A 54,296-nucleotide genomic window follows, 5' to 3' on the forward strand; every position below is an offset into this window, starting at 1 on the left:
TGTCGAAGCTATGAAGGTTGTTCACCCGGGGGCGGGCTTGAACGAAGCTGGGGTTGCGACACTCCACTTCCAGAGCCGGGAGCCCCCGGATGAACATCCATCACAATGCCCGTCTGACGCCACTGGGTCGAGCGGCGATGATCTCGCGGATCGAGACTGACGGCTGGCCGGTGGCCAAGGCGGCCGAAGCCTTCGGGATCTCGCGCCGCACGGCCGACAAGTGGTTGCAACGGCATCGGCGGGGCGGCGAGCGCAGGCTTCACGACCGCAACTCGGCGCCCCGCCGATGTCCGCGCAAGACACCAGCACAGACCATCGAGCGGATCGAGGCGCTGCGTCGCCAGCGCATGACCGGTCCGGCCATCGCTCAGGCCCTGGGGCTGGCCCGCTCGACGGTGGGATTGATCCTGCGCCGGCTGGGGCTGGGCAAGCTGTCGGCCCTGGACCCGAAGATCCCGATCGTCCGCTACGAGCGCGCCGCGCCAGGCGAGATGATCCACCTGGACATCAAGAAGCTGGGAAAGTTCAACGTCGAAGGCCACCGCGTCACCGGTGATCGGCGGCTGGGGCGCTCCAGGAGAGCCGGCTGGGACTTCCTGCACGTCTGCGTCGATGACGCCTCGCGCATGGCCTACACCGAGATCCTGCCCTCCGAAGGTCAAGCCGATACGACCGCCTTCCTAGAGCGGGCCATCGCCTGGCTCGGCCGCCACGGTGTCGCCGTCCAGCGGGTGATGACCGACAATGGTTCGGCCTACCGCTCCAAGCTCTTCGCCCAGGCCCTGCAGGCCGCCGGGGCCAGGCACGTACGCACCCGGCCCTATACGCCGCGCACTAACGGCAAGGCCGAACGGTTCATCCAGACCAGCTTACGCGAATGGGCCTACGGCCGTCCCTACGCCTGCTCCCAAGACCGCGCCAAAGCCATCGGTCCTTGGACCGACAGCTACAACCTCCACCGCCCGCACTCGGGCATCAAAGGCCTCACGCCCTGGCAGCGTGTGAACAACCTTCTTGGAAACGACACCTAGCCCTTCGCGCCGACCTCCGCGGCCGGGCGCTCTCGCCCGGCCCGTGGGACCCGGAAAGGCGACCGGCCGCCTTGCGGACATAAACTTATCTTTATATGGTCCTCGCTAAGCTCGCGAGGCCGGTTGCCACGTGGGCGCTGGACTATAAGCCGGAGCCGTCCACTTGAGCCGTTCGTCCTACATCTTCACCAGCGAAAGCGTCTCCGAAGGCCACCCCGACAAGGTCGCCGATCGCATCAGCGACACCGTCGTTGACGCCTTCCTGAGCGCCGATCCGGAAGCTCGGGTGGCTTGCGAAACCCTGGTCACGACCAACCGCGTCGTCCTGGCGGGCGAAGTCCGCGCCGGCAAGCCGGGCGGCGACAAGAAGGCCAACAAGGAGCTGACCAAGGACATCATCAAGTCCCTGGAGCCCAAGGTCCGCGCGGCCATCAAGGACATCGGCTACGCCCAGAAGGGCTTCCACTGGGAAAAGGCCAAGTACGCCTGCTACCTGCACGGCCAGTCGGCGCACATCGCCCAGGGCGTGGACGCCACCGACAAGAAGGACGAAGGCGCCGGCGACCAGGGCATCATGTTCGGCTACGCCAGCACCGAGACCCCGGAGCTGATGCCGGCCACCCTGCAATACAGCCACAACATCCTCAAGCGCCTGGCCGAACTGCGCCACTCGGGCGAGCTGCATGAGCTGGAGCCCGACGCCAAGAGCCAGGTGACCCTGGAGTACGATGGTAACGGCGTGCCGCAGCGCGTCGTCTCGATCGTCGTGTCGCACCAGCACAAGAAGAAGATCGACGGCAAGACGCCGACCTCCAAGCGCGTGCTCGACCTGATCAAGCCGCACATCCTGCCGATCTTCCCGGAAGGCCTGATCACCAAGAAGACCCAGTGGCTGATCAACCCGACCGGCCGCTTCGAGATCGGCGGCCCGGACGGCGACGCCGGCATCACCGGCCGCAAGATCATCGTCGACACCTACGGCGGCGCGGCCCCGCACGGCGGCGGCGCCTTCTCGGGCAAGGATCCGACCAAGGTCGACCGCTCGGCCGCCTATGCCTGCCGCTACCTGGCCAAGAACGTCGTGGCCTCGGGCCTGGCCGAACGCTGCACGATCCAGATCGCCTATGCGATCGGCGTGGCCCAGCCGGTCTCGTTCCACGTCGACCTGCACGGCACCGGCAAGGTCGACCCGGCCGTCCTGGAAAAGGTCCTGCCGCAGCTGATCGGCGGCGCCACGCCGCGCTCGATCCGCGAGCACCTGCAGCTGAACCGCCCGATCTACGCCCGCACCGCCGCCTACGGCCACTTTGGCCGCACGCCGGACAACGAAGGCGGCTTCTCGTGGGAGAAGACCGACCTGGTGTCGGAACTGAAGGGCCTGGCGTAAGCCTTTCCCCTCGTCTGAATTGAGAGCGGGCCCCGGTCATGGAACCGGGGCCCGTTTTCGTTTGCGGGGGGCGCGGCTGGCCTCCGGCCGTCATCACGGCTAAAGAGCCGCCCCATGACCAATCCCCAACAGCCCCACGGCCCGCTGCGCTCGTTCGGCCGCCTGAAGTCGCGGCCGGTGAAGCCGCGCCAGCAGGCCCTGCTCGACACCCTGCTGCCGACCATCGCCGTGCCGCACGAGGCCTTCCAGCCGCGCGACCTGATGCCGGACGCCAAGGAGACCTGGCTCGAGATCGGCTTTGGCGGCGGCGAGCACATGGCCGCCCAGGCCGGCCGCCGGCCCGATGTGCTGGTGATCGGGGCCGAGCCCTTCGTCAACGGCGTGGCCAGCGCCGTGCGCCACGTCGAGGAACAGGCCCTCTCCAACGTCCGCATCCACGAGGGCGACGCCCGCGACGTGGTCGGCTGGCTGCCGGACGCCAGCATCGACCGCCTCTTCGTGATGTTCCCCGACCCCTGGCACAAGGCCCGGCACAACAAGCGCCGGATCATCCAGCCGGAGTTCGTGGCGGCGCTGGCCCGGGTGCTGAAGCCCGGCGCGGCCTTCCGCTTCGCCACCGACTGGGCCGACTACGCCGAGTGGACGATCGAGCGGGTGCTGGCCAGCCCCGCCTTCCGCTTCGCCGAGGAGGGGATCGACCGCCAGGCCATCCCGGCCGATCACGTGACCACCCGCTACGAGGAAAAGAAGCTGGGCGACTGCGCCCCGGTGTTCCTCGACTTCGTGCGGGCCTGAGCCTGGCTTCATGGACCAAAAGAAAAGGGCGCGGGATGAACCCGCGCCCTTTTTCAATGATCCTGCTCAATCACTCTTCGATCGGCACGCCGTACAGTTCGAGGCGGTGATCGATCAGCTTGTAGCCGAGCTTCCGGGCGATCGCGTGCTGCAGGGCCTCGATCTCCTCGTCCACGAACTCGACGACCTTGCCGGTCTTCATGTCGATCAGGTGGTCGTGGTGATGGGTCGGGGTCTCTTCGTAGCGCGAGCGGCCGTCACGGAAGTCGTGGCGCTCGATGATGCCGCTCTCCTCGAACAGGCGCACGGTGCGATAGACCGTGGCGATCGAGATGTGCGGGTCGATGGCGTGGGCGCGGCGGTGCAGCTCCTCGACGTCCGGATGGTCGTCGGCCGACGACAGTACGCGCGCGATGACCCGACGCTGGTCGGTCATGCGCATGCCTTTTTCGATGCAGAGCTTTTCGAGGCGGTCCAAGGCGGCGTCTCCGTCGGGGATTCGCGGGCACAATAGGCAATCGATTCCTAAGTGTTAAGCGCCCGCCGCATGACGACGGCGTCCTTGGCGCCGTCTGGATGGGGATAATAGCCCTTCCTGAGACCCACTTGCGAAAAGCCGGTGGCTCCATAGAGGGCGATGGCGGCGACATTGTCGGCCGCCACCTCCAGGAACAGGTCGAAGGCCTTGGCTTCGGCGGCGATCCCGGCCGCCATCTCGACCAAGGCCGCGCCCCAGCCGCGTCGGCGGGCCGCCGGATCGACGGCGATGGTCAGGATCTCGGCCTCGCCGGCGATGGCCCGGCACAGGATGAAGCCGCGCGGCTCGTCAGGTTCGCCCGAGGAGCCGAGCACGGCGAAGACGCCGGGCGAGTTCAGCAGGGCCTCGAATTCGGTCGGGGCCCAGGGCCGGTCGAAGGCCCGCTCGTGCAGGTCCGCCAGGTCCCAGCACGCTTCCAATCCGACGGGACGCAGGTTCATGGCGTCGGCATCGTGGCGTAGGGCGCGCGCAGATAGAGCGGCCGGGGCGAATGGGTCGGGGCCGGCCGGGCGGCGGCCAGGCGGGCTATGGCGACGGGGTCGGCGAAGGCCAGGTCCAGGCGGGTCGCGTCGGGCAGCACGCCCTCCAGCAGGGCCGCGCCAGAGCCCACGAGGGTGGCCGGGCCGCCGGAATAGAGCTCCGCCAGCCGGGCGGTCGCCGAGCCGATGTCGAGGGCGTCTGGGGCCATCAGGGCCGTCGCGCCGTCAAAGACCTGGAGGTAGACCTGGGCCATCTTGGCGTCGAGCACGGCCGCCACGAATCCGGAGGCGCCCGAGGAGGCCGCCAGGGCCTCCAGGCTGTTGATCCCGACGCAGGGGATCGACAGGGCCTCGGCGAGGCCCTTGGCGAAGGACAGGCCCACGCGCAGGCCGGTGAACGAGCCTGGGCCGACGGTGACGGCGATGCGGTCAAGGTCGGAAAAGGCGATCCCGGCCTCGGCGGCGACTTCCTTGGCCAGGGGCGCGATGCGCTCCTGGTGGCCGCGGGTCATGGGCTCGCTGCGGGCGGCCAGGACACGGCCGTCCTCGATCACGGCGACCGACGAGGCCGCCAGGCAGGTGTCGACGGAGAGAACGCGCAAGATCAGGCGGCCCCGACCTGGGCGGTCTCGGCCGGACGCCAGACGAACTCGTTGAGCTGGCCCTTGGCCTTCAGCGTCGCCTCGTCGGGCACGCCGCCCTTGGTCCAGCCCGGCACGCCGAAGACGTAGGACACGGTCGGCGCCTCGGGGCGGACACAGATCGTCTGGTTGACGGTGCGGCCCTCGCCGGCCCGGCACTGGTCGCGGGTGAAGCCCAGGGCCGCCCACTTGGCCAGCAGGCTCTCGCCCTTGGGACCACGGACGTCGCCGGCGGCCAGGCGGATCTCGGCGATGCCGCCGTCGGCGCCCTTGCCGATCTCCAGCAGCGGGACGTTGTCCTGCTCGACGGTGATGATCGGCCCGGGCGGGCCATCGCCGACGTGAATGAAGGCGGCCTTGACCTGGGCCTTGGGGAACAGGGCCTGGATCGTCGGCTGGTCGAAGGCTGTGGCGGCGGTGATGGGGCCTACGCCCGCGGCGGCCACCTGCAGCGGACCGCCGACATAGGGCGTGATCTTGATCACGGCCGAACCGTCGGCCGGTTTGGCCGCTTCCGGGGCGGCCTGAACGGCCGGCTGGCCCGAGGACTGGCCCGAAGACGAAGCCGGGGTCTTTTCGGCGGGGCCGCAGGCGGCCAGCAGGGCCAGCGGCGCGGCGAGGAGCGCGAGACGGAGGGTCATGCCGTGGTTCTAGCGCGCCCTCCCCTCGCCGTCATCGCCCGGCTTGCCAGGCGATGACGATGGGAAGCCCGATCAGAGGATCTGGGTGGCTTCCTCGAAGTCCAGGCGCGGGTTGCGCGGGAACAGGCCCTCGTCGGTGCCGTAGCCGATCGAGGCGATGAAGTTCGATTTGATGTTCGTGCCCTCGAAGAAGGCCGCATCGACGCCGGCGTTGTCGAAACCCGACATCGGGCCGACGTCCAGGCCCAGGGCCCGGGCCGCCAGGATGAAGTAGCCGCCCTGCAGAGAGCTGTTGCGCAGCGCGCCCCACTCCTTGGCGACCGGGTCGCTGAACCAGGTCTTGGCGCCCGGAGCGTGCGGGAACAGCTTGTCGAGGGTCTCGGGGAAGTCGAGGTCGTAGCCGACGATGACGGTGACCGGCGCGGCCAGGATCTTCGGGGCGTTGGAGCCCGACGACAGGGCGGCCAGCTTTTCCTTGGCTTCCGGGCTGGTGACGAAGATGAAGCGGGCCGGGCTGGCGTTGGCGGCGGTCGGGCCGAACTTCACCAGGTCGTAGAGCTCGCGCAGCACCGCTTCCGGCACGGGGTCGGACTTCCAGCCATTGCGCGTGCGCGCCTCGGTGAACAGCTGGGCGAGAGCGGCGGTGTCGAGCTTGGACATCAGCGATCCTTATAGGAAACCATAATCGCAACTTATGTAGTTACAGTATGGGGATCCCAGCGGATCGCGCAAGGCGCCCGGGGCCGAAAACCGCCCCGGGACCGGGAAGATCAGAGCGTCTGCTCGACCCGGGTCACTTCCGGCACATAGTGCTTGAGCATGTTCTCGACGCCCGACTTCAGCGTCGCCGACGAGGACGGGCAGCCCGAGCAGGCGCCGCGCATGTGCAGCCAGACGACGCCGGTGGCCGGCTCGAAACGGCTGAAGACGATGTCGCCGCCGTCCTGGGCCACCGCCGGACGGATGCGGGTGTCGAGCAGCTCCTTGATCTCGGAGACGATCTGGGCGGTCTCCTCGTCGTAGACGCCGTCCTCGTCGTGGCCGCCGGCGGCGTCCTCGCTGAGCAGCAGCGGGCGGCCGCTGGTGAAGTGATCCATGATCGCCGCCAGGATCGGCGCCTTCAGGTGTGGCCACTGGGCGTCCTCGCCCTTGGTCACCGTCAGGAAGTCCGGACCGAAGAACACCCGCGTCACGTCGCCGAGGCGGAACAGGGCGTCGGCCAGCGGCGAAGCCTCGCCTTCCTCGGGGGTGCGGAACTCCCGCGCGCCGTCCACCAGGACCTCGCGGCCGGGGAGGAACTTCAGCACGTCGGGATTGGGCGTGGTTTCGGTCTGGATGAACATGCCGGACATGTGGCCCTTGCGAGGGCGGAGGGCAAGGCCCTGAAGACCCTCTCCCGGAGGGAGAGGGAGGGGCCCGCCGCGCAGCGGTGGGAGGGTGAGGGGTTTCGCCCTCACCAATTGCCCCAAGATCGTGCCGGCACGCCGGCCGACGCCTTAACCCCTCATCCTCCCACGCCTGCGGCGCGGGCCCCTCCTTCTCCCTATGGGAGAAGGGTTTTCTACGCGCCCCAGAAGCCGACGAGCTTCTTGGTCTCGGCCACGACCGGGTCGGCCACGGCGCGGGCGCGCTCGGCGCCGTCCTTGAGGATGGCGTCGATCTGGGCCGGGTCGCCGGTCAGTTCGCGCATGCGCGCGCCGATCGGGCTCATGACCTCGACCGCCAGCTCGGCCAGGGCCGGCTTGAACGTGCCGAAGCCCTTGCCGCCGAACTCCTCGATGACCTTGGCGCGGGTGGTGCTCGACAGGGCCGCGTAGATGTCCACGAGGTTGCGGGCTTCGGGACGCTCGGCCAAGCCCTCAATGGTCTCGGGCAGCGGCTCGGGATCGGTCTTGGCCTTGCGGATCTTGGCGGCGATGGCGTCGGCGTCGTCCATCAGGTTGATGCGCGAGGCGTCCGACGGGTCGGACTTGCTCATCTTGGCCGTGCCGTCGCGAAGGCTCATGACGCGGGTGGCCGGGCCCTCGATCACCGGCTCGGTGACCGGGAAGAAGGCCGGCTGGCCGCCCGGGGCGCCGAAGTCGTTGTTGAACTTCTGGGCGATGTCGCGGGTCAGTTCCAGGTGCTGCTTCTGGTCCTCGCCCACCGGCACATGGGTGGCCTTGTAGAGCAGAATGTCGGCCGCCTGCAGCACCGGGTAGGTGTAGAGGCCCACCGAGCTGCGCTCCTTGTGCTTGCCGCTCTTTTCCTTGAACTGGGTCATGCGGTCGAGCCAGCCCAGGCGCGCCACGCAGTTGAAGATCCAGGCCAGCTCGGCGTGGGCCGGAACGGCCGACTGCGGGAAGATCGTCGCCTTCTTGGGGTCCAGGCCCGCGGCGATGTAGGCGCAGGCGATCTCGCGGGTCTGCTGGGCCAGCACCGCCGGGTCCTGCCAGACGGTGATGGCGTGCATGTCGGCGACGAAGATGAAGGGCTCTTCGTCCTGGATGTCGACGAAGCGCTTGAGGGCGCCGAGATAGTTGCCCAGGTGCAGGGCCCCGGAGGCCTGGATCCCGGACAGGATGCGCTTGGGACCCGCGTACGGAACGGGAGCTTGGTCGGTCATGGCTTCAGCCTTGGATATCGGAAACGGTCGGGATGGCGGCGCGCACGGGGGCGCGGGCCGCGTCCGAGGACGCGGCGATCGGGTTCAGCGGAAGCTGCGCCATCGCGGCGCGGGGGAACCGATCGAAGCCATGGGCATGCTCGTTACCGTCCCCGCGCGCGCCGGACAAGGCTCTAGGTTGCTTTGCCGCGCCGCAGGGCGGCCTTCAGCTCGTTGGGCTTGACGCCGCCGAACAGGAACAGCAGCGGGAAATAGAGCCCGCCGCCGACCAGCACGGTCAGGACGAGGGCCACTTCCTTGGCGCCGATGACGCGGCCGCGCAGGCCCAGCGCCTCCAGCGGCGCCTCGATCAGCGGCCGCCAGTGCGAGGCGGCGGCCAGGATCAGGCCCATGCCGACGCTGGCCAGCAGGATGCGGGTCACCCGCGACCAGGTCTGGCCCGACGGGCCGTAATGGCCCTTGCGCCAGAGGGTGAAGGCCATCTGGCCGACATTGAGCCACGAGGCGATGGCGGTCGCCGCGGCGATGCCCTTCACGCCCACCAGATTGAACAGCACGATGCCGAAGGCGATGTTCACCGCCACCGAGATCAGGGCGAAGCGCATCGGCGTCTTGGTGTCGCCGCGTGCGAAGAAGGCCCGCGAATAGAGCTGCTGCAGCACGAAGGCCGGGGTGCCCAGGCCGTAGAAGAACAGCGCCGCCGCCGTCTGGCTGGCGTCGAAGGCGGTGAACTCGCCGCGGGTGTAGAGGCCGTCCGACAGGAAGCCGGGCATGGCCACCAGGGCCGCCGCGGCCGGCAGGGTGAACGCGAGGGCAAGAGCAATGGCCTGGTCCATGGCGCTCTGGGCGTCGTCGCCGTCGCCGGTGTTCACGGCGCGCGCCAGTCGCGGCAGCAGGGCGACGCCGATGGCCACGCCCACCAGGCCCAAAGGCAGCTGATAGAGGCGGTCGGCGGTGGCCAGCCAGGTGCGGCCGCCGGGGACGTGGCTGGCCAGGGCGCCGGAGATGAAGATGTTGACCTGGGTGGCGCTGGCCGCCAGGGCGCCGGGAATGGCCTTGCCGATCAGGGCCTTCACCTCGGGAGTCAGGCGCGGCAGCCGCCAGTGGACCTTGGCGCCGGACTTGTTGACGCCCCAGACCAGCAGGCCCGCCTGGGCGACGCCGGCGACGATCACCCCCACCGAGCCCCAGGTGGCGGCCGAGACGGCGTCGGCCTGCGGCAGGATGAAGATCAGGGTGGCGATGTTCAGCAGCACCGGCGCGCCGGCCGACAGGATGAACTTGTCGCGGGCGTTCAGCACGCCCGACAGGTGCGCCACGATGGCCATGCACGGCAGGTAGGGCATGGTGATCTGGGTCAGCAGCACGGCCAGCTTGTACTTGGCCGGGTCGGCGGCGAAGCCGGGGCTGATCAGCATCATCAGCCAGGGCATGGCCAGCTGGCAGATCACGGTGATGATGATGGTGGCCGCCGCCAGGGTGGCCATGGCGTCGGCGGCCATGACGTCGGCCTTGTCCTCGCCGTCTTCCTGCAGCGACTTGGCGTAGGCCGGCACGAAGGCGGCCGCGAAGGCGCCCTCGGCGAAGAAGCGGCGGAAGAGGTTGGGAAAGGCCAGGGCCGTGTTGAAGGCGTCGGCGGCCGGCGTGGCGCTGGCCCCCATGCGGTAGGAGATCGCCAGGTCCCGCACGAAGCCCATCAGCCGGCTGACCAGGGTCAGGCCGGAATAGATCATCGACGACTTGAGCAGGCCTCCGCCCTTCTTGGCGGGCGGGGCGGACGTCGGTTCGGGCGCGGCGGTGTCGGTCACGTCCGGCTTCTGGGCGCTGCGCGGGAGGGCGTCAAGCGGGCGCGCGCGGCCTGCACCGAGGTTTGACGGAAAGTGCATTGGAGGTCTGAGAACCTCCCCCTGTGCGGGAGGCGATCGCGCGGCGACCGGTGGGGGGAGTCGATGATAGGTTTCCGACGCTTCGAAAGCTGAAAACGTCCCCCCTCCGGCCCTCTGGGCCACCTCCCCCAGAGTGGGAGGATCTTAGCCCCCTACAGCCCCAGCCGCCTCGCGCGCCCGGCGATCTGCAGCGCCAGGCGCTCGGCGATCAGCTGGTCCGGCGAGCCGGAGGTCTTGCAGGCCTTGTCGGCGGTCAGGATGTCCTGCTGCACGGTCAGAAGATGTTCCAGCGTCCAGGCCCGGGCCTGGCGAAGGAACTCGCGCTCGGTCTTCCAGAACACGCCCGAGGCCTTGGCGGCGGCGCCCAGGTCGACGCCGTTCTTGTGCAGGGTCAGGGTGCGGCGCAGGCGGCCCAGATAGTAGCCCATGGCCCGGACGGCGGCCGGACCGCCCTCGCCTTCCTGGGCGGCGCGACGCAGGCCGGCCTGGGCCGCGCCGATCTTGCCGCCGAAGGCGTCGGCGGCCGCGTCGCTGAGCGAGGCCTCGGGCTCGACGCCGAGGAAGTCGGTCAGGTCGGCGGGCGTGGCCACCACGCCGCTGTTTGGCCCCAGGTACAGCGCCAGGCGCTCGATCTCGGCGCGGGCGACGCCGCGCTCCTTGGGCAGGCGGTTGACGAACAGATCCAGCGCTTCGCCGTTCAGGCTGACCCCGTCGCGCGAAAGCGCGTCGCGGGTCAGGCGCGCCATGTCGCCGACTTCGTCCTCGTAGCAGGGGATGACGTAGCAGCCGCCGGCCTTCTCGGCCGTCTTGCGCAGGGTGGAGTCACGGCCCAGGGCCCCGGCCTCGACCAAGAAGAAGGCTTCGGGATTGAGCCGCCCCTCGACGTGGGCGGTCAGGGCCTCGGCGGCCTGCTTGTCGGGACCGGCCTTCTCGCCCATCAGCCGCAGGCGCACCAGGCGCTTGCCGCCCATCATCGACAGGGCGGCCAGCTCATCTTCCAGACGGCCAGGCTGGCTGTCGAGGTCGCCCTCGGTCAGCAGGGCGGTGTCGAAGGGGTCGTCGGGCCGCTCGACCACCTTGTGGGCGAGCTGGGTGGCGCGGTCGCGCACCACGCCGCGGTCCTTGCCGTAGATGACGACGGCGCGGATGTCGGGGGTCGGTTCCTTCAGGAACCGCTCGACGTCCTGCCGCTTGGAAAGAATGGCCACGAGGTCAGGCGGGCGCCTTGCCGGCCAGCCACGCGGCCAGTTCCAGCTGGATCTTGCGGGCCACCTCGGCGGCGGCGCGCTCCTGACCGTCCTGCTGGGCGGCGATGGCGGCGTAGGGCTGGTCGGCGGAGTCGTAGGTGACCACCGCCGTCGTCGTTCCCTTGCGCACTTCCGAGCCCGTCGTCGTGTCGGAGAGCTTCCACTCGACCTTCATGTTGAGTTCGTAGCGGTTGGCCACGTTGTCGACGCGCACGCCGCGGGCGTAGCGCCGTTCCTCGACCTTGTAGGTCAGGCGATGCGAGGGCAGCACGTTGGGGTTCCGCGCCAGGGCGTCTTCCAGCTGCTCGCGCAGCAGGTAGCCGGCGCGGCCGTCGGCCGCCACCACCTCGATCGCGCCCAGGCCGCCGGTGACGCCCTGCTGGCCGTACAGCGGGGTGAAGCCGCAGGCCGACAGGGCCAGGGTCGAGAGAAGGGCGGCGGCCGCCAGGAGACGCTTCATGGATCAGTTCGCCACGATGTTGACGATGCGGTCTTTGACCACGATCACCTTGCGGACCGTGACGCCCTCAAGGTGGGCCATGACGGCGGGATCCGCCAGAGCGATTTTCTGCACCTCGTCGTCCGGAGCGCCGGCCTTGACCTTGATCTCGCCGCGGCGCTTGCCGTTGATCTGGATCGGCAGCACGCGCTCGTCGTCGGCGGCCAGGGCCGGATCGGCCTTGGGCCACGGCGCGTCGACCACCATGCCCGTACGACCCAGGCGCACCCAGGCCTCCTCGGCCAGGTGAGGCGTGAACGGCGCCACCAGGCGGGCCAGGATGTCCAGCGCCTCGACGCGGGCGGCCAGCACGCCCTGGCTCGCGCCTTCGGCCGGAGCGGCCTTCAGGGCGTTCAGGAACTCGTACAGGCGCGCCACGCCGCTGTTGAAGCGGAAGCCCTCGATGCTGTCGGTGACGAAACCGATCAGCTTGTGGGCCGCCTTGCGCAGGGCCAGGGCCGCCTCGTCGGCGTCATCGTGGGCGAAGTCGCCCGCCGGCTGGCTGTCGAACTCGTTCCACAGACGGTGGGTGAAGCGCCAGGAGCCCTCGACGCCGGCGTTGCTCCACTGCACGTCGCGTTCGGGCGGGCTGTCGCTCATCACGAACAGGCGCGCGGCGTCGACGCCGTAGGCCTCGAAGATGTCTTCGGGCGCGACGACGTTCTTCTTGGACTTCGACATCTTCTCGATGTCGCCGATGACGACCGGCGCGCCGGTCGTGGCATGCTTGGCGGAGCGGACATTGCCCTCGGCGGTGATCACCACGTTGGACGGCTCGACCCAGTCGCCGGCCTCGTCCTTGTAGGCCTCGTGGGTGACCATGCCCTGCGTGAACAGGCCCGCGAACGGCTCGTCGACCGACAGCAGGCCCTCGTCCTTCAGGGCCTTGGTGATGAAGCGGGCGTACAGCAGGTGCAGCACCGCGTGCTCGACGCCGCCGATATACTGGTCGACCGGCATCCAGTGGTCGGCGCAGGCCTTGTCGATCGGCTCGGCCGCGGTTGGATCGGTGAAGCGGGCGAAGTACCAGCTGCTGTCCACGAAGGTGTCCAGCGTGTCGGTCTCGCGCTCGGCCGGAGCGCCGCACGACGGACAGGCGACGTGCTTCCAGGTCGGGTGCCGCACCAGCGGATTGCCCGGCTTGTTGGGATCGAAGGTGACGTCCTCGGGCAGGGTCACCGGCAGCTGGTCTTCCGGCACGGCCACGGGGCCGCAGGCCTCGCAGTGGATGACCGGGATCGGGCAGCCCCAGTAGCGCTGGCGCGACACGCCCCAGTCCCGCAGACGATAGACGGTCGCGCCCTGGCCCTGGCCGGCGGCCTCGATGCGGGCGACAGCCTCGGTCTTGGCGGCCTCGACCTCCATCCCGTCCAGGAACTCGGAGTTGAAGATCTTGCCGGGGCCGACATAGGCCTCCTTGCCGACCGTGAACTCGGCCGCATCCGCGCCCGGCGGCAGCACCACCGGCAGCACCGGCAGGTCGTACTTGCGGGCGAAGTCCAGGTCGCGCTGGTCGTGGGCCGGGCAGGCGAAGATCGCGCCGGCGCCGTAGTCCATCAGGATGAAGTTGGCGATCCACACCGGCAGGGTGATCGACGGGTCCAGCGGGTGCTTCACTCGCAGGCCGGTGTCGCGGCCCAGCTTCTCGGCGCCCTCGATATCGGCCTCCGAGGTGCCGCCCTTGCGGCACTCGGCGATGAAGGCCTGCAGGTCGGGGTTCTCGACCGCCAGCTGCTCGGCCAGCGGGTGCTCGGGGGCGATGCCCACGAAGCTGGCGCCGAACAGGGTGTCGGGACGGGTGGTGTAGACTTCCAGGCCCTCGGCCAGGCCGTCGGGCGCTTCGCCGTCAAATTGGAATTTGAAGCGCAGGCCCGTGGACCGGCCGATCCAGTTCTCCTGCATGATGCGGACCTTCTCGGGCCAGCGATCCAGGGTCTTCAGGCCGTCGATCAGGGCGTCGGCGTAGTCGGTGATGCGCAGGAACCACTGGGTCAGCTTGCGCTTCTCGACCGTCGCGCCCGAGCGCCAGCCCTTGCCGTCGATGACCTGCTCGTTGGCCAGCACGGTCATGTCGACCGGGTCCCAGTTGACCGAGGCTTCCTTGCGATAGACCAGGCCGCGCTTCAGCAGGCGCAGGAACCAGGCCTGCTGCTTGCCGTAGTATTCCGGGTCGCAGGTGGCGAACTCGCGCGACCAGTCGACCGACAGGCCCAGGGCCTTCAGCTGCTCGCGCATGGCCGCGATGTTGTCGTAGGTCCAGCCCTTGGGGTGGACGCCGCGCTCCATGGCCGCGTTCTCGGCGGGCATGCCGAAGGCGTCCCAGCCCATCGGGTGCAGCACGTTGAAGCCTTGGGCGCGCTTGTAGCGGGCCACGACGTCGCCCATGGCGTAGTTGCGCACATGGCCCATGTGGATGCGCCCCGACGGGTAGGGGAACATCTCGAGCACGTAGTACTTCGGACGCGCGTCGGGAGCGATCGGCGTCAGGAAGGTGTTGGCGTTCGCCCAGGCGGCGCGCCACTTCGGCTCGGTGTCTTTGGGATTGTAGCGGGCCATGGAAACCAGACAGTGCTTGCGGTCGATGCGCGAGAGCGCGCCAGGGTTAGGTGTGAGCGGTTAACCCGCCCGGGCGCGCTCCAAAAAATGGACGCGGTCCGCAATGCTCATAAGCGGTTTCGCGGCCGGGGCGCGCCTAAATATGCGAACGGGAGCCCCTTGTCGCCAGACGAGGGGCTCCCGCGCGGATCCTTCGGGACTTTGAAGAGCCCTTAGTTCCGGATGTTCGAGAGGCGAAGCTGACGCGCGCGGGTCAGGATGGCGTTCTCGATGTCGGTCGCCGTCTGGTCAGAGGCGGCCGTGTCGACCCAGGCGCCCGAGGCGTCCTTGGCCTGCTTGAAGATCGTGACGTTCAGGCCGTCGGCGCGCAGGCGGGTGTCCAGGATGTAGACGGTGGCCTTGAAGCGCTCGTCCGGCTTTTCCGGGTTGATGTACCAGTCAGTGACGATCACGCCGCCGTACGGGTCGGCCGAGGCCAGCGGCATGAAGGCCAGCGTGTCCAGCGACGCGCGCCACAGGAAGCCGTTGACGCCGATCGAGCCTTCGCTCGTGGCGGCCTTCGGGCTCTTCTTGAACAGGCCGAAGGGCTGGAAACCGGGCTCTTCGCTCTGGCTGGTGAAGGTCTTGGGCGGCTTGTTGCTGCTGCACGCGGCCACGCCGAGAACCGACAGCGCCAGCACGCCGGCGGCGACGCCGCGCAACATGGACCCACGCTCAAACGCCATAGTACCTCGCTCCAAAAATCTGCCGGCGCGTGCGCGCAGCCCAGGCGCGCCCCCGCAGCCGGAACGCGTCTATAGCATGGCCGCGCTGCGTCAAAACAGGAATCGCGTGACATGACCGCCACAGGCGCCGCTTGAATCGTAACCTGCGACGATCAGCGTGATCCAAGCCCTGTTGACCGCGTTGTACCAAGGCCTTTATTCGGCGTTCAGGGTGTCTGTACCTATATGAGGTTCGGGCAGGGGTTAATTTGGGGAATAGGTGTCGAGTGACGAAGGTCGCGACGCAATTCGTCTTGGCGGGCGCCGCCGCGCTGATCCTCACGGGATCGGCATCGCTGGCTCATGCCCAGACCAAGACCCGCACCGCGCCGGCCACCGCCGACTTCACCGTCAAGAACGACTTCACCGCCTCGCAAGGCGCGCCGTTCAGCCCGCAGAACCCCAAGAAGACCCTCGAATTCGACGCCCGCAAGGGCAAGTGGGGCCTCAAGCTCGACCTCGACCAGCCCGTGGGCCGCGAGATGGAGCTGAAGGACGTCCAGGCCGGGGCCTACTACAAGGTCACCCCGTCGATCCGCGTCGGCGGCGCCGTGGCCCTGGGCGAGAACAACCCTGTGGCCGCCGCCCGCAAGAACGAAACCCGCGAGCCCGCGCCGCGCGTGAAGCTGGAAACGGCGTTCAAGTTCTGATCCGCGGCGTCGTTCAGGCGCCGAAACCCTCGATCCCCGCCAGACCGTAGACGCCCGCGCCGACCAGCGCGTCGACGGTTTTCGCGTTGACGCCCCCGAGCGCATAGATCGGCAGGGCTGCGTCCGCCACGATCGCGGCCAGGCCCTGCACGCCCAGCGGCGCGCCCGCCGAGGGGCTGTTGCTGGGAAATACCGGCGAGACCACCACCGCCTCGACGCCGGCCTGCTGAGCCGCCCGCACGGCCTGGGCGTCATGCGCCGCCGCCGTGATCCGCCATGACGGATAGGCCCTGCGAATACCGGCCGCGCTGTCCACCAGCCGCTGAGGCAGATGCACGCCGCCAGCGCCGATCGCCTTGGCCAGGGCCGGATCGGCGCCGGCCAGCAGCAGCAGGCCGCGAGCCCGGGCGATCGCCGACAGCCGCTGGCCGCGCCCGACCGCGTCCGACGCATCGAAAGGGCGGTAGACGATCCCCGCGCCCGCCGGCAGGCGCTCGGCGACGGCCTCTGGATCGGGAACCCGCACCGGATCGGTGAAAAACAGCAAGCGCGGCAGGGGATCGCCCGGCCAGACCCATGGGCGAAGCCGCGCGGCCGTTCTAGAGAGGGTCTCCAGACTGCCTGTTTCCTGGTCCGCCATGTCCGAAGCCCTGAACGCCATCCGATCCCGCATCGCCGCCGCCGCTCTCGCAGCCGGCCGCCCCGCCGACGCCGTCCAGTTGGTGGCGGTGTCGAAGCTGCAGCCGTGGGACCATATCGCCCCTGTGTTCGACGGCGGCCAGCGGGTTTTCGGCGAGAACCGCGTGCAGGAGGCCAAGGAACGCTGGACGCCGCTGCGCGAGCAGATCGAACTGCGCCTGATCGGCCCCTTGCAGACCAACAAGGCGCGCGACGCGGTGGCCTTCTTCGACGTGATCGAGACGCTCGACCGCGAGAAGCTGGCGCGGGTGCTGGCCGACGAAGTGCAGACGCAGGGGAGGGCCCCGCGTCTCTATGTCCAGGTCAATACCGGGCAGGAACCGCAGAAGGCCGGCGTAACGCCGGGCGAGGCAGACGCCTTCGTCGCCGCCTGCCGCGAAACCTACGGCCTCGCCGTCGAGGGCCTGATGTGCATCCCGCCCGCCGACGAGGATCCCGCGCCGCATTTCCGGATGCTGGGAGCCATCGCCGCCCACAACGGGATCGCCAAACTCTCCATGGGCATGAGCGACGACTTCGAGACCGCCATCGCCTGCGGGGCCACTTCGGTGCGGGTGGGCTCGGCGCTATTCGGGGCGCGGTGATCCCAAGATCCTCCCCCCTCTGGGGGAGGGGGCCTGTTTTCAGCTGCCGCGATGCCTGCCGGTCACCTCTCGCTTCCCCCTCAGTCGCTTCGCGACAGCTCCCCCTTCAGGGGGAGCACCTCAAGGGCCTCACCCCTCCGCGATCCCGATCGCATCCCCCGGCGCGGCCTTCGCCAGCAGCGCCTCGATATCGGCCCGCGCCAGGGCCACGCAGCCCTCGGTGCCCGGATATCCGTCCCGCGCCAGGTGCAGGAAGATCGCCGAGCCCATCCCGGGAACCGGCGGATCGTCGTTGTGGGCCAGGATCCCCACCAGGTCGTAGACGCCGTCGTCGCGCCACATGCGCTCGGCGCTGGCCGGGTAGGGCAGCTTGACCGGGCGGTTGTAGTTCGGATCGCCCGGCGCGTCGCACCAGCCGTCGTCCGGGGCGATCGGCGCGGTCGGAAGGGCCGTCGCCGGACCGTCCGGATAGACGTCGGGGCGGTAGAGCACCTGGCGGATCGCCCAGGTCCCCAACGGGCTCCGATTGTCGCCCTCGCGCTTGTCCGCGGCGGCGATCACGCCGGCCTTGCCCAGGGCGCAGCGCACGACGCGGCCGTCGCCAAGGTCGATGGTTCCATCTGAATGCGCCTGGAAGATCATCGCAAACCCCGCTCCCGCAAGCCGCGCCCCTTGGCGCCGGGCCTCGTAGCGGTCATGTTCCGCCTCATGGCGCAACGCAAGACCCTGCTTCTCATCGACGACGACGACGACCTGCGCGGCGCCCTGGCCGAACAGCTCGCCCTGCACGAGGAATTCGCCGTGGCCGAGTGCCCGACCGCCGGCGAAGGCGTGCGGCAGGCCCGCGAGATCAAGCCGGACCTGATCCTGCTCGACGTCGACCTGCCCGACATGGACGGCCGCGAGGCCTGCCGGCTGATGCGCAAGAACGGCGTCACCGCGCCTGTGATCATGCTCACCGCCGCCGCCAGCGACAGCGACACCATCCTGGGCCTGGAATCCGGCGCCAACGACTACGTCACCAAGCCCTTCCGCTTCGGCGTGCTCCTGGCCCGCATCCGCGCCCAGCTGCGCAGCTACGAGGCCTCGGAAGACGCGCTGTTCCGCATCGGTCCGTACGAATTCCGCCCCTCGGCCAAACTGCTGGTCGACGACAAGCAGAAGAAGGTGCGGCTGACCGAGAAGGAAACCAACATCCTGAAGTACCTCTACCGCGCCGGCTCCAAGCCGGTGTCGCGCGAGGAGCTGCTGACCGAGGTCTGGGGCTACAACGCCGGCGTGACCACCCACACGCTGGAGACCCACGTCTATCGCCTGCGCCAGAAGATCGAGCCCGATCCGGCCACGGCGCGGATCCTGATCACCGAGGCGGGCGGCTACCGGCTTCAGCCTTAGGGCCTGAGCGTGGCCCTCGTCCTTCGACACGCTCAGGATGAGGACCATGGTTGGCTCAGCAGGTCAGTAGAAACCTCACCCTGAGCGTGTCGAAGGGCGGGGTTTTCGCCGGGCGCGAAAAGGCCAGGAGGCGCAAAAAGAAAGGCCCGGAGCATCGCTGCTCCGGGCCTTCTCCGCTTTCGGGGTCGTCAGCCTGAAATCAGGCGTTGCCGACCTGGCCGGCGTCGGCCTGGGCCTTGCGCGCGGCGTAGACGCCGCCGAAGTCGATCGGGTCGATCAGGAAGGGCGGGAAGCCGCCTTCGCTGGTGACGTCGGCGATCAGGCGACGGGCGAACGGGAACAGGAAGCGCGGGCACTCGATCAGCAGGACCTGCTCGAGGGCTTCTTCCGGCACGCCGGCGATCTGGAACAGGCCGCCGTAGACGACTTCGACGTGGAACACCGCCTGGCCGTCGCGCTCGGCGCGGGCCGACAGCTTCAGGTCGACTTCGAACAGGCCGTCGGCGCGGCCGCGGGCGTTCATCTCGACGCCCATGTCGATGGCCGGCTGGGTGGCCGAGGCGCGGAGCGAGTCCGGCGCGAGCGGGTTTTCGAACGAGAGATCGCGAACGAACTGGGCGACGATGCGGATGCCGGCGGCGGCCGCTTCGTTGTCGTCCTGGGCGGCGGGCGGAGCGCCGTTGGTATCGGTCATGAAGGGTTTTTCCATACTCGGCGCGGCATATCGGCCGTTAGGCGTGAGCGGCGCTGCTAACATGCGGGAGAACGCCGTGCAACGTCAGGCGCCTGACGCGGGCGGTCGCTTGGCCTATATAGGAAGGCTGTCGTCTCAATCGACGGCCCCGATGCGGAACTTGTCGTGCTTGAACTGATCGTCTTCGCGGTGCTCGCCGCCGTCGTCCTCTACCAACTCTACGCCACGCTCGGTCGCCGAGTGGGGCGTCAGCCAGAGGACACGCCCGCTCCCGTGGCCGCGCCGGCCGCAGGCCGCCCGGCCGACAGCGCCGAGACGGCGATCCCTGTCAACGCCACCGGCCTGGCCGCCCTGCGCGCGCGCCAGCCCGACTTCGACCCCGCCCGCTTCCTCTCGGGCGCCCGTTACGCCTACGAGATGATCCTCAAGGCCTTCGCCGCCGGCGACCGCGAGACGCTGAAGCCGCTGCTGGCCGCCGACGTGATGGCCAATTTCGAAGGCGCCATGGCCGCCCGCGAGGCGGAAGGGCGCACCGAGAGCGTCGAGCTGCTGGCCCAGCCGCGCACCGACCTCGACAGCGCCGAAGTGCAGGGCGACACCGCCCGCGCCGTGGTGCGGATCCTGGCCGAAGTGCGCACCCGCTCGACCAGCGCCGCCGGCGAGGCGGTCGACGACCGCCGTACGGCCGACCTGTGGACCTTCGAGCGCGACCTCAAGAGCCGCGACCCCAACTGGACCCTGGTGCGCGTCGCGGTCGCCGAAGCCTGATGCTGCGTTCCGTCCTGACGCTCGCGGCGGCCGCCCTGGTGCTGGCCGCCTGTACGACGACCGCGCCGCCGCCTCCGGTCGCCCCGACGCCCCAGGTCCCGACCCCGACGACGCCGCAGCCTTCGCAACCGACCCAGCCCGCGACGCCGTCGCCAGCCGCCTTCTCGGCGCTGCAAGGCTGGAACGAAGAAGACCACGCCGCCGCCCTGCAGGCCTTCCGCGAGACCTGCGGCGTCGCCAAGGATCCGGCCACGGCCGAGGTCTGCCGCCGGGCCAAGGCCGCCGGTCCGGTCGACGACGCCCGCGCCCGCCAGTTCCTGGAAGCCAATTTCCGTCCCGAGGCCGTCGGCGGCCAGGGCCTGCTGACCGCCTATTTCGCCCCCGAGTACGAAGCTCGCATGTCGCGCTCGGCCGAGTTCAGCGCCCCGATGCGCGGCCGGCCGGCGGATCTGGCCATGCTCGACCTCGGCGCCTTCGACCCGAGCCTGAAGGGCAAGACCGTGGTCGGCCGCGTCGCCGGCGGGACCTTCGTGCCCTATGACGATCGCGCCGTCATCGAGGCCTCGCCGCTGGACCGGCCGCTGGCCTGGATGCGGCCCGAGGACCTGTTCTTCCTCCAGATCCAAGGCTCTGGCGTCCTGACCCTGTCCGACGGCCGCCGCGTGCGCGCCGCCTTCGCCGCCCACAACGGCAAGACCTTCGTCGGCATCGCCACGGCCATGCGCGACCAGGGCCTGCTGGCCGACGGCAATACCTCTGGCGAGGCGATCCGCGGCTGGCTGGCGGCCAATCGCGGCCCCAGGGCCGATGCGATCATGCAGCTGAACCCGCGCTACGTGTTCTTCCAGACCCTGCCCGACGACGGCCGCCAGGCCACGGGCGCGGCCAACGTGCCGCTGCCGGCCGGCCGCGCCATCGCCGTCGATCCCAGCCAGCACGCAATGGGCGGCCTCTACTGGATCGACGCCAGCGCCCCGAAGCTGGCCGGCGCCTTCCCGACCTATCGCCGCGCCGTCGTGGCGCTCGACACCGGCGGGGCGATCAAGGGCCAGGTGCGCGCCGATCTCTACATGGGCGCCGGCCAGGCGGCCGGGACCGAGGCCGGCCGCGTACGCCACGACCTGCGCCTGTGGCGACTGGTCCCCCAGGTTCAACAATAATCCGATGAGCAAGCGGCGGCCGCCGGACGACGAGGGCCAGCGCCTGTGGCGGCTGGTGGCCTCCACGGTGACGGGCCGGGCGCCCGAAAAGGCGCTGAAGATGCGCGACAAGGCCCGGATCCGACCCGGCAAGGCCGAACTCATGGCCCATGCCGCCGACGTCGAGCCGCCCACGCACCTGGCCTCGGTGGCGCCGCTGCGCATCGATCCCGCCGACATCCCGGCCCTGAAGCCCAAGCCCGCGCCCAAGCCGCCGCCCGAGGGCATCGAGCCCAACCGCCGCCGCCGCATCGCCAAGGCCCACGACCCGATCGGCGCGCGGCTCGACATGCACGGCCTCGACCAGGACCAGGCCCGCGCCACGCTGGAGCGGTTCATCCGCCGCGCCTTCGACGACGGTCACCGGGCGGTGCTGGTGATCACCGGCAAGGGCAAGGTCGGCCACGGCGTCCTGCGCCAGCGCACGCCCGAATGGCTGGCCGATCCGGCCCTGCGCGAGATGATCGCCGGGGTTTCACAGGCGGATCAGCGGCACGGCGGCGAAGGGGCGCTCTACGTGGCGCTGAAGCGGAAGGGGTAGGGCAGAGCGGGCATGCTCCCTCTTATGGGAGAGGGGTCAGGATCAGCCGCCTCGCGACGCCTTTTCCGCGTGCCCGGACGTTCCCTCGCGGGCTTCCAGCTTTTCGGCCACGGCGTCGAGCGAGACACCCGAAGCAGCCATCAACGCCAGCCAGTGGTAGAGCAGGTCGGCGCTCTCGGCCGCCAGCGCTTCAGGCCCCTGCGCCACGGCGGCGATCACCGTCTCGACGGCTTCCTCGCCCAGCTTCTTGGCGGCCAGGGCCGGATCGTTCAGCAGCTTGGCGGTGTAGGACGCGGTCGGATCGCCGCCCTTGCGGCTCTCGACCGTGGCGGCCAGGCGCTGCAGGACCTCGAACAGGCGGCTCATGCGACGGCCTTCACGGGATCCAGGCGCACCGGCACTCCGGCGGCGGCCATGGCCTGCTTGGCTTCGCCGATCGAGATCTCGCCGAAGTGGAAGATCGAGGCGGCCAGCACGGCGGCGGCGTGGCCGTCGCGGGCGGCTTCGACCAGGTGTTCGGTCTTGCCCGCGCCGCCCGAGGCGATCACCGGCACGTTGACCGCGCCCGTCACCGCCTGGAGGAGGGGGATGTCGTAGCCGATCTTGGCGCCGTCGCGGTCCATCGAGGTCAGCAGGATCTCGCCCGCGCCGCGCTCGACCACCTTGGCGGCCCAGTCGACGACGTCCAGGCCGGTGTCCTTGCGGCCGCCATAGGTCCAGACGTTCCAGCCCGAGCCGTCGGGGCGGGCCTTGGCGTCGATGGCCACCACCACGCACTGGGCTCCGAAGGCGTCGGCGCCGGCGGCGATCAGGTCGGGGTTCTCGACGGCGGCGGTGTTGGTCGAGACCTTGTCGGCGCCGGCCAGCAGCAGGCGGCGCATGTCGGACACCTGGCGCACGCCGCCGCCCACCGAGACGGGCATGAAGCAGACCTCGGCGGTGCGCGAGATCACGTCCAGGATCAGGCCGCGGCCCTCGCTGGAGGCGGTGATGTCGAGGAACATCAGCTCGTCGGCGCCGGCCGCGTCGTAGGCGGCGGCCTGTTCGACCGGATCACCGGCGTCGCGCAAGTCGACGAAGTTGACGCCCTTGACGACCCGGCCGTCCTTGACGTCGAGGCAAGGGATGATCCGGGTCTTCAGCATCAGGCGGCCGCCGCGACCAGCGCTTCGGCCGGCTTGATGGTGCCGGCGTAGAGCGAGCGGCCCAGGATCGCGCCGGCGATCTCGACGCCCTTGCGCGCCTTGAGGCGCTCGATGTCGGCGACTGCCGCCACGCCGCCCGAGGCGATGACCGGGATCGAGACGGCGTCGGCCAGCTCGCCCACGCCCTCGACATTGACGCCGGTCAGGGCGCCGTCACGGCTGATGTCGGTGACGATCAGGGCGGCCACGCCCACGTCCTCGAAGCGCTTGCCCAGGGTGATGGCGTCGATGTCCGACAGGCCGGTCCAGCCGTCGATGGCGACCTTGCCGTCACGCACGTCGACGGCGACGGCGATCTGCTCGGGCCACAGGCGGGCGGCCTTGCGGACCAGATCCGGGTCGTGGACGGCCACGGTGCCGAGGATGACGCGCGACACGCCGGCCTCGATCCAGGCCTCGATGCCTTCGAGCGTGCGGATGCCGCCGCCCAGCTGCACCGGGATGGAGATCGACTCCAGGATCGACTGCACGGCGGCGGTGTTGACCGACTTGCCCTCGATGGCGCCGTTCAGGTCAACGACGTGCAGCCACGAGAAGCCGTCCTTGACGAACCGCTGGGCCTGGTCGGCCGGGCTGTTGTTGAAGACCGTGGCCTTGTCCATGTCGCCGTGCAGCAGGCGCACGCACTGGCCGTCCTTCAGGTCGATGGCGGGATAGAGGATCATGGGCGCCATTCCAGGAAGTTGGCGAGCAGGGAAAGCCCCGCGGCTTGTGATTTTTCGGGGTGGAATTGTACGCCCGCGACATTCCCCTTGGCCACCGCCGCGACGAACGCGCCGCCGTGGTCGCTGATCGCCACGACATCGGCCGGGTCGGCCGCGTCGAGCGCGAAGGAATTGGCGTAGTACATGTGGGCGCCGTCCTCGATGCCCTCAAACAGGGCGTGAGCGCGCGAAAACGCGATCGCGTTCCAGCCCATGTGCGGGATGGTCAGCGACGGGTCGGACGGCTGAAGCTTCTTCACCTGGCCGCCGATCCAGTCGAGGCCCGGCGTAACGCCGAACTCGAGGCCTTCGGTGGCCAGCAGCTGGTGGCCGACGCAGATGCCCATGAACGGCGCGCCGCGCTGGTGCACGGCCTCGTTCATGGCCTCATAGACGCCCGAGGCGTCCAGGCCCGCGCGGCAGGAGGCGAAGGCGCCGACGCCGGGCAGGAACACCCGGTCGGCCTTGGCCACGACGGCGGGATCGGCGGTGACGACGATGTCGACGGCGACGCCGCGACGGCGGGCGGCCTCGTTGAGGGCCTTTTCCGCCGATCGCAGGTTGCCCGACCCGTAGTCGATCAGGGCGAGGGTCTGCATGGTATGAGCCTTACAGCACGCCCTTGGTCGACGGCGCCTGGCCGCCGGTCTTCGGGTCGAACTCCACCGCCTGGCGCAGGGCGCGGGCCAGGGCCTTGAAGCCGCTTTCCGCCACGTGGTGGGTGTTGTCGCCGTAGAGCGTCTCGAGATGAATGCACGCGCCGCAGTTCATGGCGAAGGCGTGGTGGAACTCCTTGAAGAGCTCGGTGTCCATCTCGCCGACCTTGGGGCGCTTGAACTCGACCTTCCAGATCAGATAGGCGCGGTTGGACAGATCGATGGCGCAGCGCGTCAGGGTCTCGTCCATCGGGATGTAGGCGTGGCCGAAGCGCCGGATGCCCTTGAAGCCATCCAGCGCCTTGTTGATCGCCTGACCCAGCACGATGCCGGTGTCTTCCACCGTGTGGTGCATGTCGATGTGCAGGTCGCCCTTGGTCTCGATCTTCAGATCGAAGCCGCCGTGGCGCGCGAAGCTCTCCAGCATATGGTCGTAGAAACCAATGCCGGTGGAGATCGTCGAGGCGCCGGTCCCGTCGAGATCGATCCAGACCCGGATCTGGGTCTCTTTCGTCTCGCGGACCACTTCAGCGGTGCGGGCCATGCTTCGTCCTTGAAGGTCCGGTCGGGACCAGGGGTGTTAGAGTCCGTTCTGGGCGGCCAGGTCGCGCAGCTTGACCTGCGGACGCGGACCGTAGTGGGCGATGACCTCGGCGGCGGCCAGCGAGCCCAGCTTGCCGCAGTCGGCCAGCGAGCGCCCCTGGGAGAGGCCGTAGAGGAAACCTGCGGCGTATTGGTCGCCCGCGCCCGTCGTGTCCACGACTTTTTCCACGGGGAAGGCCGAGATTTCGTGGAAGTGCTCGCCGGAGGCGACCACCGAACCCTTTTCGCTCCGGGTGACGGCGGCGATCTCGACGCGCTTGGCCAGTTCCTTCACGGCGGCGTCGAAGTCGTCGGTCTGGAACAGGGCGCACACTTCCGAAGCGTTGGCGAAGACGACGTCGCACTGGGTCTCGACGAAGCCCAGCAGGGCTTCGCGGTGACGATCGACGACGAAGCTGTCGCTCAGGGTGATGGCGATCTTGCGCCCGGCGCCGTGCGACAGGGCGGCGGCCTTGGCGAAGGCGCGGCGGGCTTCCAGCGGATCGAACAGGTAGCCTTCGAGATAGGCGTACTGCGCGCCCTCGATGATGGCCTGGTCGACGTCGGCGGCGGTCAGCTCGACGCAGGCGCCCAGATAGGTCGACATGGTGCGCTGGGCGTCCGGCGTCACGTTGATCAGGCACTGGGCCGTGGCCGGGCCCTCGGCCAGCGGCGGGGTGGTGAAGACGCCGCCGATGGCGCGCATGTCGTGGGTGAACACCCGGCCCAGCTGGTCGTCGGCGACCTTGCCGATGAAGGCGGCCTTGCCGCCGAAGCTGGCCACGCCCGCCAGGGTGTTGGCCGCGCTGCCGCCCGAGGCCTCGATGCCGGCGGCCATGGCGTCGTAGAGGCTGGCGGCGCGCGTCGTATCGATCAGCGCCATCGAGCCCTTCACCAGCCCTTGGGCGTCCAGGAAGGCGTCGTCGCACTGGGCGATCACGTCGACGATGGCGTTGCCGATGGCGGCGACGTCGTAGAGGGCGGTCATGTCTGCTCTGTTCCGGGAAGATTGACCGACCGCAAGTAAAGGAAGGGGAGGGCCCTGGCAACGTAGGCTTGGGCAACGCAGGCCTTGCCCCGCGCCCTGCGGCTTTCTAACCCTTGGCGCATGAGCATCACGCAGCCCGACATCCTGATCCTGGTTCCCGCCGCCGACGAACCGCGCTTCGCCCAGAGCTGGCCGCCGCTGTTCGAACGCCTGGCGACGCCGTTGCGCGCCCTGGGCCTGACCGTGGCCTCGCGCCCGTGGACCGATCCGGTCGAGGCCGGCGAGCAGGGGATCGTCCTGCCGTTGCTGTCGTGGGGCTATCACCACCGCGAGCCGGAGTGGTACGCGCGGCTCGACGCCCTGGAGGCGGCCGGCGCGCGCACCGCCAACCCGCCGGGCCTGCTGCGCTGGAACACCGCCAAGACCTATCTGTCCGAACTGGCCGCCAAGGGCGCGCCGGTGGTGCCGACCATCACCCTGGACAAGGTCACGCCCGAAGCGGTCGCCGAGGCGCGAGAGCGCTTCCAGGTCGACCTGGTGGTGGCCAAGCCCCAGGTCTCGGGCGGTTCGCATCGCACGGTGAAGCTGGGCCGCGATCCCGACCTGACCGACGCCCCCACGGGCCCGGCCTTGATCCAGCCGTTCCTGCCGGCGGTGGGCGAGGAGGGCGAGCTGTCGCTGTTCTTCTTCGACGGCGCCTTCAGCCACGCGGTGACCAAGGTGGCCGTGCCCGGCGACTTCCGGGTGCAGCCGCAGTACGGCGGCAAGGTCAGCGAGATCGCGCCCGAGCCCGAGGCGCTGCACGCCGCCCACATGGTGCTCGACGCCCTGGCTCAGCCGCTGACCTACGCCCGCATCGACCTGATCCGGGGCCTGGACCACACGCCGCAGCTGATGGAGCTGGAGATCATCGAGCCGGACCTCTTCCTCCAGCACGCCCACGACCACGGGGCGACGTTCGCCAAAGCGGTGAAGGCGGCGCTCTAGGAAACAGCCACCGGGCGGTGCCGATCGCCCAGACCCGAGATCGGCTCGATTGCTTTTGGCTTTCCGATAGAGGCGGCCTATATCGGATCCATGCTCCCGACCCTTCGCCAGATGCAGTACCTGAAGCTCCTGTCCGAGCACGGCTCGTTCAGCCGCGCGGCCGAGGCCTGCTACGTCACTCAGCCCACCTTGTCGGCGGGCATCCAGGAACTGGAGAAGATCCTCGGCGCCCCGGTGGTCGACCGCGCCCGCTCGGGCGTGATCCTGACCGCCGCCGGCCAGGAAGCCGTGCGCCGGGCGACCTCGATCCTGGCCCAGACCGAAGACCTGGTGCAGGCCGCGCGGGGGGCCGGCCAGCCGCTGGCCGGGCGCTTCCGCCTGGGGGTGATCCCCACCGTGGCCCCGTATCTGCTGCCGCGCGCCCTGCCGTTGCTGCGCGACCAATTCCCCAAGCTGCGCCTCTTCCTGCGCGAGGACCTGACCCAGCGGCTGATCGCCTCGCTGAAGGCCGGCTCTCTGGACGCGGCCCTGATCGCCTTGCCCTACGACATGACCGGCCTGGACTGGGCCCATGTCGAGCACGACGAACTGCTGGCCGCCGCCCCCGCCAACCATCCGATGGCCATGCAGGATCGGGTCGATCCGGCCAGCCTGGAGGGCCAGGACGTCATCCTGCTGGAGGACGGCCACTGCCTGCGCGACCACGCCCTGGCCGCCTGCGGGTTGGAGCCGCCCAAGGGCGTCGGCGACGAGGAGAGCTTCGCGGCGACCTCGCTGCCCACCCTGGTGCAGATGATCGGCTCGGGCCTGGGGGTGTCGTTCCTGCCGGCCATGGCCGTGCAGGCGGGCCTGGCCGAGAACGCGCCGGTGACGGTGCGGCCGCTGGCCACCGCCCAGTCCAGCCGCGAGATCGTCGTGGCCTGGCGGGCCGGCTCCAGCCGCGCCGCCGAGGGCCGCATGCTGGCCGAGACCCTGCGCGCGGCCTGATCGCCGCGCCATCATTCAATACCGGCGTTCTTTCGATGTGCGACCATTCCCCCGTTCGGCGCGTTCAGGCCGGGGATTGGGAGAGCGATGCGATGAACGCGGCGAGGATGACGGCCCTGCTGGGCCTGGCGACGATGATGAGCGGCTGTGTCAGCCTTTCGCGCAGCGCCGCGGTCGACGACCTGCCGGCCGACTGGCGGACCCAGGCCAGGATTTCCGAAGTGCGGCTGACACGCGGCGACCTGAAGGTCACCGACGGCTTCGACACCCTGTTCAAGCAGCGGGTGCAGGCCAAGCTCGACGGCTGCGCCAAGGGCGAGCGGCCGCTGCGGCTGGAAGTGAAGCTCGACCGCTTCGACAAGGCCAATCCGGCCATGACCGCCCTGGTCGGCGGCGCCAACGTGCTGCGCAGCCAGGCGCGGCTGGTCGACGTGCGCACCGGCAGGACCGTCGGCGACTACGCCATCGGCAAGACCATCGTCGGCTCACGCCTGGCGGTCATCAAGATGGGCGAGGCCGAGGAGCAGCTCAGCGACGCCTTCGGCGAGGAACTGTGCGCCCAGGCGTTTCCGACGGCCGTCGCGACCCGATAGCATCAGATATATCTAAATAGCTCTTGACGCCGATCGGTTTCGATATATCTATCATTTCGATATAACGAAACTGCATCGAAAGAGCACATATGTTTGGACGTCATCATCACCCTCACCACGGCCGCCACGGCGGTCATCACAGCCGCCATCCGTTCGGCTTCGACGGCCGCGAGCACGGCGGCATGGGCGGACGGGGCTTCGGCCGCGGCGGCCCGCGCGGCCGCTTCTTCGATCACGGCGACCTGCGCCTGGTCGTGCTGAAGCTGATCGCCGACAAGCCCAGCCACGGCTACGAACTGATCAAGGCGGTCGAGACGGCGGCCGGCGGCGCCTACAGCCCCAGCCCCGGCGTCATCTACCCGACCCTGACCCTGCTGGAAGAGCTCGGCTACGTGGCCGCGACCGACGCCGGCGGCGGCAAGAAGCTCTACACGATCACCGACGAGGGCCAGGGCTTCCTGGAAACCAACGCCCAGCCGGTGAACGGCCTGTTCGAGCGCATGGCCGAGGCCGCCTCGCGCAGCGCCGCCTTCGCGCCGCAGATCCTGCGGGCCCGCGAAAACCTCAAGACGGCCCTGCGGTTGAAACTGCACGCCGGAAGCCTAAGCTCCGAGCAGATCGCCGCCATCGCCAAGGCTTTGGACGACGCCGCAACGCAGATCGAAGCTGTCTGAACCGGGCCGGAACAGAGGAGCACATCTCATGCAGAGCCACGCCCGCCTCGTCACCGACAAGGCCGCCCGCTACATGACCCAGCTGGCCAAGCACTGGGGTCACAAGTTCGAGGTCGAACTGACCGAGACCACGGCTGTCTTCCCGCTGCCGCTGGGCCCGTGCCGGATGATCGCCGACGCCGAAGGCCTGGACATGACCGTCGAGGCCGAGGACTTCGAAGCCCTGGCCAAGCTGGAGCAGGTGGTCGCCGACCACATCCTGCGCTTCGCCTTCCGCGAGAACGTCGAGAAGCTGAACTGGACCCGCGCCCGCGAGGCCGGCCACATCGACCCGCCCAAGGCGCGCGGAGGTCTGGGGCTGGGGGTTTAAGCCTTCCGCCCTCCCCATCGCTCCTGCGTGGTCCTCGTCCTTCGACAAGCTCAGGATGAGGACCAAGGCAAGGCTTCGGACAGAGGAAAACCTCACCCTGAGCCTGTCGAAGGGCGAGGTTTCGCCCCTAAGCCGGCTCCAACCCTGACAGCAGCTTGGCCAGCAACCCACTGAGCGCCTGCTGCTCGCCAAGGTCCAGCGAGGCCAGCAGCGTCCGCTCGTTGTCGATGTGCAGGGGCAGGATCGTATCCAGCAGCCCCCTGCCCTCCCCTGTCAGCGCCACCATCGTGCCCCGGCGATCGCTGGGGTGCGGGCGGCGTTCGACCAGCCCCATCTTCTCCAGCCGGTCGATCCGCGCGGTCATGCCGCCGGACGAGACCATGGCCGTCTCATAGAGGTCGGTCGGGGTCAGGGCGTAGGGCGCCCCCGCCCGGCGCAGGGTGGCCAGGACATCGAACTCGCCGCGCTGCAGGCCATGGGCGGCGAACAGCGGCGCAAGGCGTTCCTTGAGCACGATCTCGGCCACCTCGCAGAGGCGCCCGACCAGCTCCATCGGGAATGGATCCAGGTCCGGCCGCTCGCGCCGCCATTGGACCGAGGCCGCGCCTGCGCGGTCATGACGCTTGGCTTTCGCCGCCATCGGATATATCTCGCCATCAAGATACTTTCCGACGAGATATATCGTGGTCCTCGCCTACGAAGAAGACGCCAAGGCGCGTAAAAGCGCGTCTGTTTCCGCTCGTGCCGCCAAAAGCGGCGCCCTGCTCACCATCGCGGCGATCGTCGTGGCGGCCCTGAACCTGCGCCCGGCCCTGGCCGCACTGGGCCCCGTGCTCGACCAGGTGAAGGCCGCCACCGGCGCCTCCTCGGCCGCCGCGGGCCTGCTGACCACCTTGCCGATCCTGCTGATGGGCCTGGGCGCCCTGCTGGCGACGCCGCTGCGCCGCGCCCTAGGTGAGCGCATGGGCGTGGCCCTGGGCCTCTTGGCCATCGCGGTCGCCTGCGGCCTGCGGGCGATCTGGCCGACCACCGCGGGTCTGTTCGCCAGCGCCGCCATGGTGGGCGTCGGCGTCGCGGCCGTGCAGGCCCTGATGCCCGGCTTCATCAAGCGGACCACCGGCGAGGGCGCGCCGCGGATGATGGGTCTCTACACCACCGGGATCATGGCCGGCGCGGCCGTGGCCGCCGCCATGGCCACGGGCGTCACCCGCCTGGCTGGCTGGCAGACGATGTTCGGCCTGTGGGCCCTGCCCGCCGCGCTGGCCCTGGCGTTGTGGATGCGCGCGGCCAAGCGCGAGACGGCCGCCCCGGCCAGCGGCCCTGTCACCCTGCGCCAAGCGTCGATGTGGAAGAGCCCCCGCGCCTGGCTGCTGCTGACCTTCTTCGGCATCGGCACCGGGGCCTACACCCTGGTGCTGGCCTGGTTCCCGCCGTTCTATGCCAGCCGGGGCCTGACCGCCGACCAGGCCGGCTACGCCCTGTCGGCCCTGACGGTCTGTGAAGTGCTGGCGGGCCTTGCGGTCTCGGCCGCCATCGCCCACCGCCCCGACCGCCGGCCGCTGCTGGCGGCGGCCCTGGCCTCGCTGCTGGCCGGCATCGCCTGCCTGTTGCTGGCGCCCTGGCTCGTCCTGCCGACCGTCTGCCTGCTGGGCGCGGGCATCGGCGCGATCTTCCCGCTGTCGCTGATCGTCACGCTGGACCACGCCAGCGACCCGGAAAGCGCCGGTGACCTGATGGCCTTCGTCCAGGGCGGCGGCTACGTCATGGCCAGCGTCATGCCGTTCTTCGCCGGCTGGGTGCGCGACGCCTCGTCGGACCTGTCGGCCGCCTGGCTGCTGATGTCGGCCGGCGTCGTGGCGATGATGGCGATGACCGCGCGGTTCAAGCCGGGCGCGCGGGTCTAAGCCCTAGAACAGCCCCAGCGACGGGCAGAGGTCGGCGATCTTGCAAATCTCGCACTTGGGCTTGCGGGCCACGCAGATGTAGCGGCCGTGCAGGATCAGCCAGTGGTGGGCGCGGGTCTGGTAGGGGCCGGGCACCACGCGCATCAGATCGTCCTCGACCGCGTCGGGCGTCTTGCCGGCCGACAGCTTGAGGCGATGCGAGACCCGGAACACGTGGGTGTCGACGGCGATGGCCGGCTCGACGTCCAGCTCGTTGAGCACCACGCTGGCGGTCTTGCGGCCCACGCCCGGCAGGCTTTCCAGCGCTTCGCGGTTCAGCGGCACCTGCCCGCCATAGCGGTCCATCAGGATATGGGCCGAGGCGATGACGTTCTTGGCCTTGGTGCGGAAAAGACCGATCGAGGCGATGTACCTGATCAGCCCCTCCTCTCCCAGCTCCAGCATCTTCTCGGCGCTGTCGGCGACCTGGAACAGCGGGCCGGTGGCCTTGTTGACCTGCACGTCGGTGGCCTGGGCCGAAAGGGCCACGGCCGTGACCAGCTCGTAGGGGTTGGAGTAGTTCAGCTCGGTCTTGGGACGTAGTTCCAGGCTCTCGAAGCGCTCGAACAGGACGCGCACGCGTTCGCGCTCGGCGGGCGAGATCCGCTTGCCGGCGGGACGTTTCTTGACGAGGGATTTGCTGGCGGCCATCGGCGGCGACCATGCCGTGATGCGGCCCGCTCGCCAAGGCGGCGCGAGGGGCGTAGACCTTTGGCATGGCCGCCGCGCTCTACATGGACGCCGTGATCCGCCCCAACCGGTCGCTGAGCCGCGCCGGCATGGCCGCGGTGCTGGGCGTGGCCGTCGCCTTCAACCTGATGGTCGCGGCGTTCCTGCTGGTGGTCGGCGCGCCGCCGGTGCTGCCGTTCCTGGGGCTGGACGTCCTGGCCCTGTGGCTGGCCCTGCGCGCCAGCAACCGCGCCCTCTCGCGCTCGGAGCGGGTGAAGGTCACCGCCGAGGAAATCATCGTCAGCCGCGAGGACGCCAAGGGCGCCAGGGTGGTCTGGACCTCGCCGACGGCCTTCACCCGTGTCGACCTCGACCAGCCGGGCGAGCACGAGTCCCGCGTGCGCCTCTTCATGTCGCGCCGCCGCCTGACCCTGGCCAGAGCGCTCAGCCCCGACGAGCGGGTGGCCTTCGCCCGCGCGCTGGAGCGGGCGATCAAGGCGGCGCGGGCCGAGCGCTACGCCTGAGCCAGGACAGGCGGCGCAAGAACCGGGCGGACGCCCTGCCCCGACCGGCGTAAAGTGCGGCGATGGCCCTCGATCTCGTCCAGTCCGAACCTTCCGCGTCCGAAATCCTCGCGCGCCTGGCCGAGCGCTCGGCCGACTATCACCGCATGGCCACCGCCCTGGACTGGCTGGCCCAGCGCTGGATGGAGCGGCCGTCGCTGGACGAGGCCGCCGACGCCGTCGGCCTGTCGCCGTTTCACTTCCAACGGATCTTCACGCGCTGGGCGGGGGTCAGCCCCAAGACCTTCGTGGCCGCCATCGCCCACGCCGAGGCCCGCCGCTCGCTGGAGGCCGGGGCCAGCGTGCTGGACGCGGCCTATGACGCGGGCCTGTCGGGACCTTCGCGGCTGCACGACCTGTTCATCGCCCAGGAGGCGGCCACGCCGGGCGACGTGCGCCGGCGCGGAGCAGGCATGACCCTGCGCTGGGGCTGGGCCCCCACCCCGTTCGGGCGCGGCCTGTTCGTGCTGGCCGAGCGGGGCCTGGCGGGCCTGGCCTTCTCCGACGGCGACGACGACTTCAGCTTCGCCGACATGCACCGCCGCTGGCCCGGCGCCGAGTGGGTGCGCGACGACAGGGCCGCCCAGGACACCGCCCTCAAGGCGTTCGGGGCCGGCGAAGGCCCCCTGCCCGTGGTGCTGATCGGCTCGCCCTACCAGGTGCAGGTGTGGAAGGCGCTGCTGCGCATCCCGGCCGGCGGCACGGCCACCTACGGCCAGGTCGCAGCCTGGGCCGGCAAGCCCAAGGCCTTCCAGGCCACCGGCGGGGCCATCGGCGCCAACCCGATCTCGCTGCTGATCCCCTGCCACCGCGCCATCGCCAAGGACGGCCGGCTTACGGGCTATCACTGGGGCCTGGCCCGCAAGGCCGCGATCCTGGGCCTGGAAGCGGTGGCGACGCGCGAGGTGGCGTGAGCGGCCTCAACCCATAAGAACAAAAAGTGAACATACGTCCGAACTCGACGTCGGCGCGCCCCATCATTGGTCGTGACCGCGATGCGGGGCGAGTAAACGGGTGGAGCGATGGAGCCGGAGGTTCTGAAGGAACTGGCTGTGGTGTTGTCGGCGGCCGGCGGGGTGCTAACCGCCCTGGCCGGATTGGTGTGGGCGTTCCGGCGGCGGCCTTGAGGCACCCCGACAGTGGGTGGTCCTCGCCCTTCGACAGGCTCAGGGTGAGGACCATTTCACAGGCCTTGCAGTCGAAACCTCACCCTGAGCTTGTCGAAGGGCGAGGTTTCGTCAGGCCTCAGGCCGCGCCGAGGAAGTCGCGCTTGCCCAGCACCACGCCGTTCTCGCGCAGGATCGCGTAGGCGGTGGAGAGGTGGAAATAGAAGTTCGGCAGGGCCTGGCCGGTCAGATAGTCGAGGGCGTTGTGCTCCGTGGTCTCGCCGCGACGGGTCAGGGCCACGGTGCGGTCCTCGGCGCCGTCGAAGGCGGCCGGGTCCAGGCCCTCGACATAGGCGATGGCGCGGGCCACGCGGGCCGACAGGTCCTCGAAGCTGGTCTCGACGTCGTCCCAGGCAGGGACCTCGAGACCGGCCAGGCGGGCGCTGGCGCCCTTGGCGAAGTCGGTGGCGATCTGCACCTGGCGGATCAGCGGGAACATGTCGGGATAGAGCCGCGCCTTCAGCAGGGCCTCGGGGTCGAGCTTGCGCTCTTCGACATGGGCGGCGGCCTTGGCCAGCACGCCCGACAGGCCCTTTAGCCCTTGGACAAAGACGGGAACGCTGACGCGGTGGGCGGTGATGGTCATGGGGGCTCCGGTGAGGCTTGGGCGCTGGATGTAGGGTGGTTCGGCGGCGAGCACAGCCCCGCGGTGTTGCGAACCTCCCCCCGTGGGGGAGGCGATCGCGCAGCGATTGGTGGGGAAGTTGGCCGGTGCGGCGGCAGCTGAGAACGTCCCCCCTCCGGCCCTCCGGGCCACCTCCCCCAGAGGGGGAGGATCTGGAGGGCTACGCCGCCTCGGCGCCGTCGTAGCGCGCCCTCGCCTCGCGGATCGCGCCGTGATGTTCCACGGCCCAGGCGATCAGCGCGTTCAGCGGCGTCTGCAGCGACATGCCCAGCGGCGAGAGGCTGTATTCGACGCTGGGCGGCTTGGTGGGGAACACCTCGCGCTCGATCAGGCCGTCTCGCTGAAGATCGCGCAGGGTCTGGGTCAGCATGCGCTGCGAGATGTCGGGCACGGCGCGCCGCAGGGCCCCGAAACGCTTGGGGCCGATGAACAGCAGCGACAGGATCAGCGTGCTCCACTTGTCGCCCAGGTGGTCGACGACGTCGCGCACCGGACAGTCGGCGCTGGTGAAGCCCTGGTCTCGCCAGCCGTCCATCGCCTCGCACATCGCTTCTGGCGAAAGGGCTTCTGGCGAAAGGGCTTGCGGTGAAAGGGCTTGCGGTGAAAGGGCTTGCGGTGAAAGGGCTTGCGGTGAAAGGGCGTCCGACGAAAGGATCGGTGGTTCCTTCAAGGTGCCTATCTCCCGGAAAACTGCCGTCTTTACGGCGCACGATTGGTCTCACATCTACACCTGGTCTCGAAAAGAGACCAGCAAAGGACGACCTCGATGACCGCCAAGCCCTTCCTTAACGACCGCCTCCTGGTGACCGGCGCCGGAGGCCAGCTGGGCCGCCGCGTGGTCGAACTGCTGCTGGAGGCCGGCGCCTCGCACGTGATCGCCACCACCCGCGATCCGGCCAAGCTGGCCGACCTGGCCGCCAAGGGCGTGGACGTGCGCGCCGCCGACTTCGACGACCCGGCCTCGCTGGAAAGCGCCTTCGCCGGCGTCGACCGCCTGCTGCTGGTCAGCACCGACGCGCTGGACAAGCCCGGTCGCCGTATCGCCCAGCACCGCGCCGCCGTGGCCGCGGCCGCCAAGGCCGGCGTCAGGCACATCGCCTACACCTCGGCCCCCGGCGTGCGCCCGCAGGCCCAGGGCCTGGACGACCACTTCTGGACCGAGGCGGCGATCTTCGCCGAGGCCTCGCTCGACTGGACCATCCTGCGCCACAACCTCTATGCCGAGGTGATCCTGATGGGCGCGGGCCAGGCCCTGGCCAGCGGGACCCTCTACACCGCCACGGCCGGCAAGGGCCGGGCCTATGTCACGCGCGAGGACTGCGCCCGCGCCGACGCCGCCGCCCTGCTGGGCGCGGAGGGCCGGCAGATCCTCGAGGTCTCGGGTCCCGAGGCGATCACCCAGGACCAGCTGACCGCCCTGCTGGCCGAGGTCTCGGGCAAGCCGTTGACGCACCAGGCCATTCCGCTGGACGCCCTGCGCGCGGGCCTGGCGGGCGCCGGCCTGCCGCCGCCCTATGTGGAGCTTCTGGCGACCTTCGACCACGACGCCGCCGAGGGCCGCCACGCGGTGATCACCGGCACGGTCGAGCGCCTGACCGGCAAGGCGCCGACCACCGTCGCGGCCTTCCTGGCGGCCAACAAGGCGGCCCTGGCCTAAGTGTCGAAGCTATGAAGGTTGTTCACCCGGGGGCGGGCTTGAACGAAGCTGGGGTTGCGACACTCCACTTCCAGAGCCGGGAGCCCCCGGATGAACATCCATCACAATGCCCGTCTGACGCCACTGGGTCGAGCGGCGATGATCTCGCGGATCGAGACTGACGGCTGGCCGGTGGCCAAGGCGGCCGAAGCCTTCGGGATCTCGCGCCGCACGGCCGACAAGTGGTTGCAACGGCATCGGCGGGGCGGCGAGCGCAGGCTTCACGACCGCAACTCGGCGCCCCGCCGATGTCCGCGCAAGACACCAGCACAGACCATCGAGCGGATCGAGGCGCTGCGTCGCCAGCGCATGACCGGTCCGGCCATCGCTCAGGCCCTGGGGCTGGCCCGCTCGACGGTGGGATTGATCCTGCGCCGGCTGGGGCTGGGCAAGCTGTCGGCCCTGGACCCGAAGATCCCGATCGTCCGCTACGAGCGCGCCGCGCCAGGCGAGATGATCCACCTGGACATCAAGAAGCTGGGAAAGTTCAACGTCGAAGGCCACCGCGTCACCGGTGATCGGCGGCTGGGGCGCTCCAGGAGAGCCGGCTGGGACTTCCTGCACGTCTGCGTCGATGACGCCTCGCGCATGGCCTACACCGAGATCCTGCCCTCCGAAGGTCAAGCCGATACGACCGCCTTCCTAGAGCGGGCCATCGCCTGGCTCGGCCGCCACGGTGTCGCCGTCCAGCGGGTGATGACCGACAATGGTTCGGCCTACCGCTCCAAGCTCTTCGCCCAGGCCCTGCAGGCCGCCGGGGCCAGGCACGTACGCACCCGGCCCTATACGCCGCGCACTAACGGCAAGGCCGAACGGTTCATCCAGACCAGCTTACGCGAATGGGCCTACGGCCGTCCCTACGCCTGCTCCCAAGACCGCGCCAAAGCCATCGGTCCTTGGACCGACAGCTACAACCTCCACCGCCCGCACTCGGGCATCAAAGGCCTCACGCCCTGGCAGCGTGTGAACAACCTTCTTGGAAACGACACCTAAGGCGTCCATCCGCGAACAAGCGGAACGGTCTGCGGCGTCGCGGGGTTTCTAGCGGGTCCAATTCCCATTCCCCCTGAAGGAGGAAGACCCATGAAAGTCAGCGACGCCATGACCAGCCAGGTCTCGGTCGCCCGTCCCGGCGACAGCATCCGCAAGGTCGCCGAGGTGATGGCCAAGGTCGACAGCGGCGTGGTGCCGGTCGTCGAGGACGGCAAGGTGCTGGGCCTGGTCACCGACCGCGACATCGTCCTGCGCGTGGTCGCCGAAGGCCGCAGCTTCGACAGCCCCGTCTCGGAAGTGATGAGTGACGGCGAGGTGCTGTCGGTCAAGGAAGACGACATCCTGGCCGACGCCACCGCCAAGATGGCCAACAACCAGGTCCGTCGCCTGGTGGTGCTGAACGACACCGGCCGCCTGACCGGCATCCTGTCGCTGGGCGACGTGGCCAAGGACTACGGCGCCAAGCAGGTCGGCAAGACCCTGGAGGAGATCTCGCAGGAGCCCGGCGAGGCGGCGCACTGAGTTTCCCTCTCCCTCTGGGAGAAGGTTCGACGAACGCGACAACAAAAAGGGCGGCTCCTTGCGGGGCCGCCCTTCGTCGTATCGGGTTGTCGAACCGGTCTTAGACCAGCGACGGGTCGATCGCCTTGCAGGCTTCCATCAGGCCCTGCACCGACTCCACCGACTTGGCGAACATCGCCTTTTCGGCGTCGTTGGTTTCGAACTCGACGATCTTCTCGGCGCCGCCGGCGCCGATGACGACCGGCACGCCGACATACAGGCCCGACAGGCCGTACTCGCCGTTCAGGAAGGTGGCGCACGGCAGGACGCGCTTCTTGTCCTTCAGGTAGCTGGTGGCCATGGCGATGGCGCTTTCAGCCGGGGCGTAGAAGGCCGAACCGGTCTTCAGCAGGGCGACGATCTCGCCGCCGCCCTTGCGGGTGCGCTCGACGATGGCGTCCAGCTCTTCCTGGGTCAGGAAGCCGGCCTTCACGGCGTCCGGCAGCGGCAGGCCGCCGACGGTCGAGTGACGGACCATCGGGACCATGTCGTCGCCGTGGCCGCCCAGGGTCCAGGCGTGGATGTCTTCGACCGACACGCCGGTCTTTTCGGCCAGGAAGTAGGCGAAACGGGCCGAGTCCAGGACGCCGGCCATGCCGATGACCTTTTCCTTCGGCAGGCCCGAGAACTGCTGCAGGGCCCAGACCATCGCGTCGAGCGGGTTGGTGATGCAGATGACGAAGGCGTTCGGGGCGTGGGCCTTGATGCCTTCGCCGACGGCCTTCATGACCTTCAGGTTGATGCCCAGCAGGTCGTCGCGGCTCATGCCCGGCTTGCGCGGCACGCCGGCGGTCACGATGCAGACGTCGGCGCCGGCGATGTCGGCGTAGTCGTTGGCGCCCTTCAGAGCCACGTCCTTGCCGAACACGGCCGAGGCTTCGGCGATGTCGAGCGCCTTGCCCTGCGGGGTGCCTTCGGCGATGTCGAACAGGATCACGTCGCCCAGCTCTTCGCGAGCGGCGATGTGGGCCAGGGTGCCGCCGATCATGCCGGCGCCGATAAGGGCGATCTTCGCGCGAGCCATGGGGTCTCCATCAGGCTGTGGACAGGAAATGTCGGGGCGCGGTCTACGCCCCTCGCGGCTCAGTCTCAAGCCCCCTTTCCCGTTTCGCTGCGCTGCGGCAAAACGATCACAACAAACACAAGGAGAGGCGCCGTGAGCAAGACCGATCCTGGACGCTTTTTCGAGGACTTCCGCGTCGGCCAGGTGCTGGTCCACGCCACGCCGCGCACGGTGACCGCCGGCGACGTCGCGCTGTATACGGCGCTTTACGGTCCGCGGTTTTCCCTCTTCTCGTCCGATGAATTCGCCCGCGCCTGCGGCCTGGCCGCCGCCCCGGTCGACCCGCTGGTCGCCTTCCATGTCGTGTTCGGCAAGACCGTGCCCGACATCAGCCTGAACGCCGTGGCCAACCTGGGCTATGCCGAGGGTCGCTTTCTCGCTCCGGTGTTTCCCGGCGACACCCTGGCGGCGACCTCGGAGGTGATCGGGGTCAAGGAGAACTCCAACGGCAGGACCGGCGTCGTCTATGTGCGCACCACCGGGACCAATCAGCGCGGCGAGCCGGTGCTGACTTACGTGCGCTGGGTGATGGTGCGAAAGCGCGACCCTGCGGCCGTGGTCGAGGGCCAGTCGGTTCCGGACCTGGCCAAGGCGGTCTCGCCCGAGGACCTGGTCGTCCCGCCGGGCCTGGACGCCTCGGCCTACGACTGGGCCCTGGCCGGCGCGCCGCACGCCTTCGAGGACTATGCGGTCGGCGAGAAGATCGACCATGTCGACGGCATGGCGGTGGAAGAGGCCGAGCACCAGATGGCCACGCGCCTGTGGCAGAACACCGCCAAGGTGCACTTCAACCAGTTCGAGCGGAGCAAGGACCCGTCCGGCCGGCGCCTAGTCTATGGCGGGGTGGTGATCTCGACGGCCAAGGCCCTGTCGTTCAACGGGCTGCAGAACGCTGGCCTTATCCTGGGGATCAATGGCGGCCGGCACGTGGCGCCGTTCTTCGCCGGCTCGACGGTGTTCGCCTGGAGCCAGGTGCTCGACAAGGCGGACCTGCCTGGGTCTGGGGGAACGCTCGGCGCCCTGCGGTTGCGGCTGGTTGCCACCAAGGACAGGCCGTGTACGGATTTCCCCGACAAGGACGCGGATGGAACCTACGACCCGTCGGTGATCCTGGATTTCGACTATTGGGCGGGGGTCCCCAAGCGTGGCTGATTTTTCTCTGCACCCGGCCTTTCCGGCCAGCTCCCACGCGGTCGGCGAGCTGGCGCTTTGCCATGTGCGGCTGCATGACGACGCCCGCTATCCGTGGCTGGTGCTGATCCCGCGCGCCGACGGCCTCGTGGAGATCGAGGACCTGTCGCCGGAGGGCCGCGCGGCCCTGACCGAGGAAGCCGTCGCCGCCAGCGCGGCCGTCCGGGCCGTCGCCAAGGTGCTGGGCCTGGCGATTGACAAGCTGAACCTCGGCGCCCTGGGCAACGTCACCCCGCAGTTGCATGTCCACGTCCTGGGCCGCCGCGCCGGCGATCCGGCTTGGCCGGGTCCGGTCTGGGGCCATAGCGCCGGCGTGCCCTACCCCGAGGAGGTGCGCGCCGCGGCGATCGCGGCGGCGCGGGAGGCGCTGGGGCTCTAAGGCACGTAGATCCGCAGGTCCTGGAAGCGATAGCCGTGCTCGGCTTCGTACACCCGCGCGTGGAGGACGAGATCGCTGCGGCCTTCACCGACGGTGTGGAGATCGACCAACACCTCCCACCAGCCCTCCTGCCAGATGAAGACCGAGGCCTCCCAGGTTTCTGCCGGGAGCGGCTTCAGCACCTCGCCGTAGTCGGCGACATTATCGGCGTTGAAAGCCGCGTTCTCGGCCGAAAGGGGCGCGACGCCCTGGATCGGCGTCGACAGTGCGAAGTCATCAGCCACGAAGGCCGCAACGATGGCGACGAAGGTCGGGCGCCAGGCGGACGGTACGGGGCGCTCACCTTGGCCGTCCTTGACGATGGCCTCGCCCACAAACTTGCCGCGCAACAGGCGATGGGCCGCCTTGAAGTCCGCATCGGCAGGCAAGGGCCGCTCGATCTCGGCAGCGACGATCCGCTCCAGATAGGGATGACCGATCGCCACGAACCGTCTCAGGTCCGGCAGGGCGATCAACATCCGCCATTGATCCTCGTCCATCCAGGACAGGTGTTCGGCCGGCCTGGGGATCAGCACGGCCGGAACCTCGACCAGCTCGAACGCCCGAAAGCTTGCCGACCGGGAGTCGCCCAGCGACCTGAACCGGTAGGAGCGCCCGTGGCGATCGATCGCCACGCCGGTCTCCACGCCGTCGTAGAACCCGAAGGTCCAGACGTCCGCGAAGGCCTGCGGTCCTGCGGCCGCCTCACGCGCGGAGAGACGGGTCAGGACCTGCATGGCGTCACCCCAGAAGCGTCGCCACGCCGAGGCCGGCGGCGAAGGCCAGACCGGCCACCGCAGCCCCGACCGTGATCCACGGCCAAACAGGGCCTTTTTCCACGATAACCGCCGGAGGCGCAGGAGGCTGTTCGGCGTAGCGGGCCATGGCTTTGAGGGCGCGCAGGGCCTCGTCGGCCAGTTCCTTCATCCGCGCCACCGGCGACAGCTCGCGGGCGATCCAGCGGCGGACCACGGGGTCGGAAGCCGCCCACAGGTCGTGGGAAGGATCGATGCGGCGGGCCACGCCCTCGACCGTGACCATGGTCTTCTGCAGCAGGACGAGCTCGGGCCGCAGGGCCATCTCGAACAGGGCGGTGATCTCGAAGAGCTGCGCCAGGAGCTTGCCCATCGACACCTGGCGGGCGTCGCGGCCGAACACGGGCTCGCCGACGGCGCGCAGGGCCTGGGCGAAGGCGTCCATGTCCTGGTGGGCGGGCACGTAGCCGGCGTCGAAGTGGATCTTGGCCACCCGCACGTAGTCGCGGCTGAGGAAGCCGTAGAGGATCTCGGCCAGGTACTTGCGCTCGGCCGGACCCAGGCGCCCGACGATGCCGTAGTCGACGGCGGTGATGGCGGCCGGGGCGCTGACGAACAGGTTGCCCTCGTGCAGGTCGGCGTGGAACAGGCCGTGGTCCAGCGCCTGGGCCAGGAAGCCGCGCGTGACGTTGTCGGCCAGGGCCTTGCGGTCGAGGCCCTCCTGCTCCAGCGCCTTAGGATCCGACAGCGGCACGCCCGGCGCCCAGGCCAGGGTCAGCACGCGCTTGCCGACGCCGTCCCAGACCACCGCCGGGGCGCGCATGTGGGTGTCCAGCGCCATGGCCTCGCCCAGCTCGGCGCAGCCGGCGGCCTCGAAGCGCAGGTCCATTTCCAGGTCGAGCGCGCGGATCACCACCTCGACGAACTCGCGCGGGCGCAGGCGGCGGGCCGCCGGAACCAGACGGTGGGCCAGATCGGCGGCCAGACGCAGGGTGGCGCTGTCCTCGACAACGCGGCGTTCGATGCCGGGGCGCAGCACCTTCACGGCGACCTTCGAACCGTCCAGCAGGGTGGCCTCGTGGGCCTGGGCCAGTGAGGCCGCGCCGACCGGCTCGCCGAAGGTCGCGTACAGGCTGTCGATCGGCCGGGCCAGGCTGCGCTCGACCTCGGCCCGCGCGATGGCGGTCGGGAACGGCGCCAGGCGGTCCTTCAGGTGCGACAGGTCCTCGGCGAAGGTCGCGCCGAAGATGTCGGCCCGGGTCGACAGGAACTGGCCCATCTTGATGGCGACGGGACCGAGCCCCTCGAGCGCGCGGGCCAGGCGCTCGCCCGGGCGACCTTTACGGGTCTTGCCGCCGGCGAACAGGCGCAGGAACCGGCCGGCCAGCCGCGCCGACGGCGGCAGCAGCGGCTCGACTTCCTTGGGGACCAGGGCGTCGGCGCGCACCAGGCGCCAGCCGGCGCCGATCAGGCGCAAGAAGGCGGCGGCGCGGCTCATGCGGCGAAGGCCTTCGGGGCGAACGAGCGGACGGCGGGTGAAAAGGTCATGCTCAGGCCTGAAAGCCTGCTCCGCACCCGCCGGTCAAGGGCGGTGTGTCCTGGGGCAAGTCGAGATGGACCGAAGGCTCGACATTCGCCCGTGGTTCTGGCCCTTTCGGCCGGCGTGAACTCGGGGGCGGCATGTCGGACGATTGGGACTTCTATCAACTGCAGATCGACGGCAAGCCGGGCTCAATCTTCGTCGACCTGGGGATCGCGCAGGCGGCTCCGCTGCGGGATCGCCCGCGCGGCGCCTATCTGCGGGTCTTCATGCGGGCGCCGCGCCCGGACGGCCTGTCGAGCCAGGAAGAATTCGACGCCCTGATCGCCATCGAGGACGCCGTCGTCGCGGCCGCCGAGGCCGTCGACTGGCTCCATGTCGGCCGCAGCACTTCGGACGGGACGCGGGATTTCTTCTTCTACGGCCAGGACGGAGAGGCCTTCCATGCCGCCATGACCCAGGCCATGGTCGGGTTTGAAGGCTACCGCGCCGACATGGGCCAGCGGGACGATCCCGACTGGAGCAGCTACTTCGAGTTCCTCCATCCGTCCGAGACGTCGCGGCAGACGATCAACAATCGGCGCCTGCGCGAGTTGCTGGCCAACGAGGGCGATCAGGACGCGATCCCTCGCGTGATCGACCATCTCGCGCTTTTTCCCGACATGGCGGGGGCCGAGGCCTTCATCGCGGCGATCGCCGGTAAGGGCTTTGCGATCCTGCTACCCGAGGCGCAGGACGAGGTGGGCGTCAGCTTCAGCCGGTCGGGCCGGCCGAGCGAGATGGGCGAGGTCTGTCTGGACCTCGTCGACGCAGCGAGAGCCGCCGGCGGCCGCTATGACGGCTGGGGCTGCGAAGTCCAGACTGGGTAGCGCCGGATCCTAGAGCGCCCAGCCCTGGTGCAGAGCCGCCACGCCGCCGGTGAAGTTGGTGTAGGTGGCGCGCTTGAAGCCGGCCGCCTCGATCATCGACAGGAAGGTCTTCTGGTCGGGGAAGCGGCGGATGCTCTCGACCAGGTACTGGTAGGCGTCGCGGTCCTTGGCGACCCATTCGCCGACCTGCGGGATGACCTTGAAGCTGTAGGCGTCATAGGCCTTGGCCAGCGCCTCGGTGGCCGGACGCGAGAACTCCAGGCACAGGAAGCGGCCGCCGGGCTTGAGCACCCGGCGGGCTTCGCGCAGGGCCGCGTCGATGTCGGTGACGTTGCGGATGCCGAACGAGATCACGTAGGCGTCGGCATAGGCGTCGGGCAGCGGCAGGCGTTGGGCGTCACCCACGGTCCAGGTGATCTCGGGCTCGCCGCCCTTTTCGATCCCGGCCATGATCATTTCGGCGTTGTAGTCGATGATGTTGATGGTGGCGTCGGGACCGCCGCGGCGCTGCTGCGCTGAACGAGCAAGCTTGGCGAAGCGGCGGGCCATGTCGCCGGTGCCGCCGGCGCAGTCGATGATCACCTCGCCCGGCTGCGGGTTGAGCCTCGCCGCGACCGCGTCCTTCCAGAGCCGGTGCACCCCGCCGCTCATCAGGTCGTTCATCAGGTCGTAGTTCTTGGCGACGCGGTCGAAGACCCCGCGCACCAGGCCCGCCTTCAAAGCGGGGTCCACGTCCTTGAATCCGAAAGTGGCGGAGGGCTTGCTCATGACGTCTACGGGTCGGGCTCTCTATATGATCTTCGCCTATTAGACCGCGTCTCGCGCCGCGTCATCGTTTTAAGGGGTCTTCCTTGCCCGAACTGCCCGAAGTCGAGACCGTCCGCCGCGGACTCGAGCCCGTCCTGTCCGGCGCGCGGCTTTCCCGTGTGCGCGCCAACCGCCCCGACCTGCGCTTTCCCCTGCCCGACGGCTTCGTCCAGCGCCTGACCGGCGCGAGGATCCTGCGACTGGAGCGGCGAGCCAAGTACCTGCTGGCCCCGCTGGATCGCGGCGACACCCTGGTGATGCATCTGGGCATGACCGGAAGGTTCGAGATCGCCGCCCCGGAGGGCGCCGTGAGACCCGGCGACTTCGCCCGCGAGGTCAAGCCGGACGACAAGCACGCCCACGTCGTCTTCGAGACCGAAGAGGGCGCGATCGTCACCTATTACGACCCTCGCCGGTTCGGCTTCATGGACCTGATCGCCACCGACCGCGTCGACCGCCATCCGTGGTTCGCGACCATGGGCCCCGAGCCGCTGTCCGAGGCCTTCGACGCGAAGACGCTGGTCAAGGCCTTCGGTGGCCGCAAGCAGGGACCCAAGACCCTGCTGCTGGACCAGAAGACCGTGGCGGGCCTGGGCAACATCTATGTCTGCGAGGCCCTGCACCGCTCGGGCATCTCGCCGTTCAAGCCGTCGGGCCAGATCGCCGGCAAGCGGCTGGGCCCGCTGACGGCCGCCATCAAGGACGTGCTGGCCGAGGCCGTCGAGGTCGGCGGCTCGTCGCTGAAGGACTTCGCCGCCGCCGACGGGGCGCTGGGCTATTTCCAGCATCGCTTCCGGGTCTACGACCGCGAGGGCGAGCCCTGCCCCACCCCGGGCTGCAAGGGCGTGATCGCCCGCGAGGTGCAGGCCGGGCGTTCGACCTTCTTCTGCCCCGTTTGTCAGAAATGACCCTGGCCGCGCTTCCCGACGTCGAAGCGCGGCTTTCCGGTTTGGCGTGATGTTCCGTTCCCTCCTCGTCGCCCTGGCCACGCTGCTGGCCGCGCCCGCTTTGGCCGCGCCGCCGGTGTGGACGGTGCGCGACACGGATTCCGAGATCGTGCTGTTCGGCTCGATGCACGTCCTGCCCAAGGACCTCGACTGGAAGCCGCCGGCGCTGGACGCCGCCCTCGCCCAGGCCGACGACCTGTGGTTCGAGGTCCCGATGGACGCGGCCGCCGACCGGCGGATGCAGGACCTGGCCGGCGCCTACGGCCTGTTGCCGCCGGGCCAGACCCTGACCTCGCGGCTGAAGCCCCGCGCCGCCGCCCGGCTGCGCAAGCTGGCCGACCGGCTCGACGTGCCGATGAGCGAGATCGAGCGCCTCAAGCCCTGGATGGCCGAGGTGCGGCTGACCACGGCCGCCTTCGCCCAGGACCGGGGCCTGGCCGATGACGGGGTCGAGCGGCGGCTGCAGGCGGCCGCGCCGCCAAAGGTCGTCCGCAAGGCCTTCGAGACCCCCGACCAGCAGATGGCCCTGTTCGCCGGCGCGTCCGAGGCCGACCAGGTGAGGACCCTCAACGCCACGGTCAGGCAGCTGGAAAAGGACCCCGGCGCCTATCGCCGCCTGGTCGCAGCCTGGTCGAAGGGCGATCAGAAGGCGCTGGAACGCGCCGTGGTCGGCGGAATGCGGAAATCTTCGCCCGCCCTCTATCGCCGTTTCATCGTCGAGCGTAACGCACGGTGGATGGACGCCCTGCAAGCGCGCCTGGCCGGCTCCGGCCGGACGGTGGTGGTGGTCGGCGCCGGGCACCTTCTGGGTCCCGACGGCCTGCCGGCCCGCCTGCGCGCCCTGGGTTACGATGTCGAAGGGCCGCGCTAGACGGCCAAAGTGAGCATGAGGAAGGACGGCCGATGGCCTTTGAGACCCTGATCGTCGAACGCCCGACGACCGCGCCCGGCGTGGCCCTGATCCGCCTGAACCGGCCCGAGGCGCTGAACGCCCTCAACAGTGTTTTGCTGACGGAACTCGGCCAGGCCCTGGCCCAGGCCCAGGGCGACGACACGGTCGGCTGCATCGTGCTGACCGGCTCGCCCAAGGCCTTCGCCGCCGGCGCCGACATCAAGGAGATGTCGGACAAGTCCTATGCCGACATGTTCAAGGCCGACTTCTTCACGGCCCAGGCCCGGGCCATCGAGACGGTGCGCAAGCCGATCATCGCCGCGGTGTCCGGCTACGCCCTGGGCGGCGGCTGCGAGCTGGCGATGATGTGCGACTTCATCCTGGCCGCCGATACCGCCAAGTTCGGCCAGCCCGAGATCAATCTGGGCGTCGCGCCCGGCATCGGCGGCACCCAGCGCCTGACCCGCCTGGTGGGCAAGTCCAAGGCCATGGACATGATCCTGACCGGCCGGATGATGGACGCCGAGGAAGCCGAGCGCGCGGGCCTGGTCTCGCGGATCTTCCCGGCCGACCAGCTGGTCGACGAGGCCGTGAAGGTCGCCGCCAAGATCGCCTCCCAATCGCCCCTCGCCACGGCGATGAACAAGGAACTGGTCAACGCCGCCTACGAGACCACCCTGACCACGGGCGTGGCGCTGGAGCGGCGGCTGTTCCACTCGCTGTTCGCCTTCGACGACCAGAAGGAGGGAATGGCCGCCTTCGTCGAGAAGCGCAAACCCGCGTTCAAGGGTTCGTGACGGCGCCGCGCCGTCGGCCGACGAAGAATCCCCATGTGGATGGATTGACCCATCGGCGGGGTTCCCGTATATCCGCGCGCTCTTGATTTCACCTGCTTCGCGGCCGCCCGCGCGGCCGTCCGTTTGAAGGTCCTATCCATGGCCAATAATCCCGGCGCCAAGAAAGCGATCCGCAAGATCGCCCGTCGCACCGAAGTGAACACCGCTCGCCGTTCGCGCGTGCGCACCTTCCTGCGCAAGTTCGAAGACGCCATCGCCAAGGGCGACGTCGCCGTCGCCAAGGCCGCGTTCATCGAGGCTCAATCGGAGCTGATGCGCGCTGTCTCGAAGGGCGTCGTTCACCCGAACACGGGCTCGCGCAAGGTGTCGCGCCTGGCCGCCCGTCTGAAGAAGCTGGATAAGGCCGCCGCCTAAGTCCAGATCGCGAACGAACACCGTTCGTTCAGCGAAATCAAAGACTTGTAGAAGCCGATCGAGGCAACTCGGTCGGCTTTTGCTTTGTCTATGTACTCCTTTACCTGCCCCCCGGCTCGTCGAACGAAAGTCTTCAAAACGGCTTTCCCTTGACGGGCGAGGCGGTGTCGCGAGTCAACAGAAATATCCGCGATCGGACGCAAGTTTTCCGTTTGACCGGCCCGGGCCGGTGGCTAGTTTAAAGGTCTCAGCGCTCTCCCAGTCTTGTGACGACAGCGGCGGCGGCGGACATCATGCGTTCGCCGGTTAAGCCCCTGTGTGTCCTCAATTAATGCGGGGGGAGAGTTTCTGAGTTCGGTCGTGCGCCATGGGGGGCTTGCGACCGGCAATCTGTAATTGTGTGTATGCAGGCGCGAGGCGGTGAACTGATGTCGATCAAGGTCGGGGCGGCCAGTCAGGAATTGTCGGCGGCGTATGCCGCCGTCACGCGCGAGCCTGCCGGCATCGTGTGGAACAAAGTCTGCGTCTCCCTGAAACGCGAACTGGGCGACGCCGCCTTCGGTTCGTGGATCGCACCCGCGGTCCTGCGCGAGACGCAAGGCGGCGACGTCGTGCTCGTCACCCCCACCGGCATCGCGCGCGACTGGATCCGTCGCAGCGCCTGGCGCCGCATCGGCGAGCTGTGGGCCGCCGGCGACGCCGTGGGCCGCCGCATGGACCTCAAGTCGCGCCTCGAGTTCGAAGCCTCGGCCGACGCCGCCTCGGCCACCACCGGCGCCGTCTATGTCGAGGCCAAGCCGCAGCCGATCGAGATCGTGCTGCCGGTCTCCAGCGACGTCCCCGCCGCCGCGCCGACCCCCGCCGGCAAGACCTCGCCGATCCAGGGCCTGCAGGAACGCTTCACCTTCGACAGCTTCGTTCCGGGCCCCGCCAACGAATTCGCCCACGCCGTGGCGCGCCGCGTCGCCAGCTGGGCCGACGGCCACTTCAACCCGGTGCTGTTCCACGGCCCCTACGGCTTCGGCAAGACGCACCTGCTGAACGCCCTGGCCTGGGAGGCCATGCGCGCCGCCCCGAACAAGCGCGTGGTCTACCTGACCGCCGAGCGCTTCCTGTCGACCTTCGTCCGCGCGGTCATGGATCGCCAGACCACGGCCTTCAAGGACGAGCTGCGCGGCGCCGACCTCTTGATCATCGACGACGTGCACTTCATCGCCGGCAAGCAGTCGAGCCAGGAAGAGCTGTTCCACACCCTGACCGCCCTCGTCGAGGACGGCCGCCGGGTGGTGTTCTCGGCCGACCGTCCGCCCTCGGCCATGACCGAGATGGACGCGCGCCTGCGCTCGCACCTGTCGGCGGGCCTGGTCTGCGGCATGGAGCCGGCCGACCGCTCGCTGCGCCTGGGCATCCTCGAGCGCAAGATCGAGGCGCTGGGCCGCGCCCAGGGCTTCACCGGCACGGTGCGCCCGGAAGTGCTGCAATTCCTGGCCGACCGCTTCACCGACAGCGTCCGCGAGCTGGAAGGGGCGCTCAACACCCTGACCGCCCGCGCCGGCGAGCGCCTGTCGCGCCTGTCGCTGGATGAAGTCCAGGCGATCCTGCGCCCGCACCTGCGCGGCGGCGAGAAGCGGATCACCATCGACGACATCCAGAAGGCGACGTCCGAGCACTACGGCATGAAGCAGGCCGACCTGCTCAGCGAGCGCCGCAACCGCGCCATCGCCCGCCCGCGCCAGGCCGCCATGTGGCTGGCCAAGCAGCTGACCACCCGTTCGCTGCCGGACATCGGCCGTCGTTTCGGCGGTCGCGACCACACCACCGTGCTGCACGCCGTGCGCCGCATCGAGGCCCTGCGCCAGGACGACGCCGTGCTCAGCCAGGACCTGGAGACCATCACCCGCAAGCTGCGCGGCTGATCGGACTTTCACGGTCGACCGAAAGGGCCGCTCCGCAGGGAGCGGCCCTTTTCGTTTAGGCGGCTAGAGGGGCGTCGAAGCGACCGATCGGATGGCGGCCTTGGCGATTGAGGCTGCCTGCAAGGCGTTGCCATTGGCGCCGCTGACATTGTCGATGGCCTGCAGGGCCAGCACGAAGGCCGGGTCCTTGGTTTTCAGATCGGCACCCGCGGCGGCTTCAACCAGGGGCTTGGCATCGGCGGCGGGGCGCTCGGCGGTCAAACCATCCAGTGCGGCCACGGCAATTGAGCGCGCTGACGCGATACGGCCGATATCGATGTCGATCGCAGCGCGAACCTGCGACTGAGCGCTTTTTATGATGGTCTCGGCATGGGCGAACCTCTTTTGTCGAGCTTCTTCGAGACCGACCGCAGCATCTTCCAGCGCCTTTTTATCGTTTGGTGAGTCCTTTTTTGCTTTTTCTGACATGCTCTCGGCCTCCTTCAGGTCGATCGCAGTCCGCTCCTTACTGTCGATATCACCGAAGGTTAGGGCCGACAAAGCCGTGTCTGCCTGAGCACTGTAACGATCCTTCCACTTCGGCTCGCTAGGAGCGCATTTGTCGGTATCGGGAAGCTTGTTCATTGACATCGTTCCCGAGAACTTCCCCAGAGCCTTGTCGAAGCAGGCCATCGCCAGCGCCTTTTGGCTTTCGAGATCCTGGCGGAGACTGCCGTTGGTAACCCGGGCAGAGGGGGTGATGTCATAAGAGGCGAGGCGAATGTCGCCATAGCCATCGACAACACCGGCGACGGCGGCGGCCACTTCTTTGCCATCCCCTCCGCTCTGTGCGACCGCGAGCGCGCTAGCTCGCGCGGCCTGAACTTGCTGTTCGCGGGCGACGACGGCTTCGCGCATCTGGGAGAGGCCTCGCAGCATGCTGCAATCGCCGTGGAAGCGCGCGAAGTCGGCGAGCGCCAGGCCCATGGGCCATGCGTCCATATCCTCGCTCATTCGGCCTTCCAAATAGAGGCGATCCTTCTCGCGAAGCTGGACAATAGCGTCGGCGACGAGCTCGGCTCCCTGCTGGGCGAAGATTGAGCGGTCGATCGAGGCGCCGGTCGAGGTCGAGAAGGCTGACAGGTTCGACAGGATGCGTGCGCTGCGCACCGGTTCGGCCAATCCGCCGGCCAAACCGAACGCCGTGGCGGCGATATCCGAGGTCAGGCGCGCCGTAACCTGGCCGCCGCGTAAGCTCTGTAGATAGATCGAACAATTCGTCGTTGAAGCCGCCACTAACTGGGCAAGCACGGTGTTGCGGATCGACTTGTCGCCCGTGCTGTCGATTGCGACGATCAGTCTATCGAGTTCGGCGTCGCCTCCCGTTCTCGACCGGTAGGGCTTTGCCGACACGGTGCCGGCCGTGAGCTTCGGGTCGCCAATGAGCAGCAGATTTTCATAGTTTTTCTGCTTCAAGCTCTCGCGGATCACGACCGGCAAATCGATCTGGTATTCGCGCAGCGGACCGTCGTCGGTTTTCGCAGCGGCGGCCGGCTCAGTCATCAACGGATGTCGTCGGTCAATCATCCCATCCGTACATGCCGTGGTGATCAGCAGCACGCATGCCGCAGCACAAGCTTGTTTCTTCACGTTAAGGCCCCCGCCCCGATGTCGCAGATCGAATACCATCGCTATACAACATATACAATTAAAGGGCGAGTTTACTTGCTTGCCTCACAGTAAGGTTGATCCGCCCTCCTCCCGGCACGAGGCGCGAGGAGCCCGGCAGGATGCGGTCGACGCCGTGGAAGGCCAGCCGCGCGGGGCCCGACAGCCGGCAGACGTCGCCGGACGACAGCCGCACCGAGCGGGTCGGATCCTTCCGAGAAGTCCCGCCGATGCGGAACACCGCCGTGTCGCCCAGCGAGATCGACAGCACCGGAAAGCGCGGGTCGGCCTCGTCGCGGTCCTGGTGCAGGCCCATGCGGGCTTCAGGGCCGTAGAAATTCACCAGGCAGGCGTCGGGCGGAACCTCGGGATCGCCCAGGGCCGCCCAGAGATCGAGCAGCGCCTGGGGCATTCCCGGCCAGGCCGCGCCCGTGCCCGGATGGCGGTCGGCGTAGCGATAGCCGGCCGCGTCGCTGGTCCATCCCAGCGGACCCAGGCTGGTCATCGCCACGCTCATCGCCTTGCCGTAGGGCGTGGCGTAGTGGGCCGGTGGCGCGATCGCCGACGCCGCCAGCACCGCCTCGACCAGCGCGCGCTGGGCGTCGGGCGACAGCAGGCCAGGCCAGAGATCGAAACCGGGGACGAGGCTGACGGGGGTCATCATTACGCGGAATTAATGCCTGTGGACGGGCGGATGGGTGTTGGTTCGCGCCTTCGCGGGTTTCTCCGCACGATCATTCCATACCAGGGCCGTTCATGCGTCGTCTTCTGTCCACCGCCGCGGCGGTCACGCTGCTTCTCGCCTCCGGAACCGCCCTCGCCGCCCCGGCCGTCTCGAGCGCCAAGGGCGCGACGCCGGCCACGGTGACCACCCAGCTGCCGCGCAACGCCCATCCGACCCACTACGACCTGGCCTTCACGCCCGACGCTGAGAAGATGAGCTTCACCGCCTCGGTGAAGATCGCTGTCGAGGTCACCGAGCCGACCGCGACCATCACCCTGCAGGCGGCCGACCTGACGTTCGCCAAGGCCACGATCGACGGCAAGCCGGCGACCATCAAGGTCGACGAGGACGCCCAGACCGCCGCCTTCGCGGTCAAGGCCCCGCTGGCCAAGGGCAAGCACGTGCTGGCCATCGACTACGCCGGCAAGATCTACACCCAGGCCGCGGGCCTGTTCGCCCTCGACTACGACACCGAGGAGGGCCCCAAACGCGCCCTCTACACCCAGTTCGAGAACTCCGACGCCCGCCGGTTCATCCCCTCGTGGGACGAGCCGTTCCACAAGGCGACGTTCAGCGTCGAGGCCACCGTGCCGACCGGCCAGATGGCGCTGGGCAACATGCCGATCGCCAAGAGCGTCGACCTTCCCGGCGGCAAGACCCGCGTGACCTTCGCGACCTCGCCGAAGATGTCGACCTACCTGCTGTTCTTCGGCCTGGGCGAGTTCGAGCGCGCCAGCGTCAAGACCGCCGGCGTCGACATCGGGGTCGTGACCAAGAAGGGCGACCTGCCCAAGGCGAAGTTCGCCCTGGAGTCGGCCGGTCCGCTGACGGCCTGGTACAACGACTATTTCGGCGTCGACTACCCGCTGCCGGCGCTCGACCACATCGCCGCCCCCGGCCGCAGCCAGTTCTTCAGCGCCATGGAGAACTGGGGAGCGATCTTCTACTTCGAATACGCCCTGCTGATGGATCCGAAGATCTCGACCCAGCGCGACGCCCAGAACATCTACACCACCGTCGCCCACGAGACCGCCCACCAATGGTTCGGCAACCTGGTGACCATGGCCTGGTGGGACGACCTGTGGCTCAACGAAGGCTTCGCCTCGTGGATGGAGGGCCGGGCGACCGAGAAGTTCCATCCCGAATGGAACGCCGCCCTGGCCGCCGTCGGCGGGCGCGAATACGCCATGAGCCTGGACGGCCTGGTCACCACCCACCCCGTCGTGCAGCACGTCGAGACCGTCGAGCAGGCCAGCCAGGCCTTCGACGCCATCACCTACCAGAAGGGTGAGGCGGTCATCCGCATGCTGGAGGGCTATGTCGGCGAGGACGCCTGGCGCACCGGCGTGCGCGCCTACATCAAGGCCCACGCCTACGGCAACACGGTCAGCGACGACCTGTGGAAGGCCGTCGAGACCGCCGCCGGCAAGCCGATCACCGCCATCGCCCACGACTTCACCTTGCAGCCGGGCGTGCCCCTGATCCGCGTCGAGGCCGGCGCCTGCCAGGCCGGCAAGCAGGTGCTGACCCTGACCCAAGGCGAGTTCAGCAAGGACTTCCCCGACAAGACGCCGCTGTCCTGGCGCGTGCCGGTCAACGCCAAGGCCCTGGACGGCGCCGCGGTGGCCAAGACCGTGGTCGAAGGCGGCAAGGCCAGCCTGACCGTCGAGGGCTGCGGCCCCGTCGTCGTCAACGCCGGCCAGAGCGGCTACTACCGCACGCTCTACGCCCCGGCCCAGTTCCAGCGCCTTGCGGCCGATTTCGGCAAGCTGCCGGCGATCGACCAGCTGGGCCTGCTGTCCGACGCCTGGTCGATGGGCGCGGCCGGCCAGCAGTCGCCGACCGACGCCCTGGCCCTGATCGCCGCCACGCCGGCCGACGCCGACCCGCAGGTGCTGTCGAAGGTCGCCTCGGTGCTGTCGGCCATCGACGGCTATTACGAGGGCCAGGCCGAGCGCGCCGCCTTCCGCAAGCTGGCGCTCGCCCGCCTGTCGCCGCTGCTGGCCCGCGTGGGCTGGGAGGCCAAGGCCGGAGAGCCCGATCCCGTCGCCATCCTGCGCGGCGACCTGATCGCCACCCTGGGCGAGCTGGGCGATCCGGCCGTGGTCGCCGAGGCCCGCAAGCGCTTCGCCGCCGACAAGACCGATCCGGCCGCCATCCCCGGTCCGCTGCGCAAGGCGATCCTGGGCGTCGTGGCCGTCAACGCCGACGCGGCGACCTGGGACGCCATCCACGCCCAGGCCCAGGCCGAGAAGACGCCGCTGGTCCGCACCCAGCTCTACAGCCTGCTGGCGGCGGCCGACGACGAGGCCCTGGCCCGCAAGGCCCTGGACCTGGCCCTGACCGCCGAGCCGGGCGAGACCAACTCGGCCGGCATGATCTCGGCCGTCGCCTCGCGCCATCCCGACATGGCCTTCGACTTCGCCACGGCCCATCGCGACGCGGTCGACGCCAAGGTCGACAACAGCGCCCGCACCCGCTTCATCCCCAGCCTCGCCAAGGCCTCGGGCAAGCCGGAAACGGCCGAGAAGCTGAAGGCCTGGGCCAGCGCCAACCTCACTGAGAGCTCGCGCAAGGAGGCCGACAAGACGGTCTCGGCGATCGAGTACCGGGCCAAGGTGCGTCGTGAGCGGCTGCCGGCGATCACCGCCTGGGTCGCCAAGGCCGGCTGAACCGGACTTTTCGCGGCGTCGGCCGAGGGTCGACAGGCCGACGCTGCGACGTTCCGTCTTGCAGATTCCCCTTCTTTCCCTGC

General features: G+C 69.3%; 60 protein-coding genes. 29 read left to right on the top strand and 31 right to left on the bottom strand.

Going from position 1 to position 54,296, the window contains the following annotated elements; translation table 11 throughout:
* Nucleotides 1-89 precede the first annotated feature (89 nt).
* The 3 genes from DDF62_RS20590 to trmB all read left to right on the top strand — a co-directional run bounded on the left by DDF62_RS20590 (nt 90) and on the right by trmB (nt 3,213).
* A complete protein-coding gene (locus DDF62_RS20590; RefSeq protein ID WP_116490838.1) occupies nt 90-1,031 on the top strand; it encodes an IS481 family transposase in 942 nt (313 codons plus the stop codon).
* 163 nt (nt 1,032-1,194) lie between these two features.
* On the top strand, nt 1,195-2,418 hold the full coding sequence (gene metK / locus DDF62_RS20595; protein ID WP_101720478.1) for a methionine adenosyltransferase: 1,224 nt from the start codon (nt 1,195-1,197) through the stop codon (nt 2,416-2,418).
* Between the two features lie 114 nt (nt 2,419-2,532).
* The gene (trmB, locus tag DDF62_RS20600) at nt 2,533-3,213 is read left to right on the top strand and encodes a tRNA (guanosine(46)-N7)-methyltransferase TrmB (RefSeq protein WP_116490839.1); all 681 of its coding nucleotides are present in this window, start codon (nt 2,533-2,535) and stop codon (nt 3,211-3,213) included.
* 70 nt (nt 3,214-3,283) lie between these two features.
* On the opposite strand, the gene DDF62_RS20605 is transcribed toward trmB, so the two are convergent.
* The 12 genes from DDF62_RS20605 to DDF62_RS20660 form a co-directional block, all read right to left on the bottom strand.
* Nucleotides 3,284-3,691, bottom strand: a complete 408-nt coding sequence (locus DDF62_RS20605) for a Fur family transcriptional regulator (RefSeq protein WP_109101055.1) — start codon at nt 3,689-3,691, stop codon at nt 3,284-3,286.
* Nucleotides 3,692-3,738: 47 nt separating this feature from the next.
* Nucleotides 3,739-4,191 (bottom strand): GNAT family N-acetyltransferase, encoded by a 453-nt coding sequence (locus DDF62_RS20610; protein ID WP_116490840.1) that lies wholly within the window; start codon nt 4,189-4,191, stop codon nt 3,739-3,741.
* On the bottom strand, nt 4,188-4,832 hold the full coding sequence (gene tsaB, locus DDF62_RS20615; protein WP_116490841.1) for a tRNA (adenosine(37)-N6)-threonylcarbamoyltransferase complex dimerization subunit type 1 TsaB: 645 nt from the start codon (nt 4,830-4,832) through the stop codon (nt 4,188-4,190). Before tsaB ends, DDF62_RS20610 begins: the two co-directional genes overlap by 4 nt.
* Before the next feature lie 2 nt (nt 4,833-4,834).
* Nucleotides 4,835-5,512 carry a DUF1131 family protein gene (locus tag DDF62_RS20620; protein ID WP_116490842.1) on the bottom strand — a complete coding sequence of 226 codons (678 nt, stop codon included), beginning with the start codon at nt 5,510-5,512 and terminating at the stop codon, nt 4,835-4,837.
* Nucleotides 5,513-5,584: 72 nt separating this feature from the next.
* Nucleotides 5,585-6,172 carry a malonic semialdehyde reductase gene (locus DDF62_RS20625; RefSeq protein WP_116490843.1) on the bottom strand — a complete coding sequence of 196 codons (588 nt, stop codon included), beginning with the start codon at nt 6,170-6,172 and terminating at the stop codon, nt 5,585-5,587.
* A gap of 110 nt (nt 6,173-6,282) precedes the next feature.
* Nucleotides 6,283-6,855, bottom strand: a complete 573-nt coding sequence (locus DDF62_RS20630; RefSeq protein ID WP_116490994.1) for a NifU family protein — start codon at nt 6,853-6,855, stop codon at nt 6,283-6,285.
* Nucleotides 6,856-7,073: 218 nt separating this feature from the next.
* On the bottom strand, nt 7,074-8,117 hold the full coding sequence (trpS, locus tag DDF62_RS20635) for a tryptophan--tRNA ligase (RefSeq protein ID WP_116490844.1): 1,044 nt from the start codon (nt 8,115-8,117) through the stop codon (nt 7,074-7,076).
* A 173-nt stretch (nt 8,118-8,290) separates the two neighbouring features.
* Nucleotides 8,291-9,925 carry a murein biosynthesis integral membrane protein MurJ gene (gene murJ, locus DDF62_RS20640; RefSeq protein ID WP_116490845.1) on the bottom strand — a complete coding sequence of 545 codons (1,635 nt, stop codon included), beginning with the start codon at nt 9,923-9,925 and terminating at the stop codon, nt 8,291-8,293.
* A gap of 230 nt (nt 9,926-10,155) precedes the next feature.
* Entirely contained in the window at nt 10,156-11,205 is a 1,050-nt protein-coding gene (gene holA, locus DDF62_RS20645; RefSeq protein WP_116490995.1) for a DNA polymerase III subunit delta, read from the bottom strand.
* Nucleotides 11,206-11,215: 10 nt separating this feature from the next.
* Entirely contained in the window at nt 11,216-11,710 is a 495-nt protein-coding gene (gene lptE, locus DDF62_RS20650) for an LPS assembly lipoprotein LptE (RefSeq protein WP_116490846.1), read from the bottom strand.
* 3 nt (nt 11,711-11,713) lie between these two features.
* Nucleotides 11,714-14,305, bottom strand: a complete 2,592-nt coding sequence (gene leuS / locus DDF62_RS20655; protein ID WP_116490847.1) for a leucine--tRNA ligase — start codon at nt 14,303-14,305, stop codon at nt 11,714-11,716.
* Nucleotides 14,306-14,517: 212 nt separating this feature from the next.
* Entirely contained in the window at nt 14,518-15,045 is a 528-nt protein-coding gene (locus DDF62_RS20660) for a DUF3576 domain-containing protein (RefSeq protein ID WP_116490848.1), read from the bottom strand.
* A gap of 251 nt (nt 15,046-15,296) precedes the next feature.
* Between DDF62_RS20660 and DDF62_RS20665 the strand changes: the two genes are divergently transcribed.
* The gene (locus DDF62_RS20665) at nt 15,297-15,719 is read left to right on the top strand and encodes an NtrZ family periplasmic regulatory protein (protein ID WP_240621631.1); all 423 of its coding nucleotides are present in this window, start codon (nt 15,297-15,299) and stop codon (nt 15,717-15,719) included.
* 13 nt (nt 15,720-15,732) lie between these two features.
* Here DDF62_RS20665 and DDF62_RS20670 read toward each other — a convergent pair whose 3' ends face one another.
* On the bottom strand, nt 15,733-16,266 hold the full coding sequence (locus DDF62_RS20670; RefSeq protein WP_244286895.1) for a thiamine phosphate synthase: 534 nt from the start codon (nt 16,264-16,266) through the stop codon (nt 15,733-15,735).
* Between the two features lie 91 nt (nt 16,267-16,357).
* On the opposite strand from DDF62_RS20670, the gene DDF62_RS20675 reads away from it, so the two are divergent.
* Nucleotides 16,358-17,002, top strand: coding sequence for a YggS family pyridoxal phosphate-dependent enzyme (locus DDF62_RS20675; RefSeq protein WP_116490851.1), 645 nt, complete (start codon nt 16,358-16,360; stop codon nt 17,000-17,002).
* A 129-nt stretch (nt 17,003-17,131) separates the two neighbouring features.
* Here the strand turns inward: DDF62_RS20675 and DDF62_RS20680 are convergent, their stop codons facing one another.
* Entirely contained in the window at nt 17,132-17,644 is a 513-nt protein-coding gene (locus DDF62_RS20680; protein ID WP_116490852.1) for a L,D-transpeptidase family protein, read from the bottom strand.
* A gap of 66 nt (nt 17,645-17,710) precedes the next feature.
* On the opposite strand from DDF62_RS20680, the gene DDF62_RS20685 reads away from it, so the two are divergent.
* Nucleotides 17,711-18,397, top strand: a complete 687-nt coding sequence (locus DDF62_RS20685) for a response regulator transcription factor (protein WP_058347127.1) — start codon at nt 17,711-17,713, stop codon at nt 18,395-18,397.
* Between the two features lie 199 nt (nt 18,398-18,596).
* Here the strand turns inward: DDF62_RS20685 and secB are convergent, their stop codons facing one another.
* Complete coding sequence (gene secB, locus DDF62_RS20690) at nt 18,597-19,091, bottom strand: protein-export chaperone SecB (protein WP_116490853.1); 495 nt, start codon at nt 19,089-19,091, stop codon at nt 18,597-18,599.
* Nucleotides 19,092-19,256: 165 nt separating this feature from the next.
* Here secB and timA point away from each other — a divergent pair, with 165 nt between their 5' ends.
* From timA to DDF62_RS20705, 3 genes are read left to right on the top strand one after another with little or no spacing between them, the layout of a single operon-like run.
* A complete protein-coding gene (timA, locus tag DDF62_RS20695) occupies nt 19,257-19,859 on the top strand; it encodes a TIM44-related membrane protein TimA (RefSeq protein WP_116490854.1) in 603 nt (200 codons plus the stop codon).
* On the top strand, nt 19,859-21,019 hold the full coding sequence (gene mltA, locus DDF62_RS20700) for a murein transglycosylase A (RefSeq protein ID WP_116490855.1): 1,161 nt from the start codon (nt 19,859-19,861) through the stop codon (nt 21,017-21,019). The genes timA and mltA overlap by 1 nt, the downstream gene beginning before the upstream one ends.
* Nucleotides 21,020-21,023: 4 nt before the next feature.
* Nucleotides 21,024-21,599, top strand: a complete 576-nt coding sequence (locus DDF62_RS20705; RefSeq protein WP_116490856.1) for a Smr/MutS family protein — start codon at nt 21,024-21,026, stop codon at nt 21,597-21,599.
* 42 nt (nt 21,600-21,641) lie between these two features.
* Here the strand turns inward: DDF62_RS20705 and DDF62_RS20710 are convergent, their stop codons facing one another.
* From DDF62_RS20710 to DDF62_RS20735, 6 genes are read right to left on the bottom strand one after another with little or no spacing between them, the layout of a single operon-like run.
* Nucleotides 21,642-21,965 (bottom strand): phosphoribosyl-ATP diphosphatase, encoded by a 324-nt coding sequence (locus DDF62_RS20710; RefSeq protein ID WP_116490857.1) that lies wholly within the window; start codon nt 21,963-21,965, stop codon nt 21,642-21,644.
* Nucleotides 21,962-22,744, bottom strand: a complete 783-nt coding sequence (gene hisF, locus DDF62_RS20715; RefSeq protein ID WP_116490858.1) for an imidazole glycerol phosphate synthase subunit HisF — start codon at nt 22,742-22,744, stop codon at nt 21,962-21,964. Before hisF ends, DDF62_RS20710 begins: the two co-directional genes overlap by 4 nt.
* Nucleotides 22,744-23,478 carry a 1-(5-phosphoribosyl)-5-[(5-phosphoribosylamino)methylideneamino]imidazole-4-carboxamide isomerase gene (hisA, locus tag DDF62_RS20720; RefSeq protein WP_165832324.1) on the bottom strand — a complete coding sequence of 245 codons (735 nt, stop codon included), beginning with the start codon at nt 23,476-23,478 and terminating at the stop codon, nt 22,744-22,746. The genes hisF and hisA overlap by 1 nt, the downstream gene beginning before the upstream one ends.
* Nucleotides 23,466-24,107 carry an imidazole glycerol phosphate synthase subunit HisH gene (gene hisH / locus DDF62_RS20725; RefSeq protein WP_116490859.1) on the bottom strand — a complete coding sequence of 214 codons (642 nt, stop codon included), beginning with the start codon at nt 24,105-24,107 and terminating at the stop codon, nt 23,466-23,468. Before hisH ends, hisA begins: the two co-directional genes overlap by 13 nt.
* Before the next feature lie 10 nt (nt 24,108-24,117).
* A complete protein-coding gene (hisB, locus tag DDF62_RS20730; protein WP_101713144.1) occupies nt 24,118-24,708 on the bottom strand; it encodes an imidazoleglycerol-phosphate dehydratase HisB in 591 nt (196 codons plus the stop codon).
* Between the two features lie 36 nt (nt 24,709-24,744).
* Nucleotides 24,745-25,734 (bottom strand): adenosine kinase, encoded by a 990-nt coding sequence (locus DDF62_RS20735; RefSeq protein ID WP_116490860.1) that lies wholly within the window; start codon nt 25,732-25,734, stop codon nt 24,745-24,747.
* 120 nt (nt 25,735-25,854) lie between these two features.
* Between DDF62_RS20735 and DDF62_RS20740 the strand changes: the two genes are divergently transcribed.
* From DDF62_RS20740 to DDF62_RS20760, 5 genes are all read left to right on the top strand, one after another.
* The gene (locus tag DDF62_RS20740) at nt 25,855-26,721 is read left to right on the top strand and encodes an ATP-grasp domain-containing protein (RefSeq protein ID WP_116490861.1); all 867 of its coding nucleotides are present in this window, start codon (nt 25,855-25,857) and stop codon (nt 26,719-26,721) included.
* Nucleotides 26,722-26,811: 90 nt separating this feature from the next.
* Nucleotides 26,812-27,708: a hydrogen peroxide-inducible genes activator gene (locus DDF62_RS20745; protein ID WP_116490862.1), complete on the top strand. Its 897-nt coding sequence runs from the start codon at nt 26,812-26,814 to the stop codon at nt 27,706-27,708.
* 92 nt (nt 27,709-27,800) lie between these two features.
* On the top strand, nt 27,801-28,301 hold the full coding sequence (locus DDF62_RS20750) for a hypothetical protein (RefSeq protein WP_116490863.1): 501 nt from the start codon (nt 27,801-27,803) through the stop codon (nt 28,299-28,301).
* An 89-nt stretch (nt 28,302-28,390) separates the two neighbouring features.
* Nucleotides 28,391-28,975: a PadR family transcriptional regulator gene (locus DDF62_RS20755; RefSeq protein ID WP_116490864.1), complete on the top strand. Its 585-nt coding sequence runs from the start codon at nt 28,391-28,393 to the stop codon at nt 28,973-28,975.
* A 28-nt stretch (nt 28,976-29,003) separates the two neighbouring features.
* Nucleotides 29,004-29,345, top strand: coding sequence for a DUF2218 domain-containing protein (locus tag DDF62_RS20760; RefSeq protein WP_116490865.1), 342 nt, complete (start codon nt 29,004-29,006; stop codon nt 29,343-29,345).
* A 127-nt stretch (nt 29,346-29,472) separates the two neighbouring features.
* Here DDF62_RS20760 and DDF62_RS20765 read toward each other — a convergent pair whose 3' ends face one another.
* Nucleotides 29,473-29,985, bottom strand: a complete 513-nt coding sequence (locus DDF62_RS20765; protein WP_116490866.1) for a MarR family winged helix-turn-helix transcriptional regulator — start codon at nt 29,983-29,985, stop codon at nt 29,473-29,475.
* A gap of 43 nt (nt 29,986-30,028) precedes the next feature.
* Between DDF62_RS20765 and DDF62_RS20770 the strand changes: the two genes are divergently transcribed.
* Nucleotides 30,029-31,249: an MFS transporter gene (locus DDF62_RS20770; RefSeq protein WP_244286896.1), complete on the top strand. Its 1,221-nt coding sequence runs from the start codon at nt 30,029-30,031 to the stop codon at nt 31,247-31,249.
* 3 nt (nt 31,250-31,252) lie between these two features.
* On the opposite strand, the gene nth is transcribed toward DDF62_RS20770, so the two are convergent.
* Nucleotides 31,253-31,939, bottom strand: coding sequence for an endonuclease III (nth, locus tag DDF62_RS20775; protein ID WP_116490867.1), 687 nt, complete (start codon nt 31,937-31,939; stop codon nt 31,253-31,255).
* 65 nt (nt 31,940-32,004) lie between these two features.
* On the opposite strand from nth, the gene DDF62_RS20780 reads away from it, so the two are divergent.
* Together DDF62_RS20780 and DDF62_RS20785 are read left to right on the top strand one after the other, a co-directional pair.
* Nucleotides 32,005-32,481, top strand: coding sequence for a DUF2244 domain-containing protein (locus tag DDF62_RS20780; protein ID WP_116490868.1), 477 nt, complete (start codon nt 32,005-32,007; stop codon nt 32,479-32,481).
* A 62-nt stretch (nt 32,482-32,543) separates the two neighbouring features.
* The gene (locus DDF62_RS20785; protein WP_116490869.1) at nt 32,544-33,434 is read left to right on the top strand and encodes a bifunctional helix-turn-helix domain-containing protein/methylated-DNA--[protein]-cysteine S-methyltransferase; all 891 of its coding nucleotides are present in this window, start codon (nt 32,544-32,546) and stop codon (nt 33,432-33,434) included.
* 331 nt (nt 33,435-33,765) lie between these two features.
* On the opposite strand, the gene DDF62_RS20790 is transcribed toward DDF62_RS20785, so the two are convergent.
* Both DDF62_RS20790 and DDF62_RS20795 read right to left on the bottom strand, forming a co-directional pair.
* On the bottom strand, nt 33,766-34,272 hold the full coding sequence (locus DDF62_RS20790) for a DUF1993 domain-containing protein (protein WP_116490870.1): 507 nt from the start codon (nt 34,270-34,272) through the stop codon (nt 33,766-33,768).
* Between the two features lie 199 nt (nt 34,273-34,471).
* Nucleotides 34,472-34,858: a winged helix-turn-helix transcriptional regulator gene (locus DDF62_RS20795; protein WP_116490871.1), complete on the bottom strand. Its 387-nt coding sequence runs from the start codon at nt 34,856-34,858 to the stop codon at nt 34,472-34,474.
* 219 nt (nt 34,859-35,077) lie between these two features.
* Here DDF62_RS20795 and DDF62_RS20800 point away from each other — a divergent pair, with 219 nt between their 5' ends.
* From DDF62_RS20800 to DDF62_RS20810, 3 genes are all read left to right on the top strand, one after another.
* Nucleotides 35,078-35,968, top strand: coding sequence for an SDR family oxidoreductase (locus DDF62_RS20800; protein ID WP_116490872.1), 891 nt, complete (start codon nt 35,078-35,080; stop codon nt 35,966-35,968).
* A gap of 90 nt (nt 35,969-36,058) precedes the next feature.
* Entirely contained in the window at nt 36,059-37,000 is a 942-nt protein-coding gene (locus DDF62_RS20805; protein WP_116490838.1) for an IS481 family transposase, read from the top strand.
* 90 nt (nt 37,001-37,090) lie between these two features.
* Nucleotides 37,091-37,522 carry a CBS domain-containing protein gene (locus DDF62_RS20810; RefSeq protein ID WP_116490873.1) on the top strand — a complete coding sequence of 144 codons (432 nt, stop codon included), beginning with the start codon at nt 37,091-37,093 and terminating at the stop codon, nt 37,520-37,522.
* Between the two features lie 100 nt (nt 37,523-37,622).
* On the opposite strand, the gene mdh is transcribed toward DDF62_RS20810, so the two are convergent.
* Nucleotides 37,623-38,585 carry a malate dehydrogenase gene (gene mdh, locus DDF62_RS20815; RefSeq protein ID WP_116490874.1) on the bottom strand — a complete coding sequence of 321 codons (963 nt, stop codon included), beginning with the start codon at nt 38,583-38,585 and terminating at the stop codon, nt 37,623-37,625.
* A 132-nt stretch (nt 38,586-38,717) separates the two neighbouring features.
* On the opposite strand from mdh, the gene DDF62_RS20820 reads away from it, so the two are divergent.
* Together DDF62_RS20820 and DDF62_RS20825 are read left to right on the top strand one after the other, a co-directional pair.
* Complete coding sequence (locus DDF62_RS20820; protein ID WP_116490875.1) at nt 38,718-39,776, top strand: MaoC family dehydratase; 1,059 nt, start codon at nt 38,718-38,720, stop codon at nt 39,774-39,776.
* Complete coding sequence (locus DDF62_RS20825) at nt 39,769-40,194, top strand: HIT domain-containing protein (protein WP_116490876.1); 426 nt, start codon at nt 39,769-39,771, stop codon at nt 40,192-40,194. The genes DDF62_RS20820 and DDF62_RS20825 overlap by 8 nt, the downstream gene beginning before the upstream one ends.
* Here DDF62_RS20825 and DDF62_RS20830 read toward each other — a convergent pair.
* The gene (locus DDF62_RS20830) at nt 40,191-40,970 is read right to left on the bottom strand and encodes a DUF7668 domain-containing protein (protein ID WP_116490877.1); all 780 of its coding nucleotides are present in this window, start codon (nt 40,968-40,970) and stop codon (nt 40,191-40,193) included. The two genes, DDF62_RS20825 and DDF62_RS20830, sit on opposite strands and share 4 nt — an antisense overlap.
* Nucleotides 40,971-40,974: 4 nt before the next feature.
* Nucleotides 40,975-42,486, bottom strand: coding sequence for a 2-polyprenylphenol 6-hydroxylase (gene ubiB, locus DDF62_RS20835; RefSeq protein ID WP_116490878.1), 1,512 nt, complete (start codon nt 42,484-42,486; stop codon nt 40,975-40,977).
* Between the two features lie 182 nt (nt 42,487-42,668).
* On the opposite strand from ubiB, the gene DDF62_RS20840 reads away from it, so the two are divergent.
* Complete coding sequence (locus DDF62_RS20840) at nt 42,669-43,397, top strand: DUF695 domain-containing protein (RefSeq protein ID WP_116490879.1); 729 nt, start codon at nt 42,669-42,671, stop codon at nt 43,395-43,397.
* Nucleotides 43,398-43,406: 9 nt separating this feature from the next.
* On the opposite strand, the gene DDF62_RS20845 is transcribed toward DDF62_RS20840, so the two are convergent.
* Entirely contained in the window at nt 43,407-44,165 is a 759-nt protein-coding gene (locus DDF62_RS20845; RefSeq protein WP_116490880.1) for a class I SAM-dependent methyltransferase, read from the bottom strand.
* Nucleotides 44,166-44,248: 83 nt separating this feature from the next.
* Here DDF62_RS20845 and mutM point away from each other — a divergent pair, with 83 nt between their 5' ends.
* From mutM to dnaA, 5 genes are all read left to right on the top strand, one after another.
* Complete coding sequence (gene mutM, locus DDF62_RS20850; RefSeq protein WP_116490881.1) at nt 44,249-45,112, top strand: bifunctional DNA-formamidopyrimidine glycosylase/DNA-(apurinic or apyrimidinic site) lyase; 864 nt, start codon at nt 44,249-44,251, stop codon at nt 45,110-45,112.
* 49 nt (nt 45,113-45,161) lie between these two features.
* A complete protein-coding gene (locus DDF62_RS20855; RefSeq protein ID WP_116490882.1) occupies nt 45,162-46,022 on the top strand; it encodes a TraB/GumN family protein in 861 nt (286 codons plus the stop codon).
* 32 nt (nt 46,023-46,054) lie between these two features.
* Nucleotides 46,055-46,840: an enoyl-CoA hydratase gene (locus DDF62_RS20860; protein ID WP_101720435.1), complete on the top strand. Its 786-nt coding sequence runs from the start codon at nt 46,055-46,057 to the stop codon at nt 46,838-46,840.
* Nucleotides 46,841-46,978: 138 nt separating this feature from the next.
* Complete coding sequence (gene rpsT, locus DDF62_RS20865) at nt 46,979-47,254, top strand: 30S ribosomal protein S20 (protein ID WP_058347097.1); 276 nt, start codon at nt 46,979-46,981, stop codon at nt 47,252-47,254.
* Between the two features lie 428 nt (nt 47,255-47,682).
* Nucleotides 47,683-49,170, top strand: a complete 1,488-nt coding sequence (dnaA, locus tag DDF62_RS20870; protein ID WP_116490883.1) for a chromosomal replication initiator protein DnaA — start codon at nt 47,683-47,685, stop codon at nt 49,168-49,170.
* Between the two features lie 63 nt (nt 49,171-49,233).
* On the opposite strand, the gene DDF62_RS20875 is transcribed toward dnaA, so the two are convergent.
* Nucleotides 49,234-50,769 (bottom strand): hypothetical protein, encoded by a 1,536-nt coding sequence (locus tag DDF62_RS20875; protein ID WP_133244963.1) that lies wholly within the window; start codon nt 50,767-50,769, stop codon nt 49,234-49,236.
* Between the two features lie 88 nt (nt 50,770-50,857).
* Nucleotides 50,858-51,481, bottom strand: a complete 624-nt coding sequence (locus tag DDF62_RS20880) for an alpha-ketoglutarate-dependent dioxygenase AlkB (protein WP_116490885.1) — start codon at nt 51,479-51,481, stop codon at nt 50,858-50,860.
* 92 nt (nt 51,482-51,573) lie between these two features.
* Here DDF62_RS20880 and DDF62_RS20885 point away from each other — a divergent pair, with 92 nt between their 5' ends.
* Nucleotides 51,574-54,213, top strand: coding sequence for a M1 family metallopeptidase (locus DDF62_RS20885; protein ID WP_116490886.1), 2,640 nt, complete (start codon nt 51,574-51,576; stop codon nt 54,211-54,213).
* The last annotated feature ends 83 nt before the right edge of the window (nt 54,214-54,296 follow it).

The sequence above is a fragment of the Caulobacter radicis genome, from assembly GCF_003094615.1.
GTDB classification, from domain to species: domain Bacteria; phylum Pseudomonadota; class Alphaproteobacteria; order Caulobacterales; family Caulobacteraceae; genus Caulobacter; species Caulobacter radicis.

Coding starts and splice junctions, on each gene's coding strand:
- DDF62_RS20590 (WP_116490838.1), top strand. CDS start 90: ATGAACATCCATCACAATGCCCGTCTGACGCCACTGGGTCGAGCGGCG.
- trmB (WP_116490839.1), top strand. CDS start 2,533: ATGACCAATCCCCAACAGCCCCACGGCCCGCTGCGCTCGTTCGGCCGC.
- DDF62_RS20610 (WP_116490840.1), bottom strand. CDS start 4,191: ATGAACCTGCGTCCCGTCGGATTGGAAGCGTGCTGGGACCTGGCGGAC.
- DDF62_RS20620 (WP_116490842.1), bottom strand. CDS start 5,512: ATGACCCTCCGTCTCGCGCTCCTCGCCGCGCCGCTGGCCCTGCTGGCC.
- DDF62_RS20625 (WP_116490843.1), bottom strand. CDS start 6,172: ATGTCCAAGCTCGACACCGCCGCTCTCGCCCAGCTGTTCACCGAGGCG.
- DDF62_RS20630 (WP_116490994.1), bottom strand. CDS start 6,855: ATGTTCATCCAGACCGAAACCACGCCCAATCCCGACGTGCTGAAGTTC.
- trpS (WP_116490844.1), bottom strand. CDS start 8,117: ATGACCGACCAAGCTCCCGTTCCGTACGCGGGTCCCAAGCGCATCCTG.
- lptE (WP_116490846.1), bottom strand. CDS start 11,710: ATGAAGCGTCTCCTGGCGGCCGCCGCCCTTCTCTCGACCCTGGCCCTG.
- leuS (WP_116490847.1), bottom strand. CDS start 14,305: ATGGCCCGCTACAATCCCAAAGACACCGAGCCGAAGTGGCGCGCCGCC.
- DDF62_RS20675 (WP_116490851.1), top strand. CDS start 16,358: ATGTCCGAAGCCCTGAACGCCATCCGATCCCGCATCGCCGCCGCCGCT.
- DDF62_RS20680 (WP_116490852.1), bottom strand. CDS start 17,644: ATGATCTTCCAGGCGCATTCAGATGGAACCATCGACCTTGGCGACGGC.
- DDF62_RS20685 (WP_058347127.1), top strand. CDS start 17,711: ATGGCGCAACGCAAGACCCTGCTTCTCATCGACGACGACGACGACCTG.
- secB (WP_116490853.1), bottom strand. CDS start 19,091: ATGACCGATACCAACGGCGCTCCGCCCGCCGCCCAGGACGACAACGAA.
- mltA (WP_116490855.1), top strand. CDS start 19,859: ATGCTGCGTTCCGTCCTGACGCTCGCGGCGGCCGCCCTGGTGCTGGCC.
- DDF62_RS20705 (WP_116490856.1), top strand. CDS start 21,024: ATGAGCAAGCGGCGGCCGCCGGACGACGAGGGCCAGCGCCTGTGGCGG.
- DDF62_RS20710 (WP_116490857.1), bottom strand. CDS start 21,965: ATGAGCCGCCTGTTCGAGGTCCTGCAGCGCCTGGCCGCCACGGTCGAG.
- hisF (WP_116490858.1), bottom strand. CDS start 22,744: ATGCTGAAGACCCGGATCATCCCTTGCCTCGACGTCAAGGACGGCCGG.
- hisA (WP_165832324.1), bottom strand. CDS start 23,478: ATGGCGCCCATGATCCTCTATCCCGCCATCGACCTGAAGGACGGCCAG.
- hisH (WP_116490859.1), bottom strand. CDS start 24,107: ATGCAGACCCTCGCCCTGATCGACTACGGGTCGGGCAACCTGCGATCG.
- hisB (WP_101713144.1), bottom strand. CDS start 24,708: ATGGCCCGCACCGCTGAAGTGGTCCGCGAGACGAAAGAGACCCAGATC.
- DDF62_RS20735 (WP_116490860.1), bottom strand. CDS start 25,734: ATGACCGCCCTCTACGACGTCGCCGCCATCGGCAACGCCATCGTCGAC.
- DDF62_RS20740 (WP_116490861.1), top strand. CDS start 25,855: ATGAGCATCACGCAGCCCGACATCCTGATCCTGGTTCCCGCCGCCGAC.
- DDF62_RS20745 (WP_116490862.1), top strand. CDS start 26,812: ATGCTCCCGACCCTTCGCCAGATGCAGTACCTGAAGCTCCTGTCCGAG.
- DDF62_RS20750 (WP_116490863.1), top strand. CDS start 27,801: ATGAACGCGGCGAGGATGACGGCCCTGCTGGGCCTGGCGACGATGATG.
- DDF62_RS20755 (WP_116490864.1), top strand. CDS start 28,391: ATGTTTGGACGTCATCATCACCCTCACCACGGCCGCCACGGCGGTCAT.
- DDF62_RS20760 (WP_116490865.1), top strand. CDS start 29,004: ATGCAGAGCCACGCCCGCCTCGTCACCGACAAGGCCGCCCGCTACATG.
- DDF62_RS20765 (WP_116490866.1), bottom strand. CDS start 29,985: ATGGCGGCGAAAGCCAAGCGTCATGACCGCGCAGGCGCGGCCTCGGTC.
- nth (WP_116490867.1), bottom strand. CDS start 31,939: ATGGCCGCCAGCAAATCCCTCGTCAAGAAACGTCCCGCCGGCAAGCGG.
- DDF62_RS20780 (WP_116490868.1), top strand. CDS start 32,005: ATGGCCGCCGCGCTCTACATGGACGCCGTGATCCGCCCCAACCGGTCG.
- DDF62_RS20785 (WP_116490869.1), top strand. CDS start 32,544: ATGGCCCTCGATCTCGTCCAGTCCGAACCTTCCGCGTCCGAAATCCTC.
- DDF62_RS20790 (WP_116490870.1), bottom strand. CDS start 34,272: ATGACCATCACCGCCCACCGCGTCAGCGTTCCCGTCTTTGTCCAAGGG.
- DDF62_RS20795 (WP_116490871.1), bottom strand. CDS start 34,858: ATGTGCGAGGCGATGGACGGCTGGCGAGACCAGGGCTTCACCAGCGCC.
- DDF62_RS20800 (WP_116490872.1), top strand. CDS start 35,078: ATGACCGCCAAGCCCTTCCTTAACGACCGCCTCCTGGTGACCGGCGCC.
- DDF62_RS20805 (WP_116490838.1), top strand. CDS start 36,059: ATGAACATCCATCACAATGCCCGTCTGACGCCACTGGGTCGAGCGGCG.
- DDF62_RS20810 (WP_116490873.1), top strand. CDS start 37,091: ATGAAAGTCAGCGACGCCATGACCAGCCAGGTCTCGGTCGCCCGTCCC.
- mdh (WP_116490874.1), bottom strand. CDS start 38,585: ATGGCTCGCGCGAAGATCGCCCTTATCGGCGCCGGCATGATCGGCGGC.
- DDF62_RS20830 (WP_116490877.1), bottom strand. CDS start 40,970: ATGCAGGTCCTGACCCGTCTCTCCGCGCGTGAGGCGGCCGCAGGACCG.
- ubiB (WP_116490878.1), bottom strand. CDS start 42,486: ATGAGCCGCGCCGCCGCCTTCTTGCGCCTGATCGGCGCCGGCTGGCGC.
- DDF62_RS20840 (WP_116490879.1), top strand. CDS start 42,669: ATGTCGGACGATTGGGACTTCTATCAACTGCAGATCGACGGCAAGCCG.
- DDF62_RS20845 (WP_116490880.1), bottom strand. CDS start 44,165: ATGAGCAAGCCCTCCGCCACTTTCGGATTCAAGGACGTGGACCCCGCT.
- DDF62_RS20855 (WP_116490882.1), top strand. CDS start 45,162: ATGTTCCGTTCCCTCCTCGTCGCCCTGGCCACGCTGCTGGCCGCGCCC.
- DDF62_RS20860 (WP_101720435.1), top strand. CDS start 46,055: ATGGCCTTTGAGACCCTGATCGTCGAACGCCCGACGACCGCGCCCGGC.
- rpsT (WP_058347097.1), top strand. CDS start 46,979: ATGGCCAATAATCCCGGCGCCAAGAAAGCGATCCGCAAGATCGCCCGT.
- dnaA (WP_116490883.1), top strand. CDS start 47,683: ATGTCGATCAAGGTCGGGGCGGCCAGTCAGGAATTGTCGGCGGCGTAT.
- DDF62_RS20880 (WP_116490885.1), bottom strand. CDS start 51,481: ATGATGACCCCCGTCAGCCTCGTCCCCGGTTTCGATCTCTGGCCTGGC.
- DDF62_RS20885 (WP_116490886.1), top strand. CDS start 51,574: ATGCGTCGTCTTCTGTCCACCGCCGCGGCGGTCACGCTGCTTCTCGCC.